This is a genomic window from Butyrivibrio proteoclasticus P6B7 (assembly GCF_000622085.1).
Lineage (GTDB): Bacteria > Bacillota > Clostridia > Lachnospirales > Lachnospiraceae > Butyrivibrio > Butyrivibrio proteoclasticus_A.
The window spans coordinates 115,343-172,901 of sequence record NZ_JHWL01000006.1; the positions used below are offsets into that span (position 1 = coordinate 115,343).

Here is a 57,559-nt window from a genome sequence, read left to right on the forward strand (position 1 = left end):
GGAATTGGTAGCATCTGCGTCATAGTTGAACATGAACTTACATATGACGCTAAAAAGATTGAAGATGTAGAAAGCGAAACAAAGCGCTTTCAGGATGCTGTTGAAGAGTTCAAAAAAGAGACAGCAGAAATGGCTGAAGATATCAGAAAGAGAATTGGTCCTAAGGAAGCAGAAATCCTAGAGGGCCATCTTGTAATGATGTCAGATCCTACCATGGCCGGTGAAATGGAAAAGATGATCGCAGCAGGCCAGTGTGCAGAATCAGCTGTATCAGCGGTTTGTGATATGTTTATAGGAATGTTTTCCAAGATGGATGACGATATGATGCGTCAGAGAGCTTCCGATATAAGCGATATCAAGACAAGCCTTCTTAAGCTCCTTCTTGGAATCAAAGATATCGATATTAGTAAGGTTGCTCCAGGAACTATCCTGGTGGCAAAAGACCTTACACCTTCAATGACATCACAGATCAATAAGGACAATGTTGCAGGTATCATTACAGAGGTTGGTGGTAAGACATCCCACTCTGCTATCCTTGCAAGAGCCCTTGAGATCCCTGCTGTTCTCTCCGTTCCAGATATCACTACTTTAGTAGAGGACAAGAACACAGCTATCGTTGATGGTACTGAAGGTATAGTTTACATCAATCCAGACGGAGATGTTCTTTCACAGTACATAAGAAAAAGAGAAGAATTCATTAAGAAACAGTCCGAGCTTAAGAGCTTTGTTGGTGTTCCTACCAAGACTTCCGATGGAGATAGCGTTGAGCTTTTCTGCAACATCGGTACACCTAAGGACGCCAAGAAGGCCATTGAATGTGACGGTGAAGGAATAGGTCTTTTCCGTTCAGAATTCCTGTTCATGGACAACACTCACATGCCTACAGAGGATGAGCAGTTTAACGCCTATAAAGAGGCAGCCGTGACCATGGGCGGAAAGCCAGTAATCATCAGAACTCTTGATATTGGTGGCGACAAGGATATCCCATACCTTGGCATGAAGAAAGAAGAAAATCCTTTCCTTGGCTACAGAGCTGTTAGATACTGCCTTGGTAACAAGGACAGCTATGTTATCCAGCTTCGCGCAATCATGCGTGCCAGCGCCTTTGGAAAGATTAAAATAATGATTCCTCTGGTAACATGTTTAGAGGAGCTTAGAGCTGTAAAAGAGCTCGTAAATGAGATTAAGAAGGACTTCGATGCAAACGGCATTGATTATGACAAGAACATCGAAGTTGGCTGTATGATTGAAACACCATCAGCCTCTCTCATAGCTGATATTCTCGCCAAAGAGGCCGACTTCTTCTCAATTGGTACTAACGATCTTACTCAGTACACAATGAGTGTAGATAGAGGAAATGCTGATGTAGCATATCTGTATTCCACATATCAGCCATCTGTTCTCAGATCAATAAAGCACATTATTGAGAGCGGAAGAAATGCTGGTATCCCAGTTGGAATGTGTGGAGAAGCTGCTGCAGATCCACTTATGATTCCTCTTCTCATCTCCTTTGGACTTACAGAGTTTAGTGTTAACCCAGTCCTGGTACTGACAGCACGTTGTATCATATCCAAATGGAGCAAATCTGAGGCCGATTCTCTTACTGAAAAGGTAATGGCAATGGCCACAGAGTCAGAAGTAGTAAAAGCCCTAAAAGAGGCTGCTAAAGAGTAATAATGCATATTGTATAAAGCCTACAGTGTAAAAACTGTAGGCTTTTATTAATTATGTGAATTGTAACAATTGGTCACAGATTTTTCACACTTATTTGGGCACTTTTCCGTTGAATCTTTATTGAAAATCGGATATCATTTAGATTGCTACGTAATATACGGGAGGTAAACGTTATGGGCGAATGGAAACAGGCCTTTGATAGGATTATGGACCAATTATATAATCATCCTGATGAGATGCGTGCTAGACTTCTTAAGAAGTATGACTATACAAACATTCAGAAAGAGGAACAGCCTCAGACAGCAATAGAGATGCTTAGAAGCATGCATTGATCGGCTTAATATGATTAGACTATCGGAACTATGATGATTCATGGTTCCGTTTTATTTTGTCCAGATTTATGGATACAATAACTACCAAAGATATTGTTATATGCCAGAAGACAAAAAGAAAGAGCTAAGAAAATGAATACTCATCTTCTTAGCTCTACTTAGCTTATAGAATCAAATATCTATCAGATCTTTGTTCCGCAGTTTGTGCAGAATGCAACGCCATCTGGAACCTGGTTGCCGCAGTTAGGGCAAACACGTGGCTGTGTAGCTGCCTGCATCTGTGGAGCCTGGTAGTTCTGCTGTGGAGCCTGTGCATAGTTCTGCTGTGGCATCTGGTTGTAACCAACCTGTGGCTGAGCAGCCTTAGGCTGTGAACCACCAAGAAGCTGGATAAGAGCAAGTACGAAGAATGCTCCGTTAACACCAGTCTGGATTAAACCATTAAAGAAACCAAGGAACTTGTAGAAGCCGTTATCATAGTAATCTTCCTGGAATGTACGGATGCTATCCTGTAAGAAGTCTAATAATGTGTTAGATCCAACGCTTACAAGCATAAGAATTGCAACAAGAACTGCTGCCTTCTTAGCTGCTGCCTTGATCTCTTCATCCTCTTCATATACAAGAGTGAAAACGATAAGACCAACTGCTACGAATGTGCTTGCTGCTCCACCAAGATAGATAAGGGCTGTAAGAAGTCCAGCTGATAATCCAAGTTTTGACACTTTCTTCATTTTATTTTTTCCTCCAAAATAATATAATTCCCCTCACAATGAAATATTATATCTTTTACCAATATAACATTCAAGAGTTTTATTTGTTTAGATTCTGTTACTAAAATACAGCCCGAAAATCCTGGATTTCCGAGCTGTATGGCTATTTGAATTAACGTTACAACTTAGCGGCTAATAGATGCCATCAGAGCCTATTAAACAATACCCTGAGCCTTCATAGCCTCTGCAACCTTAAGGAAGCCTGCAATGTTAGCACCAGCAACATAGTTGCCTTCCATTCCATACTTCTTAGCTGCATCATCAATGTTGTGATAGATGTTAACCATGATCTGCTTAAGCTTAGAGTCAACCTCTTCGAAGCTCCATGAAAGTCTCTCTGAGTTCTGGCTCATCTCAAGAGCTGATGTAGCAACACCACCTGCGTTAGAAGCCTTACCACAAACAAAGAGTACACCGTTCTTCTGAAGGTACTCAGTAGCCTCGATTGTTGTAGGCATGTTAGCACCCTCTGCAACAGCGATTACGCCGTTAGCAACAAGCTGCTTAGCATCGTCGATGAGAAGCTCGTTCTGTGTAGCGCAAGGAAGTGCAACATCACACTTGATTGACCAAACGCCTCTGCCCTCGTGGTACTCAGCTGACTTTCTAGCTGCTGCGTACTCTGTAAGACGTGCTCTCTTAACTTCCTTAACTTCCTTAAGAAGCTCAACGTCGATTCCTTCTGGATCATAGATCCAACCTGTAGAATCTGAACATGTAACAACCTTAGCACCAAGCTGCTGTGCCTTCTCGATAGCGTAGATAGCTACGTTACCAGCACCAGAAACAACTACTGTCTTGCCACTGATGTCATGGCCATTGCACTTAAGAAGCTCCTCTGTAAGATAAAGAAGGCCATAACCTGTAGCCTGTGTACGAGCAAGAGATCCGCCGTATGTAAGGCCCTTACCTGTAAGAACACCTTCGTATACGTCTCTGATTCTCTTGTACTGCCCGTACATATATCCAATCTCACGTCCGCCTACACCAATATCACCAGCTGGAACGTCTGTGTCTGCTCCGATGTGTCTGTAAAGCTCTGTCATGAAGCTCTGGCAGAATGCCATTACTTCTCTGTCTGACTTGCCCTTAGGATCGAAGTCAGAACCACCCTTACCGCCACCGATAGGAAGGCTTGTAAGTGAATTCTTAAAGATCTGCTCAAAACCAAGGAACTTGATAATACCAAGGTTTACTGAAGGATGGAAACGAAGTCCTCCCTTGTAAGGTCCAATTGCTGAGTTAAACTGTACTCTGAAACCGTTATTAACCTGAACCTGTCCCTTATCATCAACCCAAGGAACTCTGAAAAGAATCTGTCTCTCTGGAGTTACAAGTCTCTCAAGAAGAGCATCCTTACGATATTCTTCCTCATTAGCCTCGATAACTACTCTCAAAGACTCCAGAACTTCCTTAACTGCCTGATGGAACTCTGGCTGTGCTGGGTTTTTTTCTACAACGTAATTGTAGATCTCATCAACGTATGACATTTTTTCTCCTTCCCGTGCTAAGCACATGCAGATCTCGTTCTGCTAACATATTTGGGTACAAAAAAAGGGCATATGAAAGAAATCAATCTTTACGCCCCATTGCGTAGACATTGTGTCTATATCACATATTCAAGAAATTGCCCCATGCAATTCTTAATCATTATATACTTCACTTCTTTAAAGTGCAAGAGAAAATTGAATTTTTGTATAATTGTATCCCAGATAAACATATTCCAATGTAATACCGTTTACATCGGTAATTCCCCTGTATACGGCAAAAGAAAACCCATCAGCCTTAGCCAATGGGTTTATAAATTCAATGTGATCAGTCCTCAGTCTTAAGGAACTCAGACTTGATATATCCAGTCTTGCCGTCGTATTCAACCTTAGCCCAGCCATTTGAATACTGCTCAACAACGTTAACTGTAGAACCTGAATAGATCATTGCAAGTACATCGGAATCTGTGCTCTGCTCCTTACGAAGTCTTACAGAATCATTAACCTGCATCTTGCCTGTCTTAGCGTCTGTCTTCTTAGAAGAATCCTTGGATGTATCTGTAGTAGTATCCTTGGAATCTGTATCCTTATTGTCCTTAGAATCTGTCTGTGTATTATCTGTCTCTACCGTCTCTTCTCCAACTACCTCAAAGAACTCAGTCTTAACGTAAGCATAACCACCTTCATATTCAATCTTACTCCAGCCGTTTGCAAGAGCCTCAACCTGCTTGAACTCCTGCCCCTTTGTGGTCTTAGCAAGGATATCAGCAGTCTCTGAATCTGAGCTTCTGATATTAACTACGTCTGTAGCTCTGATAGTATGAACTGTAGTAGTAGCCTGCTGTGGAGTATCTGTTGTTGCCTCAGCTGTACTAGCCTCACCACCAGCCTCTACTGCGCTTGCATCAGTACTTGCAGCCTCTGAAGAAGCAAGTGCCTCTCCAACAGAAACCTGAAGTCCTGCTCTCATTCTTGTAAGAAGCTCTGCAAGAGCCTCGTCTGAATTAACCATTTCATTGTAGGTTGAAGCAACCTTGTTGTTAAGATCGATTACGTCTGCCTGAACATTGATCTGCTTAAGATAATCAATCTCGCTGGCATCAGCAATATCACCATTAATATAGAGGTTACCATTTTCATCTGTGCAGATGTAGAGAGTCTCAAGACCTGGAACTGCCTTGTCGTACTCATAAAGCTTAACCTCGTTGTAAACATAGGCAACATAGCTTCCCTGTGCAGGACCTGGCTTAGTGTAAACAGTTATGTTCTGGAATTCCTCGATATACTCTGCAGCTGCTACAGCCTTTAAAAGCTCTGTATCCTCAAGTCCCTTGTAGATAGATGCGATTGTCTCTGCATCTCCTGCAGCTGAAGCAGTGTAGTACTGGTTGATAAGTGCATTAACCTCAGGGTATGCATTTTCTTCCATTGTAACCTCTGGAATCTCGTAAGTAACTGCCTCTGTAGCATCTCCGCCGCTCTGAGCAAGCTTTGTAGCCTTCTTATTAGCTGTAAGAGCAATAACAATGGTAACTGCAACTGCTATGATGAAAACTATAGGCATGAGAAGCTTCTTGTTATCTCCAAGGATAGCAAAAATATCCTTCTTCTCATTTCTAAAGGATTTAAGATCGTTGTTTTTCTTTTTCTTCTTCATTGGTAAACCTCTATAAAAAATATTACGTATAATCTCGTGCGTGACATGCACCCGACAGGAATCGAACCTGCATTAAAGGCGTCGGAGGCCTCCGTTCTATCCATTAGACTACGGGTGCATACATACCCGAATATAATAACATAAGAGCCCCTTCATGTCCAAGTTTAATTGTACACCTTTGGGCCCAGATATTTAACAACAATTAAATAATCGTTAAAAGAACTTACGCGCTGTAAACACCCAGTCTGTCGAGACAGGAATCATAATAGTACACATTGTCACTAAGAACATCCTCGTCTTTGACCACAGTAGAGTTAACCTCTTTTACCATCAGCCTCAAAAAGCTTGGATCTCCATTGCATACAGTGGCAGGTACAGCAAGTACTTCATGGACAGATGAAGGAATAATAAACAGGTCATCATGGAGCGTTTCTGATAATTCCTTGAGCACTCCATCATTAAGCATTACTGCTGCTCCAAATGCCTGCTTATCATTAGAAAGAACCATGATTGACATTTCATATAACCCTTCAGGAGCAAGACTTCCAATGGCATCAGCCACATTCCTGATCTTGGGTCTATTGATCTTATTGGCATTTTCTAAAGCCTGTTCCCAAAGCTCCTTTTTACTGATCTCCCAGAACTCAAGATGACTGTTTTTAACTGTAATACTACCAGCTCCAATGCGCTTATCTTTAACAAGACAGATAGGAACAAGGGCCAGATCCTCGAAGGCCTTGTAAGGAATATCCTTTAGCTGTTCCTTGTTCTTAGCTATGTTCACAAGCTTAAAGGAAAGCTTATCTGACACAGAGGAAAAAGATCTATAGAATTCAGTATCTACATCTCCCTCTGGAGCATACTCCCTGTATATCTTAAGCACATTCTCCGCCAGCATTTCCACAGAAGCACCTTTCATGTAATCCTGATAAAAACCATCTAAAAAGATAGTTGGTGCTACATTTTCATCTTCTTTTCTAATAAGGATTCCGTGATAATTCACACAGTTATTCTTCTCAATCTTCTTGATCTTAACCTCATAATCCTCTCCCAATCTGATTTTAAGCTCACTTGCGATGGCTTCTACAAAAACATTTATTTCCATATATTATTTCCTTTCATACCATTTTGATAAACTGAGCATCTGTGAACAAACTCACATCGCTCCAAAGACACTAAATTGATAGCCTGCGATATTTTCGCAAAAGAAAAAGACAATAAAGAATCACTTGCGTGTTTCCTTATTGTCTTACATGTTTCTATTAATTATTTATGACACAATTGCGTCAGATATAGGTATATGTCAGTAAATTAAACTCTTGAAAGATACTCACCTGTTCTAGTATCGATCTTGATAACGTCTCCTTCGTTAACGAAGAGAGGAACTGAAACAGTTGCACCTGTCTCAACAGTAGCAGGCTTTGTGGCACCTGTAGCTGTATCGCCCTTGAAACCAGGCTCAGTCTCTGTGATTGTGAGCTCTACGAACATAGGTGGCTCAACTGCGAATACGTTTCCATTGTAAGAATTGATCTTGCAAACTTCGTTCTCTTTAACGAACTTGAGAGAATCGCCGATCTGGTCAGATGTAAGACCGATCTGCTCATATGTCTCAGAATCCATGAAGTTGAAGATATCGCCATCCTGATAGAGATACTGCATATCCTTCTTATCAATACGAGCTGCTGGGAATTTCTCAGTAGGACGGAATGTTGTCTCCTTAACACCGCCGTTGATGATATCCTTAAGCTTAGTTCTTACGAAAGCAGCGCCCTTACCAGGCTTAACATGCTGAAATTCAATAATCTGACATACGTTACCATCGATTTCGATGGTCATACCATTTCTGAAATCACTTGCAGAAATCATAAAAAGTCCTCCTAAATTACTTCACATCAAACAACTAGTATATATTATACTATACTTTTCCTTTTTTCAACTGTTTTTTACTAATTGTTTAGATTTGAATTCGTTGCCATTCCCACAAGGATTCCAAGCTTTTATTTGTATTTTGTTCAAATAAAAATGTTAATCAGTCATTCTGTCTAAAGGTAGGCATAAGACGAAGCTTGTGGAGGTTGATCTTGTGTAGTCTTTCGATCTTAGCTCTTTTCTCTTCATCATCAAGAGTGCCTGTGAAGATGTATCTGTCGAGCTCGTCATAGGTAAATCCAAGCTTATCCTCATCAGTAAGTCCACAAAGTCCATCAGATGGAGTCTTGTGAATAAGCTCCCTAGGAAGTCCAAGAGCATCACCTATAAGTCTCATCTCAGTTACTGTAAAGTCAGAGCATGGGCTGAAGTCGCCGGCAGCATCGCCGTACTTGGTTGAATAACCCACATAGTCCTCTGATCTGTTACAGGTGTTGGTTACACGACCGCCGTTTGGAAGAGACTGAGCAACTGAGTAAAGTGTTGTCATACGAACTCTTGGTGGAGTGTTGATCAACGCATCATTTCCAAGCTCATATCCAGAAGCTGCAGCCATCTGCTTGAAGGCCTCCACAGCAGGGTGGATGTTGACCACATAGCTCTTTATACCGAGAAGCTCTACTACCTTCTTGGAGTCGTCGATGTCCTTCTGGTCTCCGTCTGGCATGAGGACGCCCACAACTCTGTCCTTTCCAAGGGCTCTTGTCAAAAGAGCTGCCACTATTGTTGAGTCCTTACCTCCGGAAATACCGATGACTGCGCTGGCCTTAGGACCGTTCTCCTCGAACCAGTCCTGTATCCATTTGGTTACTTCTTCTATCATTTTGTTAGCGTCAAAGTTCTGTAAGTATTCCATAATTTGTTCCTCGTTTCCTTATATAAATATGGTGTGATCAGTGAGCCATGCGCCAGTCGATGCATCTCTGAAGGTACTCAACATATTCAGGATTCTTGCACATTCCTTTGCCCTTTACGTCAGAAATCTTAGCTACGTCCTGACCGTTGCATCTTGTTGTTTTCATTACGATGTTGAGGGCTGGAACGAAGGTATCATTTGAGATGTAGGTTCCGATTCCAAATCCAACCTTAGCTTTTCCATTGAAGTGTCTAAAGAGCTTGTCTGCCTTTTCAAAGTCGAGGCTGTCGCTGAAAAGAAGTGTCTTGGTCTTAGGATCGATTCCAAGGCTTTCATAGTGCCTTATCATCTTCTCGCCCCATTCGATTGGATCTCCTGAGTCGTGGCGAACGCCGCTAAACAGTGTTGCATATGTGAGCTGGAAGTCCTTGAGGAAGCAATCTGTTGTAATAGTGTCTGTGAGAGCTGTTCCGTTTAAGATTCCGTACTCTTTTACCCAGGCATCAAGAGCGTACCAGTTTGAATATGCTGGATTGTGCTTGTGATTACCCTGGCCTGTGCACATGATCCATTCGTGTGCCATGGTTCCTACTGGAGTTACGTTATATTTCTTTGCAAGGTACACGTTAGAAGTTCCAAGGAACTTAGATACGTTAAGGTCTGTCTCCTTAAGGGTCTTAACTGCCAGGTCCTGAGCCTCTGCAGAAAGTCTTCTTCTAAGACCAAACTCACTGAAGATTGAAAGGTAGAGGCTGCCGTTCTTAACCTTCTCAACTTTCTCCTTAAGTCTTTCCTTGAAGCTTTCAAAGAGTTCGTCGTAGTTGTACTGCATTCTGAAGTATACTTCGTTGACGATGGCAAGGGTTGGAATCTCGTACATTGAAGTGTTGAGCCATGTGCCCTTTGTCTCGATGTTAAGTCCGCACTCTGCGTTGTCATCGATTGTGAAGTCTTCAAATCTAGCCTGCCAGAGTCTTAAGAAGTCAACGTAAGATCCTTTGATCCAAACGATATTCTCAAGGTACTCAAGCTCCTCCTCTGTGAATCTGAGCTGGCAGAAGGCTTTGATCTGATTTCTGATCTCTTCTACCATTTCCTTAGTGAAGTGAACGTCTTTGTTACGGCACTTGAAGGTCCATGTTGTCTTGTAGTCACTGAACTGATGGTAGATTGCCTGTCCCATTGAAAATTTGTAAGCATCCTGCTCAAGTAATGATGTGATGATCTGTTCCATAATTGTTTCCCCTTTTCGTTGTGTGTTCATTTAAGAAGATATTCTCTGAAGGCCGGAATTATCATATCCTTGTACTGTTCCATATCTTCTCTTATCATGGTAGCGCTGATTGGCCTAACTCTCTGGCATCTGTGGACCTTGATGTGCTCTGGAGTATTCTCCAAAAGCTCTGTGTAATCGCCCTCTGATGTATAGAAGGTAAGAACATCCTTGGCTGTTATGAGTTCGTTCTTATAAAAGTGTAGAAGCATTCTCTCAACCCAGTAGTTCCAGATCTGCTGTGGATCCCAGTGGGCTTTGATCTTGGGATCTGTGTCCCAAAGCATTGTCACCAGGATCTGCTCATCATCTGCGAATTCCTTAAGTGCAAGTTCATAGCGCTTTTCAAGTGGCATCTGAGGATATCCTCTATCGCCCTCATGTCCGCAGCAGATGACTATCACTCTGTCCATTTCTCTTTTTGCTATATCTATTACATCCTTGTGGCCCAAGTGCATTGGTGCAAAGGTGCCAAACACGATACCTATGTTCATATTGTCCCCTTAGTTAGAACTTGTTGTTATACTGCGCCTGTGTGACTGCTGTCAGTTGCCGTTATTAGAATACGCTTACCTGGCAGCTCTTCATGGTTGTGAGGGCTGCATTGTGAGATTCTACTGATACTCCTGCGCAGCACTTAGAATCTACAGTTACAGGAATCTCTCTTGAGAAAGTCTTGATCAGAAGTGCATTGCTGACTACACAAATGTCTGTGCAAACTCCGATGAGTTCTACCTGTAAGTCGCCATTTCTTTTGTCTGCTTCTGCTCTGATGAACTGGGCAAGCTCCTCACTTCCGAAGGTAGGCTTGTTAAAGATCTTCTTACCCTCTGCCAGTGGCTTAAGCTCTGGGATAAGGTCCCAACCTTCTGTATTCTCAATGCAGTGAACTACTGGAAGGTTCTTACCCTCCTGGGTCTCCATGTAGTTGTCCTGGTGAGTATCTCTGGTATAAACCACTTCACCGTCAAAGTTCTTGATCTTGTCGACAACGTCCCCAACAATTGCCTGTGCTTCCTTGCTTCCAAGAGCACCTGTAACAAAATCATTCTGCATGTCTACTACTACTAATATTTTATCCATAGCTTCTCTCCTCCTATGTATGAATACGTATCTGCTGGTCTTCCCCTACCTACTACAACTGATCCTGTCTTGTTGATGAGTCCGTGCTCAATGTAGGTATTCATCTGATATTTAGTAAAGTTGCCTCTGTTGATCTCTTTTCCAATTACTGCCTGATAGAGTTCCCTAAGTCCCTGGGATGTAAAGCACTTAGTATCCTTGAGGAACCTGAAGATCAGGTCTGTGTACTCTATCTTGCTTCGAAGTCTTTCGATTGCGATTCCAAGCATTCTGTCGTGGTCAAAACCAAGGTTGCTGGAAAGAAAGCTTGGTGGCTCGGAGGTGGCGGTTGCTGCGCTGGCGGCGGTTGGTACGTTGCTTGCGGTAGTCGCCACCGAAACCAGTCGGTAGCTGCCAACGTTGGACTTCCCTATTGTGAACCACTCCATCCATGGCACATCCACCATGTCCTTGTCCGGGATAATGCCGATGTAGGCAATTGAGATAACTCTGTCTCGTGGATCCCTGTGGATCTCTGAAAAAGTCTGCATCTGCTCGGTGTATATGGAATCCGGAAGATGGAGCTTATCCTTAAGAAGCCTGTCCACCGCTCCCTCAGCGGATTCATCTTCGTGAATGAAGGTCCCTGGCAATGAGTACTGATCCTTGTAAGGCTCCTGATCTCGCCTTGTAAGGCAGATCGCCAATTCATTATCTATTACAGAAAAAAGAAGTAGATCAACTGTAACATATGGATGATTGTAATCTCTTAGGGCCATGTGATAACTCCTTTCTGTAAGATTTGGTTGTGTTGATTTTGGTTGGTTGTTTTTTTGTTTTGGGTTTTATTTTGTTTCTGTTTTATATTTATTATTATATACACCTTGATTTATGTGTCAAGTATTTTGTTTCAACTTTATTTTTATTATTCAAAAAGACTTGAAACCCAGTGTTTACCTGGTTTTCAAGTCTTACTGCAGGCTTAATTTCAAGAAATCTTGATTTTAAGCCTGCTCTTTTCAGGAGCCACAAGCTCATTGGCAGGCTTAATTTCAGGAAATCTTGATTTTAAGCCTGCTTTTTCCAGGAGCCACAAGCTCATTGGCAGGCCTAATTTCAGGAAATCTTGTTTTTAAGCCTGCTTTTTCTCAAATCCGCAGGTTCATTGGCAGGCTTAATTTCAGGAAATCTTGTTTTTAAGCCTGCTTTTTCTCATATCCGCAGGCTCATTGGCAGGCTTAATTTCAGGAAATCTTGATTTTAAGCCTGCTCTTGTCAAGAACCTCGTGCCAAATCAAATCACACATGGTACAGAAGTCTCTTGGTGAAGGTATTTCTGTAGGTGCTTGGTGAAAAGCCAGTTATCTTTTTATATGTCCTTGAGAAATTGTGGACATCGGAAAAGCCCAGCTCCAGCGCGATGTCTGTGATAGACCTGTCACTATCAGTCAGGAAAAAGCTGGCGGTCTCCATCTTCTGTTCCAGAATAAACTGCTTGAGCGTGATTCCGCGAACTCTACTAAAGAGATTGGACAGATACTTAGAGCTGTAGCCAAACTCATTCGCAATGTCGCTGATCTTGATGTTGGCAGTGATGTTTCGCCTCACGTAGTCTGCAATATCAGAATATATCTGTTTTCTTCCAAGAGGATCCGCCTCAATCTGTTCCCTGGTCTCAAGCTGACCATACAGTTCTGTTAAAAGAGCTGTCGTCGCTGCATTAAGGGTTATGGCAGGATATTCGTTGCGCTCAAGATCCTGAATCTGCTTCATCTGGACTGCAACCTTCTCAATTCGCGGAACACTTCCCGTCTGAGGAAGCATGAAGCAAGCAGCATTCTTGATGCTCGCAATGTCAGACTGCCTGATTCTTGCAGGGAAAGCCCCCATGTCTACAGTAAAGTGAATCCAGTAAAAGGCAACAAAAGACTTCTTAATTCCCTCGCGGAAGGAGTCACTAGGTGGAAGAATCAGGTACTCACCTCGCGAAACCGTGAACTCCTCATCCATGTATTTAATGTATAGCGTGCCTTCCGTAACCACTATGAGCTCATAATCAAACACCAGTGGAAGCTTATCATGCTTCCAATCTTCAGAAAGAGCTATGAACTTGCCAGATCTTAAATACGTAAAAATGCTATTCTCCGGAAATACCATAGTCATATTCTCTTGCTTTTTCTTCATCGTCTTCTCCTTTAGGTTACTTGGCTACGAGGACAGTGCCATATAAAAATAGAATGTTCGTCTTGCTCCCGCTCTCGTAACGTAAAAAAGCGCACATATCAACACCTAATATGTATATTTAACACTTGTATCCACAATTTAGTACACATATAATTATAGTTTCTATACACAGCATTAACAATATAGCTGATTAATTCTAGGTGTTCTTATACACTTTTTCCAATAAATCATATATGTACTTTTAACACCTTTTGTTCACCCCTGCTATTCACTCACTCTCCAAAAGATGTTAGCCTTTCTATATAGAAAATTATGAATTACCGGTATCACAAACAAATATAGGAAGGTATAGATATGAATCATTGGGAATTGGTGAATGATAAGGCTGTGAAGATTGTGGATGCGTACTGCGTGGAGGCCATGGAGGCTGATGTTGCAAATATGCTTAAGCTGGATGCCGACAGGCTTCTGGCGGGCTTTAGAGAGACCGCAGGCCTTATTGCAGGCATGGACGAAAAAGCCATCACAGACTTTATGAAAGGTAAAAAGAGATATGGCGGTCTCTGGGAAGACGGCATGATAGGCGGCCACACCTTGGGGCACCTTTTGACAGCACTGGCTCAGGCAGTTGCTAATCCTGCTCTTTCAGATGACCTTAAGGAGAAGGCGAAAGCTCTTTTAACATATTACGTAGATAGTCTCAAGGAATGTCAGGACCTTACGAAGGGCACTGCCTACGAAGGCTACATCTTTGCTGGAATCTTGCCCACTAAGGAATTCAGAGACAATCCTGCTCTGCAGTTCGACAACGTGGAGGAGGGAAAGACAGATCTTTTCAAAGAGTCATGGGTTCCGTGGTACACCATGCACAAGATCATCACAGGCCTTAACGCTGCTGCCATCCTAACAGGAAGCGGCACAGCCCTTGGAATTGCCAATGGCATCGCTCTTTGGACAGGCAAAAGAGCTAAATCCTGGTCCGATCAGGTACACAGAACTGTTCTGAACATCGAGTACGGCGGCATGAACGACTGCCTCTATGAGCTTCATCGCATCAACAAGGAGCTGAAGGCTAAGGGGGTTGCTGAGGCCATGGAAGATCCTCAGATAATTTATGACATCGCCCACTACTTCGATGATGAGGATCTTTTTGAGAAGACTCTTTTGAATGAAAAGAACTTTTTTAACAACGTGCACGCCAACACCACGATTCCAAAGTACATTGGCGCTCTTTCTCGCTACGAGTCCGACAACAGTCAGACCCGCTACCTGGATTACGCCAAGGCTTTCTGGGATATTGTCATCGACAAGCACACCTATGTAACTGGCGGCAACAGTGAGAATGAGCACTTTGGTGAAGACTACGTTCTGGACAAGGAGCGCACCCACGTCAACAATGAGACCTGCAACACCTACAACATGCTGAAGTTCTCAAGGCGCCTCTTCGCGGCCACCGGTGAAAAGAAATATCTGGACTATTCAGAACGCACCTTTATTAACGCCATCCTGGCTTCGCAGGACCATGACACCGGCTTTACCACTTACTTCCAGCCCATGGCCACAGGCTTCCACAAGGTCTTCAACAACCTGGATGACAATTTCTGGTGCTGCACAGGCACTGGCTATGAGAACTTCACAAAGCTCCAGCGTGGTATCTTTTACAAGAGTGCCGACAAGCTCCTGGTGTCACTGTATCTGGCTTCCCAGTATAGGAGCGATGCCTACGACCTGGATATGGACTGTGATCTTAGCTCATCTCAGCTGGTTAAGGTTAATGTCAGGGTAAAAGAGAATTCGATGCCTGATGACATCTACTTTAGAATTCCAGAGTGGGTTTGCTCGGATGTGACTTTAACTGTGGATGGGGAAACAATTGATGATAAATGTTGTAACCAAGCTGCATTAGAGAACATCTCAGAATATGTAAGAGATTATAAAAACAAAGACAGATATGTGATTATCCCTAAGGATAAGATCAGCAAGAATTGCGAGATTACTCTCACACTTCCAATGGAGCTGCACTACGAGAATCTGCCTGATGGGCCTGATACCTACGCCTTCATGTACGGACCTTTTGTGCTTTCTGCAAGACTTGGCACAGCCAAGATCAGCACCACAACCCACGGCGTACGAGTAAATGTGTCTGCCACCAAAACTGTAGACAGCGATGAACTCAAGATCACAAGTGAGGACAGTGTTGCGGACTTCCTTGCAAATCTAAATAAGCACCTTCAGAAAGTCCCTGGCACCATGGAGTTTGAATTAAGCGGCGTGGACAAGCCTCTTACCTTCACAACTCACTACAACCAGTACAAGGAAAGCTACGGAATCTACTGGAAATTGGAGGTATAAAAATAAGGACACAGAGATGGGCTACTTTAGTAGGTAGTCCATACCTGTGTCCATAATATTCTTCAAACTTAATCCCCGTTACCTTCTGCAGTCTGACCGGAGGATGATTCATTCTGAGTGGTGGATGATTCATTTCCGTTCCCTGAACCGTTATCCCCACTATCTTCTGGTTTTTCGGTGGAAGAACTATTTGCAGCTTCTTCTTGCTTCTTTCTTTCTTCCTCTTCCTGTCTCTTCTTTTCTTCCTCTTCTTGCTTCTTCTTTTCTTCCTCTTCCTGTTTCTTCTTTTCTTCTTCTTGCTTCTTCTTTTCTTCCTCTTCTTGCTTCTTCTTTTCTTCCTCTTCCTGCTTCTTCTTTTCTTCCTCTTCCTGTTTCTTCTTTTCTTCTTCAGCCTTCTTCTTTTCTTCCTCTTCTTGTTTCTTCTTTTCTTCCTCTTCCTGTTTCTTCTTATCGTCTTCTGTTACAGTGCTGCTCTGAGAAGAAGCGTCTGAAGCATTCTGATCTTCTGTGATTCCCATCATGTCCATGAGGTCACCAAGGTTGCCTTCGTTAATTCCAGATTCATCACCAGTTGTAACCTTGACCTTGTTTGGATCAGGCTTAACATACTTAACTACATATTCGCCTTCATCAGATATTCCAGGTACTGGATGCTCTACAATGTAATTGAAAATGGCTTCGCATCCTTTTCCAGAATAATGAAGTCCGTCGCCGCCGTTATACTCGGACTTAACCTGTCCATCAGATCCTTTGAGGACTTCAGCGATATCAAGATAAAAGATGTGTTTCTCCTTTGCGGTCTCCATAAGGAAATCATTGTATTTGTCTATCACTGCGTTCTGCACATAATCTTTGTACAATCCGTTATCATCAACGGGTCCTATAGATACAAGTACAATATTAGAATTAGGTGCCATCTCAGCCACGCTGTCTATAAGAGAAATAAATGTATTCTTATAATGATCCTCGCTGGCATCATTGATTCCATTTACTCCAAGAAGAATATATATAACCTGAGCCTGATGAGACTGCAGATAGGATTTCATAGTATATTCTTTTCCAGCATTGTTCATGAATTTATTGGATGCAAATGCTGGATGAGATATGCCAATCTGCGCAAGTGCGGCATCGTCGTTAAAAAAGCCATAGTTGACCATAGCTACGGTTCTTGAATCCCCAAGGAATACGCATCTGTTAAGATATCCTTCCTTAGCACCTTCTTTTTTGGCAAGTATAGTTGTATCCGGTGTAGATTCAGTCTTTGTTTCTTCAGTTGCTGTCTCAACTACTGGTGTGCCTTCGCTTCCAGAAGTTCCCTCGCTTGCAATCTGTGTTTCTCCACCGTTCTCACCCGAAGTGTTTTTCTTGACATTACCTATGTACACTATGAGTAAAAAAATAGCAAAGGCAACCACCACCATTCCCAAGGAGATGGCAATTAGTTCCTTTGTACCAATGCGCTGCATTATATCATCAAGTTTTCTTGCTGTGTTTCTCTTAAATCTTCTAAGTTTCTTAAATATATCGTTCTTCATGCAAATTCAATTTTCCTTCAATATAATATTTTGGGACCACTACCCAGTCCACTGGGGCCATTTTGTTTTGAGTCACTAACCCCATCCCCTAGTCTCAGCAGCTCTGGATGTAGTCCATAGCTTCCAGATAGCCGTTAAGGCCGTGGCCATAGATCTGCTTGTGGCATGCTGGAGCTGTGACAGAAACCTTGCGGAATTCCTCACGGGACTGGATGTCTGAAATGTGAACCTCGACTTTAATGATGTTCTCAAGGCTCTTCAATGCATCATGAATAGCATAGCTATAGTGCGTGTAAGCACCAGGATTGATGACTATGCCATCAGTTCCATCGCTATAGGCTTCCTGAAGGCGGTCGATGATTGCACCTTCGTGGTTGGACTGGAAGATATCTACATCCACTCCGTCAGCGGCAGCTTTATCCTTAATAATACCACACAGGTAATCATAGTCCTGATTGCCATATACAGCCTTTTCTCTTATTCCTAAGAAATTCAGATTGGGTCCATTTATAACCAGTATCTTCATGATTTATTCCTTCTTGTTATGACGCATACTCGGAGTAGCTGACTCCTGTATATTTCTTAAAACAGCGGCTAAAGTAGTTGGGATCAGGGATTCCAACCTGGGCTGCTGCCTGGTACATCTTAGTCTTGGTCTTGGCTATCTGAATGGCCTTGGCCATGCGGATCTCTGTCAGGTATTCAACAAAGCCCACACCTGTATCCTGCTTGAACTTCCTGGACAGGTAGCTGGAACTAAAGCCAAAGTGCTGAGCCACATAAGCCAGATTAAGCTTAGGATCTGCAAAGTTCTCCTCCACATATTTCTTGATGCGATCTGTGGCATCAGCCTCAGCATTTGCTGTTTCGTCCTGTTCCTTTCTGCTTCTGTCCCAGGCCTCCACGTTTACATCAAGCTTATCCTTAGCTCTTTCTAAAACCTTGGTGATCTCTGCCCTTACCATGGGCTTTAACATGTATTCAAACACAGGAAGGCTCACGCATTTCCTGGCGTATTCAAACTGATCAATTGCTGTCATGATAATAATGATAAGATTGGGATAGCGCTCTGTAGCTGTCTCTGTGAACTCAATACCATTCATGAAAGGCATGGAAATATCAACAAATGCTATATCCGGCCTTAGCTCATCAATTATATTGATGGCCTCAATTCCACTGGCAGCCTCGCCCACAACCTCCATGTTAAGGCTCTCCCAATCAATGGACGCTCCCAGAAGCTTTCTGGCAGACTGTTCATCGTCTATTATCATAACCCTGTACTTTCTACTCATACCACATACCCCATTGTATCATCAGATAATTCCAGTTCAGAATTCTGTGATCATCACGCCCAGAATCCTGCATTCACCAAATTCATTCGCATTCCCTGAATTCCTCACCCCGGAATTATAAACTCGATCTGAGTGTATTCCCCAATTTCACTCTCGATCCTGACAATATCTTCTCTTCCAACAAAAATTCTGATTCGCTCGATGGTCCCCCACAGACCAAAGCTTTCTGTATCTGATTGTATCCTATTCTCCTTGTTTGTTGAAGTGAGTTTTTTAATTTCTTCCTCGCTCATTCCAACGCCAGTGTCCCTTACAAAAAGATGTAACTCATTCCCCTCAAGGCGACTGGAGATCTTGATGCTTCCCTTCTCTCCCTTAAGGCGGATACCGTGATAGATACTGTTCTCCACAAGAGGCTGCAGAATCAGCTTAGGCACCACGAAGTCCCTGGTGTCCTCAGCAATATCATACTCATCCTCAATAATATCGCCGTATCTTAACTTCTGCAGAGAAAGATAATCCTTAACAATCTGCACTTCCCTTGAAAGCGGGATCTCCCTGTCGCCCTTACTTAAGAAGTTCCTGTAAAAGCTGCCCAGTGTTTCCAGAGCATCATGAACCTTGTCCGCCCCGGAATCCAACGCCATAAAGCCAATGGTCTCAATTGAATTATAGAGGAAATGAGGCTTTATCTGTTCCTGAAGCACACGCATTTCCGCCTTTTGCAAGGTCTTTTCCTTGTCGATCAGTGTCTCGATCAGGTTGTTAACGTGATCGATCAGGTCGTTGTAATCTCCTTTTAAAAGATCTAACTCTGAAGAAGGCACTTCAACGTCAATCTTCTTAAGATCTCCAGACTTCTTGTTATTCTCCATGGATGCAGAAAGATCCATCACTGGGTCCGTAATGTTACGCCTAATGAAGATTCCAACGAACATGGCCATCAGCACGAATATCAAAAGAAGTCCCAGGAGTACATAGATGATTCTGAAAGGAATACCCTCAACGCCGTAGTCGGAAACCTTGATAAGAACAATAGGCGCATCTCCCACCTGGCATCCGGACACCAGAACCTTAGAACCATCGATTCTCACATTTTTATGAATAATTCTCTCGGATGCAAAATCCTCAGAGAAATAATCTGCGTAGTTTTTATTACCTGCAAGAAAAGAGCCATCGCTTCCCATAATGCAGATATCGTTGTAGCCAAGCTTATTGAGCATTCTATCAAAGATAACAGGAGACAGATTCATAAGAAGGACGCCCATTCTCCTCTGGCCATCGATGTCGTAGATGACTCGGCCAAGAGTCACCATGTTCTTGTTACCTGCTTTGGTAGCAACACCATTACTGTTAAGGGATGCGACCACGGCTCCGTTGGCATCATAGATGTCCCTTCTCCATTCATCTGTTTCCAAAAGATCCGTATCAAACTTGTAGGTAAAGCGGTTGGTGCAAACCATGATCAGGTCCTCTCTAAAGATCATGACGCAGTCCACACCCTCAGTTACATTAAGCACATCCATAACGCCGTATCTGGCATCATTGGTCATGCCCATGTCCACCACATCCTTATCTGCCCTCAGAAAAGTCACCAGTCTGTCCTCAGTCATGATGATACGAGACAGCTCTTTATACTTCCTAAGATCAGAATCCACGTTGCTGGACAAAGTTCTAAGAACGCTCTCCGACTCACGAAGACCATAGTCCCTACGTTCCTTTTCTGCAATTAAATATGTGGATATTAAAAAAGAAAGTGTCACCACAAGAACAAGTCCAAAGATGACATTCTTAAGACTCCTGGACAGCGATATTTTCTTGTCCTTTTTGATAAAAAAATGTTTCCCCATGCTCTTCCCCCAGGTTGATTATAGCATAAATTGAGCCGGATGCTAGCGCACCCGGCTCTTCAATAGCTCTTTTATCATCCCTTAACAGCACCGGCGATGAAGCTGGCCTGGATCTTGCGGCTTAGGAAGATATACACGATCAGGGTTGGGAAGGTGGCAATTACAAGTGCAGCGCCGATTGGACCCCAGTCAGTTGTATACGCTCCTGACAAAGCCTTGATACCTACAGGAAGTGTCCTGTGCTTACTGTCAGAAATGAATACGTTGGCAAACATGAACTCGTTCCAGCACTGAAGGTATGAGTAGATACCTACTGTTGATACTGCGGGTTTCATAAGCGGAAGGATGATCTTAAAGAAGGTTCCAAAAAGACCACATCCGTCGATTCTTGCGGCCTCATCAAGGGCCATAGGAATCTCCACCATAAAGCCTGTGCAGATCAGGATCGCCATAGACAGCGCAAAGGCTGAATAAGGAATGATCAGTGTTGTGTACTTGTTAAGCCAGTGAAGTCTGGACATAACTACGTATACAGGAACGATTGAAGCCTGAAGAGGAATTGTAAGACCAAGCATGAAGAATGCGTTGGTAAGCTTACTTAATTTCCACTTGATTCTGGTGATGGCGTAGCAAGCCATCATGGCTGCCATCAATGAAATTGCTATAGACATGGTTGTTACAAACAAGCTGTTAACAAAGTACAGCACCATGTTACCTGTGCCAAGGGCCTGGGTGAAGTTACTCCAGAGCCATTCCTTTGGAAGACCTATTATGTTCTCACCAAAGATCTCGGCATTTGATTTAAGGGAGAAGGTGAACATGAAATAAATCGGAAAGAGATTTATCAGCGCCCATATCCCTAAAAATATTCCCACGATTATGTTAATGATGGGATTAGATTTTTTTACAACGTAAGATTCCATATCACTCATCCTTTTCTCTAAATGCTGCAGTAATTAAAAGCGCGAAGGCGAAGCACAAAAGTATCAGCATAACTGAGATCGTACTTCCCATACCATATCTGTTTCTTAGGAACAGCATGTTCTCGAGGATAGTACTTGGAACCTCTGTCATCTGGAAAGGTCCGCCCTCTGTAATGATACGAACAAGGTCGTAGGTCTTAAGTGAACCGGTTACTGCAAAGATTACACTTACTCGGATAATAGGCTTGATGATAGGAATTACTACATATCTATCTACCTGCCACTTAGTGGCTCCATCCAGCATTGCTGCCTCTCGAAGATCGATATCAACGCCCTTAACTCCGGCATACATAAGAAGCATGTGGTAGCCAACGTACTGCCAGATAGTAGGAACAAGGATACTTCCAAGGGCTGTCTTAGGATCAGCAACCCAGATGTGCTTAAGCTGTCCAAGATTTACTGCATCAAGGAATCTATTTAATACGCCGTAATCAGGATTGTAAATTTTGAGCCAAAGCTGACCAATAACTACAGTTGAGATAAGCACAGGCATAAAGAAGATTGAAAGATATGCTCTGTTAAGTCTTGTCTCTGCTCGTCCAAGAAGAAGTGCCAGCAAAAGAGCTAATGGCAACTGAACAAACACTGAGAAAAAGGCCAGTATCAAAGCGTTTTTAAGCGAAGTCATGAATTTGATAGAGCCGTTGGTAAAGAGCTCCACATAGTTGTTAAAACCAATGAATGTTCCTGGAGAAAAGCCGTTCCAGTCATATAAGCTCCTGTCGATAGACACTGCAATAGGAGCGATCAGAATTCCCACAAAAAGGAGGAGACCTGGTAAAAGAAATACGAATATAGTTAATCCCCTTGCTATATCAGCTTTCTTTTTTTCCTTCTTTTTTCTTTTATCGTCGTTCATACACTACCTTCCCAAAATCTTTTTTTGTTTTTTGTAAAAAGAACTGTCTTAGATAGCTCTTTTTACATCAAAAATCTCAAAAACTTCATAAGAAACCTCCCTGCTCTTCCCGAAGGAAGAACAGGAAGGATCAATTATTTCACTAACTTATTCAGTTACAGATTACTGGATATCCTTAGCAAGACCTTCGATAAACTGCTTACCATCGAGCTGGCATCCATAAACCTGATCTACATATGAAAGATATGTGTTAGCTGAATCTGCGCTCATAGCTGTGTCGCCGAAAAGAACGAACTTGTCAGCCTTTGAAACGATCTCAGATACAGTCTGTGTAAGCTCGTTAACTGAGCTTGTGTCGCCGTATGGTGTCCATGCTGGAAGTCCGCATCCATCAAGGTATCCATAGTGGCAGATGAGCTTACCAAGCTCGAATGCATAGTCAGCTGCTCTCTCTGCGTTAGGTGAAGAAGCTGCTACTGCAAGTGTGTCTGATGGTCCACCGATGAGCTGTCCAAGGCTAGCCTGATCAGCGTTGATAACTGGGAACTCACCAACTTTTACCTTAGGGAAGAACTCTTCGTTAGCTGCGAAATCTGCACAGTTCCATGTTCCGTTCATGTAGAATGCATACTTGCCAGCCATGAAGTTGTTCTTAACTTCGTCGTTTGTAAGGCCTGCGCCTGATGGATCGAAGTATCCGTTTGTTACAAGGCTCTGGAATGTATCAACAGCGTCAGCAACGCCCTGATTATCCCATGTTGCTCTTCCAAGGAAGATATCGTTAAGTGCATCTGCGCCTACGCTCTTCTCGATAACTGACTCAAGGTACTCTGTTACGCACCATGTCTCCTTACCAGCGCAGCCGAAAGGAATGATTCCTTTTGCCTTAAGGGCATCGCAGCACTCGATGAACTCATCGTATGTTCCAGGAATCTCTGTGTAACCAGCCTCTGCAAGAAGGTCCATGTTAGCGAAGAGACCAACAATGTTCATTGTTGTAGGAACACCGTAGTGCTTTCCATCGTATGTTGTGTTTCCAAGCATGCTCTCTGGAAGCTCATCCTTGTAGTTCTGGTAAGCATCATCAAGGCAATAAACCTTATCAGCAGCTACGAAATCGCCAAGGAATGCACATGACCATGTAAAGAAGATATCAGGCATCTCATTAGCTGAAACTGCAGCTTTGATCTTAGTCTTGTAAGACTGGTTCTCGAATGCTTCCCATGTGAATGTTACTTCAGGATGTGCAGCCTGCATGTCTGCGATAGCTGCCTCGTAAGCGTGACGGTTAGAGTCACTCTCAGTTGCGATACACCACATGTTCAATGAAATAGGTTCGTCAGATGATGTCTCTGCTACTGTAGCATCAGATGCAGCAGGCTGTTCAGCGGCTGGAGCCTCTGTAGCAGCGTCTGTTGCAGGAGTTGCAGTATCTGCTGGAGCAGTCTGCTGTCCACAAGCAGCAAGAGAAAGTGTCATAACACCCGCCATAACAATTGAAGCCAAACGTTTAATCTTCATTTTCACACCTCTCCTTATTAAATTGAAAAAAGTTGTGGCAGTTTTACCTGCCGGTTTATCAAAAGCGCTAGCAGCTTTAGATTCGTAATTAAGTGGCCGGAGTATTAGTTGTTACCGGCTGTCTTGGAAGAAGAATCAACTAATGTATCATCAACGTCCTTAGTCTCAACAACAGGCCATGGATAGTCGATAACCAGCTTGTTGTCGGCAATAGTATAGTAAAGAGTAGCATCTTCGAAGCGGTCCACATACTTAAGATAGATAGCCTGCTTCTCAGTATCCACAAAATAGTAACCATAGAAAATTCCGTCCTCTGAGAACTTACCATCCTCAGTAAAGACATACTCCCAACCGTTTTCCTGTTTCCAGTCGCCTACGATACCATCTGGAGTTCCTTCTCCTGTATAGACGTAAGTGGATTTCTCATAAAGGATCTTGTCAGTACCATCGTCTGTATAGCGGAGCTTAACTGTAAGTCCGTCTTTAGTCTTTAAATATATAAAGGAGTCATCCTTGGTGTAGGAAAACTTCGCTCCCTTATATACACAAGTGCCATCGTCGTAAAAGGAAAGAATCTCCTCAGTAGGTTCGTGGACGTATGCAAGACTCTCGGTTTTCTTAGCACATCCTGAAAGCATTAACGAAAAAACACATATTACAAACACATATAGGGGGGTTGTTATTTTTTTCATACTCGATTCCTTCCTTTTCACAATATCAATATAACGTACATATTATTTGTATTGAATAGAAATCTTTTACTTCTATAAGCACTTTTTTTACTTTTTGTACATAAAAATTTTATATATGGCAAAAAAATTGTGCACTATTTTAGGCTGCCCTAAAATAATGCACATAAACATAAAAAATATTCACAAAGCAAATTTCTGTTGATATTGCTCTCTAGTTATTTTTTCCTTCAAAGCAATCTGAACATAGTAGGTAATCATCAACATCACAAAGGCTCCGATCCAGGCTGCCACTTCAGACATGGCAATCCCTCTAAAACTTGCTCTACCCAGAGTAAAGCCCACAGACAATCTCATGATAACCTCCAGTGCTCCGGATAGCATTGGAACAAAGGTGTTGCCAAGACCCTGAACAGAATTGCGATATACAAAGAGCCAGCCCAGTGCCAGGAAGCATGCTCCAAGAACCGGCATAAAATCTGCACAATAGCCAATGGTCTCTGCATCTGACAAGAAAACCATTGCCAGCTTGTCAGGAATAAATATCATGGCAAGAACTAGTGGGATATTGATGACAGTGGATATCATAAGGCCCTGTCTTACACCCTTCCTGATCCTGTCGTACTCGCCAGCTCCCATGTTCTGGCCAACAAAGGTCATCATTGAAAGACCTACCGACATTCCAAACTGTTCAAAGAGCCCTGAAAACTTCATGCAGGCTGAATAGGCTGCCACATACGAGCTTCCCATAAGGTTAACGAAATACTGAAGGATCATGGCTCCAGCAGCAGTAACAGAATTCATAAGGGCTACAGGAAGACCAATAGCTATCAGTTCCCATTTAAGCTTGCCGTCTTCAATCTTTTCTTCATCGTTGTCTTTGCCTAATATAGATAGCTTTTTTATCTTATAGAAACAGATGCACAGTGACACAGCCTGAGAAATCACAGTGGCGATGGCCGCTCCTGCCACTCCCACCTTAAGGCCCATGATCAGCGTAAAATCAAGAACGATATTAGTAAGAGATGATATGATCATGGCTATCAGCGGAGTCTTGGAATCGCCCAGGGACTGGAGAATCGTGATCTCCAGATTGTTAGCCACAGTGATCATGATGCCCCAGAGGATTACTATGAAGTAGCTGTAAGCATCATGGTATATGTCATCTGGCGTACTCATAAACGTCAGCATCCAGTTAAGGGACAGCACGCAGATTGCTGTAAATATGGCTCCTGTGAATAGGCTGAGCTTCTTGGCATTGTTGATATAGGCTTTTAAAAGAGCTATATCTCCCTTACCAAAGCTCTGGGAAAACTTAATCCCAAAGCCCCTTGTCATTCCAATCACAAAGCCAAATATCAGGAAGTTCAGAGTTCCTGTGGCGCCAACTGCGGCCAGTGCCTTGTCTGAGATTCCCTTACCAACTATGATACTATCCACAAGACTATAGACCTGCTGGAAAAGATTCCCCCATAAAAGAGGAATAAAAAACAGTATAATCTGCTTTAGGCTGTTTCCAGAAGTCATGTTCTGTACATTTTGTTTTGCTTCTTTCATGGTACCTTTGTAACCTGCTTCTTTCCTTACAAATACTACAGTTATAATCATTTTCGCGCACAGTTTTTCTCTGTCTGCTTAATCAATTTTATAACTGCATTTCCCATAAAAGAATCTGATTTCTGCTATCTTTTGCCCAAATTTTGTGGTGTTAGGAAGACAGTTCTAAGCCCCCATCCCCTTCAACTACTTTTGTGCACCGGGGCAGCCCCCACAGGTTCCATTTTGCGGCGTAAGAGAGTGCTGATAATTTAAGAGCTTTTCAAAAGCGGTTCGTAATCCTGTCTGCGAATTAACCTGTCTGAGGCAAGGCTCCAAGATTCTTCGGCAGGTGATTTTGATCTGGCTCATTACAAAAAAGGTGCACATTTTCTCAGATGCTTCCGCAGGCTTTCTTTCAATGCGCATGCTGCACGATAACTACTTGCAGGGCGGATTATATTACATGGCAATTGGAGCCTTGCTCCATAGGCAAAATAAAAAACGAGCATTTCCAAACTCCTTGAGCTTGGAAATCTCGTTTCTTATTTGCCGTAACCAGCGCTTTGCGCTGTTGCCATGTAATATAATCTTTTCGCCCTGCTTCAGACAATCGTTCGCATGCGCGGGAAAGCCTGCCATGGAAGCATTAGAAAATGGCACTTTTGTTGCCCATACTCGCCAGCATCAAAACACCCTGCCGAAAATCTTGGAACCAGCCGAGTTTTAATTCGCAGGATGAAAGAACTGCCTTTTGAAAAGCCTTAAATTACAGTGCTCGAACCACCGCAAAATGGAACCTGTGGGGGCTGCCCCGGTGATGGAAATACTGATGGGATGGGGCTGAGAACTGGGCGCCTTAGAATTCCTAAGTGAGGCGTAAGATGCCTTAATCTGCAACCTGGACGATGCCGCCGTCCTTGATGGTGATGGTCATGCCGGACTTTACGTAGGAGAGGAACTCTTCACCAAGGCTGTCGATGGTTGGCATCTTGGCATCGGTCCAGATATCTGCTAAAAGAACTCCTGCTGCCCCGATAGAATCTATAGGGTTTGCAAAGAGCATGCAGGCTGGCTGTCTTCCATAGTCTGCTGCAGTAAACAGGATCATTCCACCTGTGGTTGAGCCAATGGTCTGGGGTATGCAAAGAGCTACGCCGGCCATGGGCTTTTTGTACAGGTCTTCGTTGTTCTGATCAGAGCAGGTGGCTTTTTTATCTCCTGTAAGAAAGCTGGTCTGATAGCTGGCCAGAGTGTTGAAGCCCTTATGTGAAACCAGGGCTGTAGCACTGCACTGTCCTGGGATTACTACTCTTCCTTTAAACTCTTTCATGTTCAAATCCTCCCCTTTCCTGTGATCATATCCAGTATCTGCTCATCGCGGTAGAACCTGCAGGATGTGTAGGTCCTAAGCTTGTTGGAATTGGTGATGATAGGAACTGAGTGAACAAGCGGATTATCGCAGTACATAAGTGGGCAGATGTAGCTAAGAGTAAGATGAATCTCTTCTGCCATGCGCTCTTCCTTGCTGCCCTTTATGGCTTCCAGGACACCTGGAGCTGCTGTAAGAACTGTAGGGATTGTGGTGGTGTTTCTGCCATTTTCCTTGGTCTTTTCGTAGATGTCGTGAATCCAGCCCTTAAGCTCGTTGGTTGATAAGTGAGGGCATCCTATAAAGCACATCTTGGGCTTTGCGTCCTTATTCTTCCAGATGATCGGATAGCTGTCGATAACTCTCTGGATCTCCTCGTCGTCGATGACATAGGTCTTGGCATCCGGGGCTATGAGCTTATCGCCCAGCTCTGCTGCCTCTGGTGTAAGACCATCAATGTGATAAAGACCTACTGCGCCGTTGGAAGCAGATGCAGCGCCGAAGTTCTTTAGATAATCGCATACTGAAGGAGTTAGCTCTTTTCCCAGGAAATCGGAAAGACCGTAGACGTAAGGTACATCCTCCATGACCTTCATGCCGATGGCTGAGCCAAGGACCTGGGCTGGTGGGAGCTTTTTGGTCTTAACTTCTATTCTCCAGGTAGCTTTTCTTCCTTCATCCGTAAGAAGACCGAACTTTGGAACGCAGCCAAGAATGGAACCAAAGAGCTCGATGATACCTGAGTTACGGTTGCAGCGGGCGCCAAGAACTGAGTTGGCGTAAACTACCGCTGAAGACTCTGCCCAGCTAAGAACATCGCCCTTCTTAGGCCTGTTGCCCTGCTCGTCAAAATAGCAGGCGCAGGAGAAACCGTCCTTACTCTTAAGGCCCAGTTTGTCCAGCTGCTTTTCATATCTCTTTTGTTCGGAATACATGAATTTGTAAAAGACAAGGTCCTTGATGGGACCTGAAGGAACGTTCTTATCCAAAGGACGTGGGTCCATGGTGAACTTCTGTTTAGACACAACACCAGCTTCAATCAGCTGATCCATAAGCTTGTACACAGGGTCGATAACCTGTAGTCCAAAGCTGGTTACAAGATGGCCGTACTTACCTGTTACAGGCGCCATTTCCTCTGCGCCAAAGAGCTCGCCGTAGCGCACAAGCGTCTCCATGATCTTGGCGTAGGTTTCCCCCCTCTTGCCATCGAGGATTTCCTGCTGCTCGTTAGTTAGCTTCATACCTATCTCCTCCTGTAGTGTGAAATTACCCATATATTCACACTACATTAGGATTGGTACTATTTCAAGATGATATATTTGTTATTGTGTTAATTTGTGAATTGATCTGATCAGATTTCTTGATCACTGACTTTTTTGCAGATTTTATAAGCTCTTTTTTCTTAAGAGTTGGAAGATGCTTGATGTGCCACTCACGGCTCATGGCTTCTTCCTTGGTGTCGAAGGTCTCAAAATAGACCAGCTTCACCGGAAGCCTTGGCTTGGTGTACTTGGCACCCTTCCCTGCGTTGTGGTCACTGATGCGTTTTTCCAGATCGTTGGTCCAGCCGCAGTAAAGGGTGTTGTCGGCACATTCAACTATATATGTGTAGTTAGATTTTGTGGTCTTACTTTTGTTCATTGTCTAAAGGTAATCTCACCTGTTGTAGAATCCATTGCATCAACTATTGCAAGAGATTCAAGTTTGTAGCCTAAGTTTCTGATTATCTGTCCGCCTGATTGGAAGCCTTTTTCTATAGCTATACCAATGCCTGCCACAGAAGCACCTGCACTGTTTATTATAGATATAAGTCCCTGAAGTGCACATCCGTTAGCCAGGAAATCATCAATAATAAGAACCTTGTCATTCTCATTAAGGAACTTTTTGGATACGATGACGTTGTTCTTATTCTTGTGGGTAAAAGACTCCACTTCTGCAGTATACATCTCACCATCCAGATTAACACTCTTGGATTTTTTGGCAAATACCACAGGAACATTAAAATGTCTTGCTGCCACGCAGGCAATACCTATACCTGATGCTTCAATAGTGAGGATCTTAGTAATCTCAATGCCCTCAAATCTTTTGGCCCATTCTTCGCCCATCTTATCAAAAAGCTCAACATCTAACTGATGATTTAAGAAACTGTCCACCTTAAGGATGTTGCCTTCTTTAACAACACCATCTTTTGCAATTCTCTCTTCAAGAAAATTCATCTTTCTACCTTCTTTACTTAATTATCTTTCTTCGCGGAAATAGTTGGTTCCAAGACTCTTTGGAGGCTGATCTTCCTTTTTGTTTCTCATACTGGTAATAACAAGAACCACAAGAGTTACGATGTAAGGAATCATCTTGTACAGCTCTTTGTATTCAGTATGTGTTCCAGAAGGCAGATACAGGTATAAAATGTACAATCCACCAAAAAGGATTGAGGACAGAATACCAATATCAGGCTTCCAAATTGTAAAGATAACCAGCGCAATAGCAAGCCATCCTCTGTCCCCAAAGGCATCATTGGACCATACGCCACATGCATAATCCATTACATAGTATAAACCACCAAGGCCCGCTATCATACAGCCAAGACATGTTGATACGTATTTATATTTTTTTACATTTATTCCTGCTGCATCTGCTGCTGCAGGATCTTCGCCTACAGCGCGAAGGTGAAGACCTACTCTTGTCTTTCTAAGCACATATGCACAAATTAGAGCAATGATAATAGCCACATATGCAAGAAATCCGTATGATAAAAAAACTTTGCCAAACCAGCCAGCTTTGGATGCAAAAGGCAGGCTCTTACTAAAATATGCAGAGGTGGCTGACAGTGAAATTGATGGAACATCAGCACCTGCAAGTTTTATAAGGGATCCTCCAAAGAAATTACCAAAACCTATACCAAACGTAGTCATGGCAAGACCAGTAACATTCTGATTGGCCCTTAAGCTAACAGTTAAGAAGCAGTATAACAGACCCATTAAAAGTGAACCAATTAGCGCACAGATAAGAGGTATAAAGATTGCAAAGAAACCGTTCAGATTTCCTGAAGGAACTGACTGTTCATAGAAAAATGAACCAATAACACCGCTTATAGCACCAACATACATGACACCTGGAATTCCCAGGTTTAAGTTTCCTGATTTTTCTGTGATTGTCTCACCTGTACTTCCAAAGAGCAGAGGAACGCCCTGCTGTACAGCTCTTGGTATAAAAGCGACCAGACTAAACATTATGCGTCCTCCTTTCCTAAGTCTTTGCGTACGACGATTTTATATCTGATAAAAAACTCACATCCAATGATAAAGAACAGGATAATTCCAGTCAGAATATCTGCAAAGCTCTGATTAAGCTCAAAGGCAGTGGAGATTTCGCTGGCGCCCCTACTCATGAAGATGATCAAAAGGCTGGTGAAGATCATGGCAACAGGATTAAACTTTGCAAGCCATGAAACCATAACTCCTGTAAAGCCCTGTCCAGCAGAAATAGTTGTGGTTATTGTATGGTTAATGCCTCCCACCAAAAGAAGACCTGCCAAACCACAGATTGCTCCTGACAATAACATGGTTCTGATCACAACCTTCTCAACACTGATTCCAACGTATCTGGCTGTGTTCTGGCTTTCACCAACTACTTCTATCTCATATCCGTGCTTGGTAAATTTCAGATAGATAAACATTCCAATAGTGACAACTGCAGCAACAATAATGCTCAAAAGGTATTTATTACCAATATTTGGAAGCCAACCTACGTTTGAATTCTGGTTGATAATACCGATCTTACCTGATCCCTTAGGAACCTCCCAGACTATGGTAAAATATGCCACAAGCTGTGTTGCGATATAGTTCATCATCAGTGTGGAAAGGGTTTCGTTAGTGTTCCATAAAGCTTTAAAGATCGCTGGAATTACTCCCCAAATGGCTCCTGCCAGTATGGAGGAGACGATCATAAGAATTATTACCACAGCATTTGGAAGCTTGTCTGCCAGTGTGATCATGCATGCTGCCGCAGCAAGACCTCCCATCAGAACCTGTCCTTCACCACCTACATTCCAAAACTGCATTTTAAAAGCAGGTGTAAGTGCCAGAGAAATGATAAGAAGAATGGCAACATACTGAAGTGTTATCCAGGTTTTTCTCTGGGTTCCAAAGGCTCCTTTAAAGATAGTGACAAAAATAGATATAGGATTGTCTCCGGTGCAGACCATAGTGATTATTGCGCATAACAAAAGCGCTGCCAAAATCGCAATTATTCTTATAGTCCAGGCTTCTCTTTTGCTGATATCAGCTCTTTTTACTATGTGATAACGAGGCTCTTTTACCTTCTGTCCCATTATATAGCCTCTCCTCTCTGTGTCATCATTGATCCCAAGGTGTATTTATCGGTATTCCTGCCATCTACAATTCCTGAAACCTTACCGCCGCAAAGGACAAGAACTCTGTCGCAAAGCTCCACAAGAACATCCAAATCTTCACCTACAAAGAGCACCGCTGCTCCTCTCTTCTTTTGCTGGTTGATAAGATCGTAAATCTGGTAGGAAGAACTGATATCAAGACCTCTTACCGCATATGCAGTCAGCAAAACCTTAGGTCTTGAGGAAATCTCTCTTCCAACAAGAACCTTTTGTACATTTCCGCCAGAAAGCAGGCGCACTGGTGTGTCGATACTTGGAGTTGACACCTGAAGTTTATCAACAACCTTCTCTGCAAGCTTTCTAGGCTCTTTTTTCTCAGTAAAGAATCTTGACTTACCGCTTCTATATGACCTGAGCATCATATTATCTGCAAGATTCATATTTCCAACAAGTCCCATTCCCAGTCTGTCTTCAGGAACAAATGAAAGCTTAACGCCGAGCTCAGAAATTTCTCTTGGAGATTTACCAAGAAGATCCTCTGTTCTTCCATCCTGGTGGATATATGTGATCTTTCCATCCTTAATGATCTCAAGACCTGCAATTGCTCTAAGTAGCTCTTTTTGTCCGCAACCGGATATTCCTGCAATACCCAGAATTTCTCCAGTGTTGGCAGTAAAGGATACATCATCAAGCTTAACGATTCCCTCTTCATCAACAACAGTGAGGTTCTCCACCACGATACGTGGCTTAGGATCCACAGGATCAGGTCTTTCAATATTAAGAGAAACTGAATGACCCACCATCATATCTGTCATTTCCTGAGCATTTGTTTTGCTTGTCCTCATGTCGCTTATGAATTCTCCATGGCGCAGAACTGCAACTCTGTCGGATATGCTCTGAACTTCGTTTAGCTTGTGAGTAATAATAACTAAGGATTTTCCATCATGTTTCATATTGCGCATGACATTAAAAAGTTTCTCGGTTTCCTGAGGAGTCAGTACGGCTGTAGGTTCATCCAATATCAAAATATCTGCTCCCCTATAAAGAACCTTAACAATCTCAACTGTCTGCTTTTCAGAAACGGACATATCATATATCTTCTTTTTGGTATTGATTTCAAATCCGTATTTGTCGCAGATTTCTTTAATTCTTTTCTCAGCCTCTTTTTTATTAAGCTTACCTTCAAGTCCAAGAATTATATTCTCTGTGGCGTCAAACACATCTATAAGCTTAAAGTGCTGATGAACCATGCCTATTCCCAGATCAAACGCATCTCTGGGAGAACGGATAACAGCCTCTTTACCATTTATGATTATCTGTCCAGCATCGGGATAATAGATTCCCGCAAGCATATTCATAAGAGTGGTCTTTCCACTTCCGTTTTCGCCAAGAAGAGATAAGATCTCGCCCTTATAAACATCGAGATTGACATTGCTATTTGCTGTTACTTCACCAAAAGACTTTGTAATGCCACGAAGCGAAATGGCAACTTCCTTATTTTCCACAATTATCACCTTTCAAAATTTCTATAAAGACTAAAATAGGAAATCTTTGCAGCACAGTTAATCCTGTGCTCACAAAGATTTCCTTAGGTCACATAATGTAATTATCAATATGCTGTATCAAGAAGTGAAATTCCATCAATCTGTAAATCAAAGTAAGGAGCTGAACGGAATTCAGATCCAGACTCTGCAAAATAGCCATCTGTGATAACTTCTGTATCAGCTGTATACTCAGCATCTGTATCTACATCAGCCATGTAAGATGAAAGTGTCTCGCCGTTTACAGTAAATGTAGTTGTATCAAATACATGAAGTGTTCCTGCATTCATAGCCTTTTCAGCCTCAGCAATTGCCTCAGCTGTGCCCTCTGCAGCTGCATCTCCAAGGTCTGTAAGAACTACAGAACCTGTCTCAAGAGTTCCAACCCAGTCAGTAGCAATTTCTGTCTTGTTTGCTACAGCATCGATGATATATGCAAAATATGGTGCCCAGTCAATTCTTGAAGAAACGATGAATGTGTTAGGGCAAGCAGATGCTGTGCTTCCGTTGTAAGAAACGTCTGGTACACCAGCCTTCTCACATGCTGTAGGAGCACCCATTGAATCAGCGTGCTGTGAAAGAAGTACACAGCCATCTTCGATAAGCTTGTTAGCGCCTTCCTTTTCTGCTGTCTCATCGTACCAAGAACCTGTGAAGGTTACTTCCATAGTAGCTGATGGGCATACAGAACGTGCGCCAAGGAAGAATGATGTATAACCTGAGATAACCTCTGCATATGTGTAAGCACCAACATAACCAATCTTAGCCTGGTCTTCTGTGATCTCACCATTTGCGATCATCTCATTGAGCTTCATTCCTGCAGCAATACCTGCAAGATAACGTCCCTCATAGATTGTAGCGAAAGCGTTGTGGTAATTAGAAAGATTCTCTGTATGTGCCTTTGTACCTGTTGCGTGGCAGAACTGAACTTCAGGATATTCCTTAGCTGCCTCGATCATGTAATCCTCATGACCAAATGAATCTGCAAATACGATATCGCAACCTGCATCTGCAAGCTCACAAGCAGCCTCATAACACTCCTGACCCTCAGGAATATTTGTCTTGAACATGTATTCAACACCTGCTGCCTCACAAGCCTGTGTAGCACCATTGATAAAGTTCAGGTCGTATGTTGAGTTCTCATCGTGTAAGAAAATAAAGCCAACCTTTACATCAGAAGCTGGTGTCTGTGTAGCCTCTGTACTAGAAGCCTCAGAAGCTGTTTCTTTTTCTGTAGAAGCTGTGTTTGAGCAGGCAACTAATGACATTACCATTGTGGCAGCAAGAACTGCTGACAAAACTTTTTTAATTTTTTTCATCTCATCCTCCATTTTTGACATCGAACACTGGTCATTTGTAAGGATTGATTTCTGTGCGTATCTTATTTGGAAGGAATATCCTGGCAAATAAAAAAGGCATAGAAACCTCGTTTCTACGCCTATCTGATTTGATATCATCAACAATTAATGTGTATAAAAAACATTGTATGTGCATCAAACACTCGATAGTCCGGTAATTTACGGTAACCGGGTAGAAACATCAAATCCATATCATTTGACCTATATCGATAAAATACCCGCTTATATTAGCAAAGAAACATCAAGATTACAAGCTTTTTTTATGGTTTTCTTGCTGTCTCTTTTTGCTGGCTTTTTTGCAGGCTTGTCTGCTGTGTTTGTTACTGTTGGAAATAGCTTGAGCTGCATGAAATCCGGCTTGGTGTACGTGTGGGCTTCGGCTTGGTGCACATGGCAAGTAGTAATATACATTTTGCCCCAGAGTTTACGGCTTTTTTTGAGTTTTTCTAATTTTGGACACTAAGAAAAAAAAGTGCAACGTCTATATTTTTATTTTTGCTTTTTAGGCAGTAAAGAATCATGCAAATTAGTTTGTGGCCCATCTTTCGTCTGCTAGTTTTACTGCTTAAATCAAGTTTTCATTTTTTTAGCAGTATACTTGCAACTAGATTAGTTCATCATCTTCAATTCCTTACTGCTTTTTATATAATATCAAAAATAAAGACGTTGGCCCAAAAATTCTCTACATCTTTTTTGGAGAAAATGAATATAGAGCCGTAAAATTCCCAATTTAACTAGATAAAAAACAGATTGCGTAATCCTCAGAACATGCACCTGCTAGCCTAGTATACCGGATCAAAAAAGATCCATGACACAGGAAGCCAAAGATATTTGTGTTCATACACGATGCGGACGTATTTTTCACTTCCATCTGCAAGTATTTCTTCACGCTCTTCATCTGACAAAGCGTCAAAATCATACATGCACATGTCTGTCATGCCAGCAAATTCGCCAACTGAAATGTGGGCAAGTGCTAGCTTTGAATTGTTCTTTTTGATATAGTCCTGAACATACTCAACGCCTTCCTCGCAAATTATTACCTTCTCGGATCTCATGTGAACCCAGTAAATATCTGATGCCTCTGCCTTGGTCTGACCGTAAACAGTATAACCATCAGGAAGATTAAGTGCTTCTATCTTGTGATTTGCATATTTGCATGCTAAATAGTAGCCAATTCTACTGGTAGATATGATAAATACCACGACTACAAGTAGTATTATTCCTAGTATTTTTAACTTGTTCTTCTTCAATATTAGTTGGTCCTTTCTCAATAAATAAATGTTCCCTCAAAATAGATGGGCTAAACATCTAGTGGTAGTACCTGATAAGATCTTTCATCTGCTCAGCAATATTCTTTTTGTCATCGTCAACCTGCATGTTGTTTAATAGTGATTTAGTGTACTCAAGCATTTCTCTGTATAGCTCGCTATCCTTGGAATCCTTGGCATAGTCAAGTATTCCGCATTTGATGTTAGTATTTCGCATGCCAAGAAGGCTATGGCACACTGCGTACTTAGACAGCTCATCTTTGAAGTGCAAATTCCGGAGCATTTCATAAAACAATTTTAGATTTTCTATAGTTCTGTGTTCGCCAACTATTAAAACAGCAGTGGAGAAGCTGTCCCAGGTTTCCTTTTTGGTAATCTTAGCTATACACTTCTCAAGGTACTCCGTCGCCCACTGCTCAAGGGTCTGTCTTGGGATATGCATATCGCTGAGCTCTTGATATCTTTCTTCACCTCTAGCTAAGAAGAAGGCGGAACACCCATTTTTCCAATATATTTCTTTTGCTTCTTTAAGGGTCATGGTTTTGCCTTTCTTAGCATCTCCACAGCTGCATCCATGGAAACGCACTGTGCGAAGCGCTCTGGCCACATCATGTTGTTGTAGTATTTGTAGGTGGTCTCTCTGTCCATGTAATCATTGTCGAAGGTGGAGTTGGTGCCCTCCGGGATGATGACTGTGTAGCCGCGCTCAAAGGCTGACTTCACAGTGGCATCGATGCAGAAGTTAGTCTGGAGTCCGATTACCATAAGGGTGTTGTCTTTAGTGCTAGACTCAAGATATTCCACAAGTTCCTTATTTCCGAAGCAGGTATTTATGGTCTTGTAAAAGATCTTTTCTCCAGATTGTGGTGCTACCTGATCTGCAATCTCAAAGTCCCTGTCGCCAATTGAAAAGCCAGTTCCTGGACCGTCATCATGCTGAACGTAGATTACTTCTACGTTATTCTTTCTTGCTGTATCTATGATTTTCTGGGTATTTTGAATGAAACCTTCGAAGTTAAAGAGCCTTTCGTCTGTGATCCCCTTTTGAACGTCTATAACTAGTACTTTCATGCTGTCTCCTCCTGTCTGGCCAAAGCCAACTTATCTACCATGATACATGGTTTTGCTCCGGATAGGAAGATGAATTCTGGAGGTCAAAGCACAGGTTAAAGAAAAAAAAGTATAATATCACAATTTAATTGTTGACAATTTAATTGCATCATGTTATTGTAGTCTCAACAAAAAAACAACAAACAAAAACAAACCAATAACAAACCCTGGAGGTAAGAGATATGGAATACAAATTTACAGAAGCAAATTTTGAAAATGAAGTTTTAAATAGTGACATCCCTGTACTTGTAGACTTCTACGCAGACTGGTGTGGTCCTTGCAAGATGATGATGCCAGTAGTTGAGAAGCTTGCAGAAACCTATGATGGCAAGATCAAGGTTGGCAAGATCAACTCAGATGAGAATAGCGCACTTGCTGCCAAGTACAATATCATGTCAATCCCAAGCTTTCTTGTTATCAAGAACGGTGAGGTTGTAAACAGTGCTACTGGTGCAATGCCAGCAGAGGCACTTGCTAAGATGCTTGACGAAGCTCTTTAATTTTAGCCAACAAGACATTTTCCTTCAACATACACACCGTAAATGCTGAATTGGTATATTCAGATGTTTACAAAAATAAATACCAGAAGAGCCTATCAGAAGGCTTTCTGGTATTTTATTTTGTATCACACAATAATTCTTATTCTAATATTTTTCAAAATCTTCTAGTCTTGGCTAGCTCTTTTTACTTCATCACAACAAGCTCATACTCTCTAGATCCAACTCCGATCTTCTGAGCATGTTCCAGGGTCTCAGCCCAGGAAACGTTAGGATTACTGTTGTGCCATACATCGCCGTGATCGTGGAAGTGCTCGCTGGCCATGTTGTCACCAAGCTGGCTGTTACGGATTGGCTCAGCCTTCTGGCACAGGTCAACGCAGGCCTGATCAAGGGCTACTGGATCGAAGGATGCCAGCATTCCGATATCTGGAAGGATTGGAGCATCGTTCTCACCGTGGCAGTCACAGTTAGGTGAAACGTCTGTGATAAGGCTGATGTGGAAATGTGGTCTTCCGCCAACAACAGCTGCTGCGTACTCAGCCATTCTCATGCCAAGAAGTGCAGGCGCATCATCGTTCTTATTGGATATTGCATCGAAACCGCAGGCGCCGATACATCTTCCGCATCCCTTACACTTGTCAGGATCAATCCAAGCTTTATTATTCTCTTTATATACGATAGCGTCAGAGCCGCACTCTTTAGCACATCTCCTGCAGCCACGACACCTGTCTTCATTAACCTCAGGCTGCCCGCTCTTGTGCTGGAGCATCTTACCAGCTCTACTTCCGCAGCCCATTCCGATATTCTTAATGGCACCGCCAAAACCTGCCTGCTCATGGCCCTTGAAGTGGTTCAAAGAAATAAAGATATCCGCATCCATTACCGCACGGCCAATGTAAGCCTCCTCAAAGAGCTCTCCATTTGGCACGGGAACTGCAATATCATCTGTTCCGCGAAGACCGTCCGCAATGATGATCTGGCAGCCTGTTGTAACAGTGTTAAATCCGTTAATGTTGGCACAGTCCAGGTGCTCAAGAGCATGCTTACGGCTTCCTGGGTAAAGTGTGTTGCAGTCAGTAAGGAAAGGTAAACCTCCTAGCTCTTTTACCACATCTGCAACTGCCTTGGCATAGTTAGGACGAAGGAAAGCCAGATTACCCAGCTCTCCAAAGTGCATCTTGATAGCCACGAACTTGCCGTCCATGTCGATATCGCCAATGCCTGCCATTCTGATTAGTTTCTGTAACTTCGCTGTAAGACTGACACCGAGGCCTGTTCTAAAATCGGTGAAATATACTTTTGAATTTGCCATTTTGCCTCCTACTCTTAATTAACCACAGTCAGATAGCTGCTGACGCAGTAAAGTACCTGACCGTTATATTCTACGCGGGACCATCCGTATTCCGCGTTGTATCCTGTTCGGACCGCAGTTTCGCCTGCTGACAGCGTTGCCACCACCACTGAATCCTCATCGGTTACACTTGGCTTGTTGCGAAGGTTCACTATATCTTTGGCTGTGACTGTCTCGTTGCAGTCGGTGAACTTGGTCTTGAAGCCCGAGTTGTCCTGGGTCTGAGCCTGTCCGGACTCCTGCTTGGGCGCGTTAAGGTCAGTGGTGAGGTAGCTGGATACGGCGTAGAGGGTCTTGCCATCGTAGACAACCCTGGACCAGCCGCTGTCGCTTATGCCTGTTCGCTGAGCCACCTGTCCGTTTTCGAGAGTAACAACCACAGTACTGTCGTCGCCCTGGCTTGGCTTATCTCTCAGGTTAGTGCTGCTCTTAGCCGTAACCTGCTCATTGACTTCCTTGAAATTCATGAGAGCTTCCACATCTGCTGATGCTGTCTCTCGCTCCGATGTATCCTTGGCGGTCTCTGTGCCGTTGTAGCCAAAGTAAGCCACGTCTACGTCCACCTTGCCACTGATTCCCGCTACAGTTCCCTGGTTAGTGTACTGCCACATAGCGCACTGGCCGCTATAGGCAGGGCCCTTGGCGATACTGCTGGTGTCCTGATTATACCAGGCTATCCAGATTTTGTATTTCTGCTCAATGGTTGAGGTGTTCCACTTGGCGTCCCCTGCAAGCTCGCCCTGGGATGCGTAAAAGATAGGTGTGTAGCCTGCTGAGTAAATCTGGCCAAGAAACGCCATAGCCACAGCGCTTCTGTCATCCTGGGACATGTTAACCTGCCTACTTGAGGCATTGTCAAAGCCCTCGCAGTTGTAACCAACAGGGTACGTGATTGGGTACTGGGCGATGTAGCTGGTAACCCAGTTAGCCTCTTCTACCGCTTCGTCGCTGCTTATTGCAGTGGAAAAGAAATATGCTCCAATCTTGATACCGTATTTCTCCGCCTCCTGCATGTTGTACTTGGCGTTGGAATCTGCCTTGATCTCGCCGGTCTTGGCATCGCGATAGCCCACACGGATCATGGCGAAATCAATGCCGGTTCCTGCCACCTGTTCCCAGTTGATGGTGCCCTGAAATCTGGAAACGTCGATGCCGTAGGTTACGCTTGTATTCTCGCCCACGTTACTGGCACTTACAAGCTGTGATACATCAACGTCCGCGCCGGTTTCAGTCTTGGCCTGAGCCTGAGGATCGGTGTCTGCAGAAGCATCGCTTGAAGCCTCAAGGCTTGCCTGTGTGGAGGCTTCGCTACTGGATTCTGAATCTTCCTCTGATGCATCCTGAGTTGTCGCCTCTTCTGTAGCCAGCTCTGTACTTGCTTCGATCTCTGAAAAAAGATCTGTCTCCTGATCGCTATTGTTCCTGCTGCCGGAGACTTTCTTTATCACTAGTACTCCGATAACTATTGCAAGATCAAGGATCAGGGCTGCACCTACAATTGTTACTATGTTAGTTCCGCCGCTTTTATCATCGTTTGAACTTTTTTTATTTCTGGTATTTCTGGTTCTTCCAGAATCACCACACACACGGTCTTTTGATCTATCTGTCCGTGCTCTTCTATCTCTAACTTTGTGCTCTTCTTCGAATATGTCCTCCTCGAACTCATCGAAATCAAAGTCGTCTTCCTCGTCATCAAAATCTTTTCTCATAACTTATGCCCCACATTCTGGAGTCACCGGGGACGGTTCTGACTGACTCATTGTAAGCAATAAGTCAGTCAGAACCGTCCCCAATGACTCCTTAATTATAGCAGATTACGCTATCTAGCTGGCTATACTTCTTGCCCTCTTCAAGCTTAAAGGGATGCTGCTTGGCAACGCCCTCAAACCAGTGATAAGGCTTGTCATCTGCTGTCTTGCCATCTGCAATCTCCTGAGCGCCGTTACGTAGGCAGTGCAAAAGAGATATGTCGTCAAAGTCCTGGGCGTGACCGTGAAGGATATAGTCAGCTTTTTCTTCAAGGAACATCACCCCATCCAGAGCCTTCACAAGCTCAGGCATTGATGAACAACCATCAAGCTGCATCCAAAGATGGTGGTTCACTGCATCTCCTGTAAAAAGAATCCTATCCTCCTTAAGAAGAAGCAGGATTCCTCCAGGAGTGTGGCCTGGAAGTTCATATACTTCCAGAGTTTTGCCTCCAAGATCTATCACATCGCCGCCTTTAATCTCCTTAAATGGTGGCATCTTAAAGCCGTGTTTCTCGCACTCCTCCACAAATTCCGGCATCTTGGCAAACATCTCTGCCAAAGGCAAATCCTTAGGGTTAATATAGGCTTCATCAAAATAGATGTTGCCAAAGATGTGATCTGGATGACCATGGGTGTTAACTACAACAATTGGCTTGTCCGTAATCTTGCGAACTGCCTTGTGAAGGTCATTGAAACCATTCATGGTATCTATGACGCAGGCCTTCTCCTCCCCAATTACCAGATAGCCTGTTGCTTCGTGGGCCTCATCCATAAGATACAGATAGGGCCTTAGCTGCTTAATATATAGTTCTTTTTCCATACTCTTCTCTTCCTCCTTGGTGTTAATGAGTCAGATAGAACCGTCCCCATTGACTCACTCATAGTTTAGAACAGATCCAGCATGCTGTCTAAGTATATCTCTTCCCGGACGTTAAGCTGGTACTCCGGTTTGGTCATGTAGTAAAGCAGAAACTCAAGAATGATGGCGCTTCCAAGACTTCGTCCTTCAATCTTAAAATTAAAAAATCCCATAGGAGCGTACACCTTCGTGATGTCGTCAATGCTGATAAAACCAGGATTCTTCATGGCATCGGAAAAGAGATAACCGCGCTTTGCAGTAGGTGATACGCACTCGTGATCTTCGCAGGGCTCCCCCAGAGCCTTGCGGCTTACGTTCTCATAACAGTTCTTACGATCATAACACCCTTCCCAGCAGCACTCGTTGCACAGGAATTCCACCTTTTGTTTTTGCAAAAGAGATAGCTCTTTTAACCGTTCAAAGGACTTATTGAGCCTAAAGTCCGGAACCACGTAGGCAAAGTCCTCGCGGTCAAGCTCCCTGACAAAATCGTCAAAGTCAGTCAGGACCTTAGTGGTACTGGAAACAAAGTAGTAGCCTGGGTAGTTCTCTTTGAGATAATTAAGAAGCAGGTCTGAATGGACAATAACGCCGTTGTGGACATTGCCGTTTTCAAACAACCTGCACAGGTCATTACATTTCTTGTCAGACAGATGCTCTTCTCTTATCAGAGAATTACTGAAGGTCAGCCGGGCAGAGATGCCATATTCCTTCAAAAGAGCTGCCACCTCAGAAGGATCCGCATCTCCAAAGCCAACTCGGCCGCCGCCCCAGATTGCATCCTTTGGGGCACCATAAATTGAGCCTATCTCGCACCAGTCATAGAAGTACTCTCTGTGCTTCCTGAAAAGTGGGAGAAAGGCGCAATATAAGTCATAAAATTCAAACAGTCCCGGTAGATGGTAATATAACTTCATTTTCCACAAACTCTTTTATCAGATGGTTGACCTTCTCTGGGTCGTCGGTGTTGGAATTGTGGCCGGCTCCCTCAATCCAATGGATCGGAATCTGGGTCTCCTTGTGCCAGGCCTTGTCGTACCTGATGCATGAGCCCGCCTTATCCTTGGTTCCGCACAGAAGTATGGCTGGGCACTTGATCTCATAGGGGAGATTCTCTTCCACAGCTGCTGCCAGGATCCTGTAGCCATGGCCAACAAGCTTAACATATCGCTCTTTGTCGCCGTCGTATGTCATTATTATATCATGCATAATTTTCCTGCCATACTCTGACATTGCAATATTTTCTGCCCCCTGTTTAACGAGAAGTTTCCAGGGGTAATATCTAAATACCGGCTCGCAGACCTTCATAAGCCAGATCTCTGCGCCGGTCATGTATTTCTTTTGAAGTGGTGCTGAATCAACGGACACAAAGCCCCTAAGTTTATCAGGGAAAAGTTCTGAGTACATCTGCCCAACGTAGCCGCCCATGGACTGTCCAACGATCACAGGGTTGTCAAAGCCGTTCTCCTTAAGGATTTCATCAAGCCAGATAGCCTTGTCCTTAAGGGAAAAAGATAATTCAAAGGGATAGGATGATGCGTGTCCCGGAGCATCCCAAACAAATAGTGGATATCTCCCCTCAAAGTACTCTATCTGCTTCTCGTACAGGGTATGGTCCGCAGTAAGTCCTGGGAGCAGGATCAGCTGAATGCTTTTATTCTCCGCCTCAGTATTTATCCAGTAATGGATCTTGCCGCATTTGGTTTCGTAGTATTTATCGATCATCCTGTAAGTTTCCTCCATTTTGGACCATGGGGACGGGGTTAGTGGCTCATAAAATGAACCACTAACCCCGTCCCCATGGTCCTTTTCTTCATTTTACCAAAAGCAGATGATTCTTTTCAAGGTCGTAATACAGGCTACAAGGCTTATTTTCAAGGTCGAACACGTGCACAATCCCAGAACACCTGGCATCCTCTGCAAAGTCCGAGGCGATATCCTGGTAGTCACACAGTTTATCTGGTAAAAAAGCTTTCGTCTTATCCCCAGTAAATATGGCTGAATAAAGGATATTAGCCTCCACCAGATCCTGGAAAATGTGGCTTCCATAGGAAAGCTCCGGATTGTAGCCAGCTTCCGTTTCCTCCACTTCGCAGACGGCTTCAAATTCACTGATATCTGCAAATGTAGTAGGAACACCAAGTTCAGGGGATGAGGTACCGACTCTTCCAGGAACAATAAGCATCATATGTCTGCCCTTATCCCTAAAGGCCCAGTTCACCTTGCCGATGACGCTGGCAATAAGAGACTTATCAGCATATGGCATGTTGTAATAGGCCTTAGGATCCACATATACGATAAGATCGATAGGTACGCTCCTGGATAGGCCCATGGAGGAATCCACAGTCTCTAAAAGAACCTGCTCCTTATCAGGATTATCCGGCACTTCCACATTTCCCGTATCCTTGAAGACCTGGAGGGGCCTGCACTGCAAAAGGTTAATGGAATACTCGCCGTTTTGAGAAAGGTTAATGGTAAACTCTATGTCCACAGGATGCTCATACTCCTTCTGAATGCAGAGCATGATCTTTTGCATCTTTTCCATGATCTCTTTTTTCTTAACAAGGCCCCTACAGGAAATGAACCTGACGTCCCGATAGATTCCACGCTCCTTAAGGGAATCCTCCACCTCGTAGTCGTGCTCAAGTAGAGTATTTATGAGATACATTGGAAGCTTAGATTCTATTTCTTTTAACTCAAGGCGCTTTAGCGCATGATCTGTAACGTCCACAGCCTCTACGGCACGCTGGGAAAACTGGTGCTTGTCAGCAATGGTAGTAAGGGCAGTGGCTTCTGGCATATCAAGGCTTACTAGTCTTGGGTATGAGCCCATGGTCCTGTCAACAGCTGAGGTTCCAAGGCCCATAACAAGGCGCAGCATACCAGCCGCCAGGTCAGTACCAGCCAGGAACTTATACGGGCTGTAGGAATAGCCAACTCCAGCGGCACAGGGCATGTAGTACTGGCCATAGTAGGAGCCTGACACCCTCTGAACCAGCAGCGACATCTGCTCATCTCTTTTATCAAGGCCGCGGCGCTTTCGGTAATCAAGGGCCGACAAGCTCATGGTGCTGGCGTATACGGTCCTTATGGCGTTTTCAAATTCTTGGAGGCGCTCCTCCAGTGTTCCTCTGTTGGCACAAAAAACTGACTCATACTTGCCAGCAAAGGCGTTGCCAAAGCCATCCTCCAGAATACTACTGCTGCGGACGATGAAAGGGTCCTGACCGTAGTACTCAAGGATGTGGCGAAGCTGAGTCTTGAAATCCTCAGCAAAAACGCCGCTTCGAAGCTTATTTGCAAATTCGTCGGCCAGAGAGAAGTACTCCTCCTCAGTCCTCTGGCGGACTCTAAGATTCCAGAACTCGTTGTCTACGATGTAGGTGTAGTAGATATCCGAGCCGATGAAGAAGGAATCGTGGGGCTCAAGAACCGCATTCTCTTCCGGTGACATGTTCCTTATAATGGCCCTGGCAAGCAGCATTCCGCAGGCTTTACCTCCCACCAGGCCGGTGCCTATCATGTGGCTTCGGACATTGAAATAATCCTCTGGTTTAAAGTGCTTTTTGACCATGAGACGCATCTTTTCATCTCTGGTCATCATGATGTTGCACATGGTGTTGCAGGCATCCTCCATGTCCATGTGGCTGTCGTACTGGAACTTGGCGGCGTTAAAGAACTTGTCCCAGAAGTCCACGTACTGGTCCTCTCCAGGCCTTTGGAAGTTATCAAGGAGCTGATAGAAGCGGCTACTCTGGACGCCATCAAGGATTGGGGCAAAAGAGCCATCTTCTTTCCGATAGATATGCGGAAGGAACATGGTGTCAGAATCTCGGTTCCAGACCTTCTCTGGCCTTACGTAGACGTTCCTTTCGTCGGAGTAGACGTCAAGGAAGAGCTGCGTGGTATTGAGGATTTTGTTGATAGAATGGAAGGAATGCTTTCCCCTTATTATTGGGAAGAAAGCCACTGTATCAAGAATAAAAAGAAATGGGCAGGTAACTCTGAAGAAATTACCCATCATAAGGTCTGTGGCCCAGGCAATCTGAAGCTCTGACAGGCAGTCAAAAACGTAGAAGGCATCCTTACCCTCTTTTTCAATGACGTTATGGATCTCCACTGTGAAGGTCTCAAACCTGTGGGATAGCGCTATCTTGACGGTCTTAACCTCAGGGCAGTCCTGCACCAGAGGCTCGTGGCTTGCAAAGCGGAAGTATATGATATTTCTTTTATCCCTCTTAGCCTGCTCCACATAAGGATCCACAAAGAGTTTAAACTGCGAAAGATCTGATACCCTGAAAACAACATTGTCGCCAAGTCTTATATAGTCAAGTGCCTGGTCCATCTGGGGTATTCCGGATAACACTTTGTCAAAAGCTGCCATAGTCGTCCCTCCTGCCATTTCCCTACATTCATACTAAAAGAAAAAAGCAAAGTACGCCACGTGTGTAAGCGCCTTTGCTTTGTGTATTAATCATAGCATATCCGGGAGGAAAATTGAACCTCAGCCCCTGGCCCTTTCAAGGAGTTTTCTGATTTCCAAGTCTTTACACTGCTTCTCGAAGTATGATCGGAGCTTGGTCTGCTCTGAGCGTTCCATGTAGCTATATTGGTCTGTAATATCTTTCTTCATGGAGTACTCAAAACCTTTAAGCCAGTTGATCTTTTTCTTGGCGTTAACATGACTGTTGATGTCAGGGAGTTCGTCCATATCTATGGCACTTTGAATGTAACTCTTCAACCTATTGTAAGAACCAGTTGAGCCAGGACATGTGATGTTCTTATCATCGAGGTATGAACACAGCGCAAACATCTCTATCTGCGTGGCATCAGATGGGTCCACGTCCTTAACCGCAACATCATAAGAGCCGTAATCTCCCAGCGACACAGTGATGACGGGATACTGGTCTGTAGAATGCTCAGAATATCTTGCGATCATGTTCTGGGTTACACCCTTTCCGATTACCAATCCGCTCATGCCAAGGATACTGCCCTGTCCGGTGGACTCCGCAACTGACATGGTCTTGGTCAGTTCAATGTTAAAAGAGCTACCAAGGAAGCCATCAGTTACCACCTTCGTTGCAGCAGTATTGTACCAACTTCGATCAGATTTCTTTTCATAGGAATCCACTGCAAATATGCTCATATCAGGTACTCTCCTCAAAACAATCCAAAAAGAAACGTGCCTTTTCGAGGATTGTCCATCCCTAGAAAAGACACGCATTTCCGTTGCTATCTTATTTATCGGCAATTATCTTTAATATTTTAGTTTAAAGTGCCTCTTTTAACACTTCTTTCAGAGTCTTGGCAGAAGCCTGAAGTGCCTCTTTTTCCTGATTACTGAGCCTTATGGGCACTGCACCCTCCACGCCATCTCGCCCAACTATAGCTGGCATACTAAGGGCTATGTCGTCAATTCGTGCACCATCCCACAAATACTTGTCTATTGGGAAATTTACTCAATTACTTCGCCGTTACGTGAAATCGTCACAACCTGCCAAGGAATGAACTTGCCACTGTTCTTGATTGCATTCTCTGCGGCTCTCTGTAATCCTCCGCAGCAAGGAACCTCCATACGTACGATTGTTACACTGGCAATGTCGTTGTGCGCGATAATCTCTGTGAGCTTCTCTGTGTAGTCACCCTCATCAAGCTTAGGACAGCCAATCATGGTAACCTTGCCTTTCATGAATTCCTCATGCATGTTGGCATAGGCGTATGCTGTGCAGTCCGCTGCGATAAGAAGCTTAGCGCCATTGTAAAAGTCTGCCTGTGTAGGAAGGAGCTTAATCTGGCATGGCCACTGCATCAGTCTTGATACATGGGTACTCATCCTGGAAATCATGTCCTGTCCTGGAGCAGCCAGCTCATCAGCGCTGGTCTTGAGCTGCATGAATCTTGATCCTGGGCATCCCTGTCCATGAGGATGGCCACTCTCACAGTCTTTTTGCATCTTCTCCTCATACATCTTTTTGGCCTGGCTTGCCTTAACTGCTGCCTCATCATAGGCTGGCGCCTCCCTTTCTTCAAAAGAGATAGCCCCCATAGGGCAACCTGGAAGACAATCTCCAAAACCATCGCAGAAATTCTCTCTAACAAGCTTAGCCTTTCCATTTACGATATCAATGGCTCCCTCGTGGCAAGCATTTGCGCATATTCCACAGCCATTACACTTTTCTTCATCAATCTTGATAATCTTTCTAACCATCATAAAACCTCGCTATTTCACTGTTTGTTCTTGTTTCGATGGTGTAAGTATAATATACTTTAATTACGAAATATGTTGTTTGAACCACATTTTTTGTTTTTGGGCAATTCTTTGAAACTTGCTAATTTTACCCATAACATGTTGGATGCTTTTGGGTAAATCTGAAATATATGTTCTTTTTACCCATGACTCCCTGGTTTTCCTCGGGTAAATTTGCTAAATTCACTCTTTTTGCCCATGACTCCTTTGTTGTACCTGGGTAAAATTACTATAAAAGTTCAAAATGCCCAAATATCAGTTATTGCAGACGAACAACAAGAGATTGTTATTTTACAGGCCAACAGTTCAATACCTAGTTCATGGATTACTCGTATAAATCAATAGTATATGGAGGACTTATGAATCTTGAAACAATCATGGCCAGCCGCCTTTTTAAAGGCATGTCAGAAAAAGAGCTATCTCAATGCCTGGAAGAACTAGACGCCCAGGAAAAGAACTATAAAAAAGACTCTCTGATTCTCCACGCCGGTGACAAAACCGAAAGAATCGGCATGCTCCTGTCAGGAAGCGTTACCATCGAAAGTAACGATGTCTGGGGCAATTGCACCGTGCTTAGCCACGTAGGAAAAGGCCAGTACTTTGCAGAGACCTATGCCCTTCTTGGAGAAGTGATGCTTGTGGATGTCAGAGCCAACGAGGATTGTCAGATTCTCTTTTGCACCATAAAGAACCTTCTTGATGACAGCAAAAAGAGCTCTTCCTGGAAGGAAAAGCTCCTAAAAAACATTCTTATTATTTCATCCCAAAAGAACCTGGCCCTCTCCGGAAGGAGCTTTTACACCTCTCCCAAAAGTTGCCGTGGCCGCCTCTTGTCATACCTTAATGCCTTCGCCCTTCAAACCGGTAAGCGGGAATTCGACATTCCATTTAATCGTCAGCAGCTGGCTGATTACTTGAATCTGGAACGCACCAACATGTCAAAAGAACTATCTCACATGAAAGACGAGGGATTGATTGAATATCGGAAGAGCCACTTTAAACTACTTTAACCTGCTCATCAATCTCATCCCAGCTCATACAGCGCATGTAGTTGTCCCCTGGAAGCTCGCACTCCTGGTTCCAAGGTCTGTCCACCACATACACCTTAAGATCAGGCATGTGATCAAAGAACTTGAAAGCCATAGGTGAATCTTCAACAGCAATGTCGAAGGTCATCTTGTAGTAATCCTCAAGCTCGAGATTGAACTCACTGTTCTTGATGAATGAGTCCCTGCCATATTTGTTTAGGCAAAAGAGCTTAGCTCTTTTCAGATCATGCTCGTCGAGCCACTGTCTTGATGGCTCATAGGCACTGAATGGACGGCCTGTGATTACAGACACTTCATGACCTTCATCGATCCACTTGTTGAGAGTTGCAACAGCGCCTGGTGTCTCATCGTAGGACAGAAGCACCTCTGGGCGATGTCCCTCAAGCATAAGCTTCTCATACTCATCATCAGTAAGGTCAAAGGACTGTTGCAAGTTGAAAAAGCGCACCTTCTTGTAAGGCACATCCTTTCCAAAAAAGTCCTTAGCTATTACTGTAAATGCCTTGGCTGTCTCACACAGGCAATCATCAAAATCTACGTAAATTCTCATTTTTACCTCTTCCTTTTAAATATCGATACTCCGCCATCATTTCAACTCAAAAAATAATCCACTAACTCCGTCCCCGTGGCTCACACCGGTTCACCAATGGACTCATCGCCAGTGACTGTTTCGCCAAGCTTGTTGGCCCATCTCTCTGGATATGCAGAGAAGTAGGATATGTTCTCTTTAGCTCTTTTATCTACAAAGCACGGTAGGAAGCTCCAGGCAATGGACGGAACGCCAACTGCCAGTAGGTACAGCGGTCCAAATATCAGGGACTGTATGGTGTGGCCGTACTCATGAACTAAGAGCATTCTGGCAAAAGAGCTGTCGTCGTACTGTTCTCGGTACGATGGATAGTAGCAGAATGGGTCATCGGAGATGAAGGTAAACAGGCCTAAAGACAGGCTTGATTTACTGATCCAGACCGTTACTACTGAACCGTGGTACAAGTAGTGGCTGCGCCTTATATTCAGCATAAACACTATGAAACCAATTAACGTCTGTGGGAATCCCCATGTTAACTGCAACAATATATAAAGAACTAGCATATCCCCCTGTGACTCCTTATGCTCTGCCGCCAGGAAGTGTGAGCTCCCCTGCGATGTTAAGTGAATAGTAGTCACGGATCTCGGAAATATCGCTGGTCATGCCAAGAATCCACATGAGCTTGGTGAGAGCTGCTTCGCTGGTCATGTCGTGGGCTTCAAGCGCACCGATTTCAAGGGTACGTCTTCCGGTTTCGTAGACGTCCATCTTGGAGCCTTCGTATCTGCACTGGGTGCCCACAACCACGGTCATGCCGCCCTTGATGAGCTTATCCAGGGTACTGATGAAGTCGTGCTTAAGAAATGGCATTCCGCCAATTCCGTAGGCTTCGATGTAGAGGCCCTTGTAGCCCTGATCAGCCAGGGATTCAAGAAAGCTTCTGTGAATACCTGGAAACATCTTGATCATGCAGACCTTGTCAGAGAAGCTGTTGGAAAGCTTGAAGATTCCTGTTCTCTCTGGAACTGCTGCCTGGTCAATCTTCATACCAAGGGAGCTGATGGTTGCTATGTTAGGATAGTTAATACTCTCAAAAGCATCAAAGCTAAGCGACCTAACCTTGGAAGCCCTGCATCCCAGCATTACCTTTCGGTTAAAGGCCACGAATACGCCTGGAATCTGACTTGCTGCCATGTGAATAGCGCATCTGCAATTTTCCATAGCATCCGCCACAGGATTAGTAATCGACAGCTGTGAACCTGTGATAACAACTGGAATTCCAATGTTCCTAAGCATAAAAGAAAGCATGGATGAAGTGTAGGCCAGTGTATCCGTTCCGTGAATAACCACGATTCCATCATAACTATTCCTGCACTCGCTGATACGCTCCGCCAGCTTGCACCAGTCCTCCGGGAAAATGTTGGCACTATCAAGAGAGCAAAAATCCTCTATCTCAATGTCAGTATCTCCAGAAACCATCTTCAGCTCTTTTTGCATATCGTAGATGGAAAGCCCCGGAATCAGGCCATTTCCCTTCATAACAGCCGACAAAGTTCCGCCTGTATTTATAATCAAAATCTTCTTACTCAAAACTATTCTCCTTTATGGATTAGCTAGACCCTTCATAAAAGTCCACCTACTACTATAAAGGTTTTCACCCAATAAAAAAAGCCCCGGGCTCATTTAATAACCATAAGCGAAAGGCAAAAAAAGGAGTCAGTGAGAACCGTCCCCACTGACTCGGGGTCACCTCACCGTCCCCACTGACTCCATAGTTTTATTCTACATTCTTGAGGGCCACATCCATCGGAATTCGCTTGATGCGGAGGTAATCCACTACCGATACAAGCACATAGCCGATCAAAAGGTAAACCACCGAAAGTACCATGGACACTGGCTTAAGGTAAAATGCAAAGTACCCATCCATCTGCATCATGAACGTCTTAAACACCCAGGTCATCAGGTAGTATCCAATCCCAAAGCCCACCACAGCGCAGAGCGTAACCACAATGGCTGTTGGCAGCATGTAGAGAGATGCGATCTCATTGTTGCTAAAGCCCAGGATCTTCACCATGGAGATGGCTCCCTCATTGCGTTCGATGATGATCTTGGCCAAAAGATATATGAGGGCCGCCGCCAGCACAATAAGAGCGTACTTAAACACATCTATTACCCCGCCCAGGGAGTGCTTAAGCTGAACTGTGACCTTCAGAATATCCTCCTTGGTGATCACCGTGGCGATGTACTGATCGTCGATATCAGTGATCTCATCACGAGCAAAGAATCCAGAGAATTCCTCCTCATCCTTATCGAAGACTTCATTGAAGCTGTCCACATTCATGAACAGAGCGATTCCGCCCTCGTAATCAATCTCTCCCACAACCTTAAAGTCGTAGGACTTGTTCTCGTATTCCTCATGGAGAGTTATGGTATCTCCCGCAGAAATCCCGAACTTGCTGGCAAAGGCGCTGGAAACATAGCCTTCACCTGGATTTGTCTTAGTTAAAAGAGCTACATACTCACTGTCATCAGCGACGCCGTAGACAGAAACACTTTCATCTCCGCCGCTTCCCATTCCTGTACGGAAGGAGCTCTTTTTCTTTTCATAGAGAAGGTTAGTAATACTGAACCTCTCTGCAGTCTCCTGACTTGTCTCAATAACATTGCCGTCATCATCCTGATAATCCATGAGCATGTACTGATACTCAGCAAACATCATATCTGCTGCCCTATCGCTGTAGTTGTTCAGGGAATCTGGAAGTCCAAAGGCAAAGCACATCATGAGCTCGATGAATATTACACCGAATATCAAAACCAGGTAATTTGGCATGTTCTGGAACAGGATTCTTAATCTGAACCTTCTCATAAAGGACCACCTTGGAAGCCTTCTTGCCTTGGTCCTTCTGGACTTAACAAGATCGTGCCTTAAGAACCTTAGTGGACTTAACTGTAGCTTTTTTACGATTACAAAGAGATTGATGCAGAACATCAAAATCAGCGGAATAATCGTAGTCTTGATAAGCGCCGTGTTACTCCACACCAGATGGCAGGTTGGAAGGCTGTAGCTTTCGTAGTACAGGTTAACTGCCACATTCTTAAAGGCGGTGTAGCCCAGCACATTACCTATGACAGCGCCGATGATAGTCACAATAAGCGGCATAGACATGTAGTGGACAATGAGTTCTCTTTTGCTATAGCCGGAGGCACGAAGGGTTCCGATTACAGAAGCCTCCTTGTCTATGGTATTGCTGATGGTGATGGCAAAGATAAATGCGATAACACCGATCAGGATGTAGCAAAGGATACTGGTGGCTGAGGAATCTCCCTCGATGTCGGAAGGGGCAAAGTTGCTGGCCTGGCGCAGGTACTCAGGAAGGTAATCCTCAATTTCATTGTCATTTACAACAGTCTGGGTGATGAGAGCCTTTAAGAAATTCTCGGCATGATCCGCCTGGGCTATCTTATCCTGAGGCTTTTCGTCATAGAGATATGCGTAACTGTAGTGAATTCTTGTTTTTAACCTGTTGAAGCCTTCAGGAGTCACCATGGCAACGTCAAAGCCAAAGGCGTCAAACATCAGGTCCGTGTTGGATTCATGGAGAGTCAGGTAATTCACATAGGACAAAAGACCTACCACCTTAAACTCCTTACCGTCAACTGTTATGGTGTCACCGATGCTGATTCCCACGTTGTCTGCATGCATTCTGTCGATAGCGATCTCATCCTCAGTTTCTGGAGCTCTTCCTTCGTTAAAAGAGGCCTTGTCTATCTCAGCATCGCTCTTAAATACGCGGACGTTGGCATCTACTTCTCCGTCGTCGTCCTTGTCTTCGTCAGCTTCTCTGTAGAAGTTCTCATAGATTGTGACCTTTACCGCTTCGAAATCCGGATCATTAAGGTTATATCTATCTGCGATATCGTCCCACTCTTCGTCCACCTTCTTCTCTACTTCTTCGTGGGCTTCATCGTAGGCCTCATCCACTGCTTTCTTGTAGTCTTCTGACTCCTTGGCTTCTTCCTTAGCTTCGTCAAAAGAGCTAGCCATCACTTGGTCGATCTGTTCTTGAATCTTCTTTTCGTCAGTGATGCCATATAATGCACACTGAGCACGGACGTTTTCTTCAATGGCAGCAGTTACCTGCTTGTCCAGTTCTTCTTCGATAGCCTTGGCAACTTCCTTGTCAGCTTCCTTCATACCTTTGTCTATGAAGTACTGTCTCACATCTGCCTTATCGCCGGTGCTTATGGCATCCAGGAGATCCTTGGATGCTTTCTTTTCCAGTTCAAAGGAGCCGTCCTCTAGGATCAGATCTCTTTTGCCAGCATCAACAGAGTAGAGCATGCTGTCGTGACCTACATACATTCCTGAGATTACGCCGATCATGACCACCATGAAGACGATGATTACAAGGTATTTGTGCCATTCGTTTTTTAGTTCCTTGGGAATTCGCTTGATAAGAGGGTTTCTCATAGTTCTTTTACCTCCTCTTACCACTCAAGGTCTGCTGCTGGGATCTTGGTCTCGTTAATGTCATTGTGGCGCACAACGCCGTCACGGAGCTTGATCACGTGGCCTGCCATGTACTTGATGGCTTCGTTATGGGTAACCATGATGATGGTGCTGCCGTATTTCTTGTTGCAGTCCTCGATAAGTGCCAGGATCTCTTTTGACGTCTTGTAATCCAGAGCGCCTGTGGGCTCGTCGCACATAAGGATGTCAGGGTTCTTGACTACTGCCCTTCCAATGGATACTCTCTGCTGTTGTCCGCCTGATAATTGATTGGGGTATTTGTACTTGTGGTCTTGAAGACCGAGGGTTGTTATGACTTCTTCGACGTCTAAGGGGTTATCGGAAAGGTAGGCTCCCACCTCGATATTCTCCTTGACATTAAGATTTGGGATTAGGTTGTACATCTGGAATACGTAGCCTAGGTGCTTACGTCTGTACATTGTGAGCTGAGTTTCGTTCATCTCTTCCAGCTTGTCGCCGTTGATACTTACAAAGCCTTCATCTGGTGTATCTATGCCACCTATGATGTTGAGCAGTGTTGACTTGCCGGAACCTGATGGACCCAGGAGTACGCAGAACTCGCCTTTTCCTACGGTGAAGTTCATGCCGCGCAGGACTTCCTGTCTGGCCTCTCCTGCTCCAAAGCTCTTTTTTAGATCTTTGATTTCAAGAAATTCTTTCATATAGCCTCCTCATTAGTTAGGTATTGCTAACCATATCATTATAGTTAGCTTTGTCTAACTTGTCAAAGATGAAACAAGTCAATGGGGACGGTTCTATTTGACTCCTTTGTTAAGCTGTAAGAACCGGAGTCTCATTCTGGGCAAACTAATTGCCACGAGCTCACCGTTATGCTTCGGTGGTTTTCTTTAGGCAGTAATCCAGTTCAGGGTCTTTACCTATATTCTCAGGGCTCCATGGAATATATTTATCCACAGGAACCCCCTTTTGAGATAGCTCTTTTCCACAATCAATTCGTGTATCTCTTGAAGTTGGGTAGAGCAAAGTAAAATCATCGAAGTGCACCATAGTGCAGTTTGAATAATCGGTGATGCCCATGGATGGCCTGCCAACTAAGGTTACTTTGGGTGAATAGGACATCACTTCAGCAAAGGCATCTCCGGAAGAAGCGCATTTTTCGTCGGTGATAACAAACACCTTCTCCGGGAGGGCTCTGCCCTTAATTCCCACGGCGAATTCTTCTGTGCTCTCAATGAAGCCTTTTCCCATGTTCTCCTTGTTATCAGCGATCATCCTTTCCAGCATTGGAGCCATATCCTCTGGAACGTTGTCGCCAAAGAAGTTCTTCAAAAGCTCAATTCTATCTGTGCAATTCCTGGTGGAATAGTTGATCTCAATAGGATATTCCATCTTGTAGTAGTCTGTGACGAGCTTGCCTTCTGGGAAGCAGTACTCCAAAAGTGGCTCAAAGCCTGAATCAGCGCCGCCTCCATTTCCGCGGACATCCAGGATAAGCTTCTTGCATTTGTCCAGAGCATCCTTACAATCTGCATAGACCTGTCCGATTGCGTTTAAGTCAACAAAGTCCGCAAGCCTGATGTACAGGGTGTTATCATCATATTCTTTAAAGAAGTAACGTTCCTCTTCTTCGCCTTTTGAACCATGGATAATGGCGATATCTTCCTTAGTGCCGTCCTTATGCAGCACAGAAAGTGTGTTGTAGAACTTTAGTACAGCTGGCCAGGTTTTGCCCTGGCGTTCCTCGCTTTCTCCCATGAAGAACCTGCTTTCTTTTGTGGCAATTTCCGGGATTGGCTGGCCGTCTATATGGGTGATTCTGTCGCCTGCTGAGAGCTTAGTGTCAGGTTTTGCCTCTATAACGTAGAGCTCATCCCCCTTTCTCATTACGGAGAACCCAATTGAACCAAGGTTTCCATCAGAGAAGTTTAGATGGCCTTCCACCTTGAAGGTTGCCAGATATTCCTGCACCAAATGCATAAACTCCATGCGGTCCATGTCATCTGTAATCTTGCTCTGATACTCCTCATAAGGTCCTGCCCCGAAGTCCTTGCAGGTGGCTGAATCCTCTTTCATGATCTTAATTATGTCGTCGAAAATCTGTGTGTATGTCATATTTGTCCCCTGTTGATGTTATTTTTGGAGTCAATTAGAACCGTCCCCTGTGACTTTTTTGCGATCATAGATAATAAAGGCTACTCCTACAGCAGCAGCACCAAAAGCTGCGAGTATATCCCAGATATCAACAACTGGCTCACCGATCATCAGCCACAAGCTGGCATTTATGATAAGCATAAATGGAAGCGCTACTATGAACGTGATTCCTGTGGCCAGGAACTTCCTGTCCATGAATCTGGTAAATACCGCATATACCACCCAGATAAATGCCAGTGAAATAGCTGCCATAACAGCTCCTATAAGAAATAGCTCTTTTACCCCAATAAGGACTCTTAGGATAAAAAGATATGGCAAAATCAAGGCAGTCAGCATAATAAGTGAAGTCTTTATGCCTTTCTTGCCAAGAAGAATCATCGGAATGGTAACGGCCCATCCGAAAAGGCAGGACGCAAGCACTATCAGTGACCATGTAAAGCTTCCAGAAATAGCAAAATTGCTTATAGCACACACCAGAACTGCAATTCCAATTGATGCTGAAAAAGCAATCGCCAAAAGCTTACTAATACTAAAGCTATTCTCGTTCTGTTTTTTGAGTTCAATAAGGTTCTCACTGACCTTTTCTTCGTAATTATTCATATTAATCCTCTCCCCGCTTAATAGCTCGTTGACCGTCACGCCAAGAATGCTGCATAGTTCCAGCATGATTGACGAATCCGGCATACATTTCCCGGTCTCCCATTTAGAGACTGCTCTGTCTGTGATGTTCAGCTTCTCTGCAAGCTGTGCCTGAGTGAGTCCTTTCTCTTTTCTGCAGCTCGCTATGAACTTCCCTGTGTAAATTTGATTCATTTAGTTTTTTCCTCCTTCGAGCTAAACATTACAAAATTTTGGTTCCAATGAACACGAACTATTGGTTGATTTACCAGACTCAACCGTTGGTTGGGAGAGGTGGAGTTGCTGATAAATACTGGGTTTGAGTTAATTATAGTTCTTTTACCATGCGGATGTCGTCGGCATAAGTTCCGTCCTTATACTTGTTGGCATTAGGTATTCTGCCGCACTCTGTAAAGCCAAGGCTCTCGTAGAGATGATATGCTCTGTCGTTTCCGCCCACAACTGTAAGCTCAATCTGTTCATAGCCGCATTTCTTTGCTCCATCCAGAAGTTCTGTAAGCATGAGGCGGCCAAGGCCGAGGCCTGTATATCTTTGGAAAAGAGCTATGCCAAGATCTGCGCGGTGTCTGGCTCTGTTACGGTCCCCTACTGGCTCAAAGGAGCAATTACCGGCGTATTCGCCATCAACAAATGCAAGAATCAGCATGGAATCCTCGGCATCATTCTTGCCATCAATGAATCCCACCTCTGACTCAGCTGTATACTTGATTTCCTCAGGGTCACACAGAAGAAATCTTGTTTCGCCGCAGACTGTCTTAAGGTAGTCCACCAGAGTCTGCGCATCCTCGTGCTTTGCTGGGCGAAGTATTACTTCTCTTCCGCTAAGTTCAAATTTCTTTTCCTCGAATTTCATAATGTTCTCCTCCTTAAGTCAATTAGAACCGTCCCCAGTGACTCCCCATAGACTTACATATCCCCTATGATACTATGTCCAAAGGCAGAAAAAAAGAGACTTTTTGATGTAGTCTCTTCAAAAAGTCTACTTTTGATGCTAACAGTATTAATATTCGGATATAACGAGCCATGCAGGATGATTTCCGATTGGGCCGATGGGAGCTTGCTCACAAATCGGCACATATCGGAATCAGCCTATAAGGCGACAAGACGGATGAAATAGAATGCGTCAGCATTCTATGAATTCGCCTTG

53 protein-coding genes, 1 tRNA gene and 1 riboswitch (1 of these 55 only partly in view) are annotated in these 57,559 nt (G+C 43.8%); of the genes, 5 read left to right on the forward strand and 49 right to left on the reverse strand.

Features of this window, described 5'->3' with window-relative positions:
- Together ptsP and T541_RS21370 are read left to right on the forward strand one after the other, a co-directional pair.
- Positions 1 to 1,674 carry the 3' portion of a phosphoenolpyruvate--protein phosphotransferase gene (ptsP, locus tag T541_RS0107315; RefSeq protein ID WP_026652083.1) on the forward strand. The gene continues 33 nt to the left of window position 1, outside the view, so the window shows 1,674 of its 1,707 coding nt (coding positions 34-1,707); the start codon falls outside the window, past its left edge; its stop codon occupies positions 1,672 to 1,674.
- A 173-nt stretch (positions 1,675 to 1,847) separates the two neighbouring features.
- Positions 1,848 to 2,006 (forward strand): hypothetical protein, encoded by a 159-nt coding sequence (locus T541_RS21370; RefSeq protein WP_155839477.1) that lies wholly within the window; start codon positions 1,848 to 1,850, stop codon positions 2,004 to 2,006.
- Positions 2,007 to 2,188: 182 nt separating this feature from the next.
- Here the strand turns inward: T541_RS21370 and T541_RS0107325 are convergent, their stop codons facing one another.
- The 12 genes from T541_RS0107325 to T541_RS0107395 all read right to left on the reverse strand — a co-directional run bounded on the left by T541_RS0107325 (position 2,189) and on the right by T541_RS0107395 (position 13,227).
- Positions 2,189 to 2,737 (reverse strand): zinc ribbon domain-containing protein, encoded by a 549-nt coding sequence (locus tag T541_RS0107325; protein WP_026652084.1) that lies wholly within the window; start codon positions 2,735 to 2,737, stop codon positions 2,189 to 2,191.
- A gap of 194 nt (positions 2,738 to 2,931) precedes the next feature.
- On the reverse strand, positions 2,932 to 4,266 hold the full coding sequence (gene gdhA / locus T541_RS0107330) for an NADP-specific glutamate dehydrogenase (RefSeq protein ID WP_026652085.1): 1,335 nt from the start codon (positions 4,264 to 4,266) through the stop codon (positions 2,932 to 2,934).
- Positions 4,267 to 4,591: 325 nt separating this feature from the next.
- Positions 4,592 to 5,920 carry an SH3 domain-containing protein gene (locus T541_RS0107340; protein ID WP_026652086.1) on the reverse strand — a complete coding sequence of 443 codons (1,329 nt, stop codon included), beginning with the start codon at positions 5,918 to 5,920 and terminating at the stop codon, positions 4,592 to 4,594.
- Between the two features lie 46 nt (positions 5,921 to 5,966).
- Positions 5,967 to 6,038, reverse strand: a tRNA-Arg gene (locus tag T541_RS0107345).
- Between the two features lie 105 nt (positions 6,039 to 6,143).
- Positions 6,144 to 7,025 (reverse strand): DUF5688 family protein, encoded by an 882-nt coding sequence (locus T541_RS0107350; protein ID WP_026652087.1) that lies wholly within the window; start codon positions 7,023 to 7,025, stop codon positions 6,144 to 6,146.
- Positions 7,026 to 7,231: 206 nt separating this feature from the next.
- The gene (gene efp, locus T541_RS0107355; protein ID WP_026652088.1) at positions 7,232 to 7,789 is read right to left on the reverse strand and encodes an elongation factor P; all 558 of its coding nucleotides are present in this window, start codon (positions 7,787 to 7,789) and stop codon (positions 7,232 to 7,234) included.
- A 163-nt stretch (positions 7,790 to 7,952) separates the two neighbouring features.
- Positions 7,953 to 8,708, reverse strand: coding sequence for an NAD(+) synthase (nadE, locus tag T541_RS0107360; RefSeq protein ID WP_026652090.1), 756 nt, complete (start codon positions 8,706 to 8,708; stop codon positions 7,953 to 7,955).
- Between the two features lie 37 nt (positions 8,709 to 8,745).
- Positions 8,746 to 9,942, reverse strand: a complete 1,197-nt coding sequence (gene pncB, locus T541_RS0107365; protein WP_197025150.1) for a nicotinate phosphoribosyltransferase — start codon at positions 9,940 to 9,942, stop codon at positions 8,746 to 8,748.
- A 26-nt stretch (positions 9,943 to 9,968) separates the two neighbouring features.
- Positions 9,969 to 10,475: an adenylyltransferase/cytidyltransferase family protein gene (locus T541_RS19110; RefSeq protein WP_026652092.1), complete on the reverse strand. Its 507-nt coding sequence runs from the start codon at positions 10,473 to 10,475 to the stop codon at positions 9,969 to 9,971.
- 64 nt (positions 10,476 to 10,539) lie between these two features.
- The gene (locus T541_RS0107375; protein WP_026652093.1) at positions 10,540 to 11,064 is read right to left on the reverse strand and encodes a cysteine hydrolase family protein; all 525 of its coding nucleotides are present in this window, start codon (positions 11,062 to 11,064) and stop codon (positions 10,540 to 10,542) included.
- Complete coding sequence (locus T541_RS0107380) at positions 11,049 to 11,822, reverse strand: NUDIX hydrolase (RefSeq protein ID WP_026652094.1); 774 nt, start codon at positions 11,820 to 11,822, stop codon at positions 11,049 to 11,051. The genes T541_RS0107375 and T541_RS0107380 overlap by 16 nt, the downstream gene beginning before the upstream one ends.
- Before the next feature lie 520 nt (positions 11,823 to 12,342).
- Positions 12,343 to 13,227, reverse strand: coding sequence for an AraC family transcriptional regulator (locus T541_RS0107395; protein ID WP_051538143.1), 885 nt, complete (start codon positions 13,225 to 13,227; stop codon positions 12,343 to 12,345).
- A 354-nt stretch (positions 13,228 to 13,581) separates the two neighbouring features.
- On the opposite strand from T541_RS0107395, the gene T541_RS19115 reads away from it, so the two are divergent.
- A complete protein-coding gene (locus tag T541_RS19115) occupies positions 13,582 to 15,579 on the forward strand; it encodes a beta-L-arabinofuranosidase domain-containing protein (protein ID WP_051538144.1) in 1,998 nt (665 codons plus the stop codon).
- 68 nt (positions 15,580 to 15,647) lie between these two features.
- Here the strand turns inward: T541_RS19115 and T541_RS20645 are convergent, their stop codons facing one another.
- The 20 genes from T541_RS20645 to T541_RS0107505 form a co-directional block, all read right to left on the reverse strand.
- Complete coding sequence (locus T541_RS20645) at positions 15,648 to 17,114, reverse strand: GDSL-type esterase/lipase family protein (RefSeq protein ID WP_026652096.1); 1,467 nt, start codon at positions 17,112 to 17,114, stop codon at positions 15,648 to 15,650.
- Positions 17,115 to 17,208: 94 nt separating this feature from the next.
- Positions 17,209 to 17,640: a type II 3-dehydroquinate dehydratase gene (locus tag T541_RS0107410; RefSeq protein WP_026652098.1), complete on the reverse strand. Its 432-nt coding sequence runs from the start codon at positions 17,638 to 17,640 to the stop codon at positions 17,209 to 17,211.
- Positions 17,641 to 17,656: 16 nt separating this feature from the next.
- Positions 17,657 to 18,406 (reverse strand): response regulator transcription factor, encoded by a 750-nt coding sequence (locus T541_RS0107415; protein WP_026652099.1) that lies wholly within the window; start codon positions 18,404 to 18,406, stop codon positions 17,657 to 17,659.
- A gap of 104 nt (positions 18,407 to 18,510) precedes the next feature.
- Complete coding sequence (locus T541_RS0107420; RefSeq protein WP_026652100.1) at positions 18,511 to 20,256, reverse strand: sensor histidine kinase; 1,746 nt, start codon at positions 20,254 to 20,256, stop codon at positions 18,511 to 18,513.
- 74 nt (positions 20,257 to 20,330) lie between these two features.
- A complete protein-coding gene (locus T541_RS0107425; RefSeq protein WP_026652101.1) occupies positions 20,331 to 21,179 on the reverse strand; it encodes a carbohydrate ABC transporter permease in 849 nt (282 codons plus the stop codon).
- A 1-nt stretch (position 21,180) separates the two neighbouring features.
- Positions 21,181 to 22,098, reverse strand: a complete 918-nt coding sequence (locus tag T541_RS0107430) for a carbohydrate ABC transporter permease (RefSeq protein ID WP_081779893.1) — start codon at positions 22,096 to 22,098, stop codon at positions 21,181 to 21,183.
- A gap of 162 nt (positions 22,099 to 22,260) precedes the next feature.
- Positions 22,261 to 23,619, reverse strand: a complete 1,359-nt coding sequence (locus tag T541_RS0107435) for an ABC transporter substrate-binding protein (RefSeq protein WP_026652103.1) — start codon at positions 23,617 to 23,619, stop codon at positions 22,261 to 22,263.
- 104 nt (positions 23,620 to 23,723) lie between these two features.
- On the reverse strand, positions 23,724 to 24,311 hold the full coding sequence (locus tag T541_RS0107440; RefSeq protein WP_034466406.1) for a hypothetical protein: 588 nt from the start codon (positions 24,309 to 24,311) through the stop codon (positions 23,724 to 23,726).
- A 180-nt stretch (positions 24,312 to 24,491) separates the two neighbouring features.
- Positions 24,492 to 25,865: an MATE family efflux transporter gene (locus tag T541_RS0107445; protein ID WP_026652106.1), complete on the reverse strand. Its 1,374-nt coding sequence runs from the start codon at positions 25,863 to 25,865 to the stop codon at positions 24,492 to 24,494.
- An 868-nt stretch (positions 25,866 to 26,733) separates the two neighbouring features.
- Positions 26,734 to 27,177 (reverse strand): aconitase X swivel domain-containing protein, encoded by a 444-nt coding sequence (locus T541_RS0107450; RefSeq protein ID WP_026652107.1) that lies wholly within the window; start codon positions 27,175 to 27,177, stop codon positions 26,734 to 26,736.
- A gap of 2 nt (positions 27,178 to 27,179) precedes the next feature.
- Entirely contained in the window at positions 27,180 to 28,457 is a 1,278-nt protein-coding gene (locus tag T541_RS0107455) for an aconitase X (protein ID WP_026652108.1), read from the reverse strand.
- Between the two features lie 64 nt (positions 28,458 to 28,521).
- Entirely contained in the window at positions 28,522 to 28,857 is a 336-nt protein-coding gene (locus T541_RS19125; protein WP_051538146.1) for a GIY-YIG nuclease family protein, read from the reverse strand.
- The gene (locus T541_RS0107465; protein ID WP_026652109.1) at positions 28,854 to 29,432 is read right to left on the reverse strand and encodes a xanthine phosphoribosyltransferase; all 579 of its coding nucleotides are present in this window, start codon (positions 29,430 to 29,432) and stop codon (positions 28,854 to 28,856) included. Before T541_RS0107465 ends, T541_RS19125 begins: the two co-directional genes overlap by 4 nt.
- A 21-nt stretch (positions 29,433 to 29,453) precedes the next feature.
- A complete protein-coding gene (locus T541_RS0107470; protein WP_026652110.1) occupies positions 29,454 to 30,446 on the reverse strand; it encodes an ABC transporter permease in 993 nt (330 codons plus the stop codon).
- Positions 30,446 to 31,546: an ABC transporter permease gene (locus tag T541_RS0107475; protein WP_026652111.1), complete on the reverse strand. Its 1,101-nt coding sequence runs from the start codon at positions 31,544 to 31,546 to the stop codon at positions 30,446 to 30,448. Before T541_RS0107475 ends, T541_RS0107470 begins: the two co-directional genes overlap by 1 nt.
- Positions 31,546 to 33,081: an ABC transporter ATP-binding protein gene (locus T541_RS0107480; RefSeq protein ID WP_081779894.1), complete on the reverse strand. Its 1,536-nt coding sequence runs from the start codon at positions 33,079 to 33,081 to the stop codon at positions 31,546 to 31,548. The genes T541_RS0107475 and T541_RS0107480 overlap by 1 nt, the downstream gene beginning before the upstream one ends.
- Positions 33,082 to 33,176: 95 nt before the next feature.
- A complete protein-coding gene (locus T541_RS0107485) occupies positions 33,177 to 34,427 on the reverse strand; it encodes a BMP family ABC transporter substrate-binding protein (RefSeq protein WP_026652114.1) in 1,251 nt (416 codons plus the stop codon).
- A 166-nt stretch (positions 34,428 to 34,593) separates the two neighbouring features.
- A riboswitch (purine riboswitch) is annotated at positions 34,594 to 34,695 on the reverse strand.
- 553 nt (positions 34,696 to 35,248) lie between these two features.
- Positions 35,249 to 35,716: a hypothetical protein gene (locus T541_RS0107495; RefSeq protein WP_155839478.1), complete on the reverse strand. Its 468-nt coding sequence runs from the start codon at positions 35,714 to 35,716 to the stop codon at positions 35,249 to 35,251.
- Positions 35,717 to 35,774: 58 nt separating this feature from the next.
- On the reverse strand, positions 35,775 to 36,272 hold the full coding sequence (locus T541_RS0107500; RefSeq protein WP_026652117.1) for a hypothetical protein: 498 nt from the start codon (positions 36,270 to 36,272) through the stop codon (positions 35,775 to 35,777).
- On the reverse strand, positions 36,269 to 36,805 hold the full coding sequence (locus tag T541_RS0107505; RefSeq protein ID WP_026652118.1) for a cysteine hydrolase family protein: 537 nt from the start codon (positions 36,803 to 36,805) through the stop codon (positions 36,269 to 36,271). The genes T541_RS0107500 and T541_RS0107505 overlap by 4 nt, the downstream gene beginning before the upstream one ends.
- 221 nt (positions 36,806 to 37,026) lie before the next feature.
- Between T541_RS0107505 and trxA the strand changes: the two genes are divergently transcribed.
- The gene (gene trxA / locus T541_RS0107510; RefSeq protein ID WP_026652119.1) at positions 37,027 to 37,344 is read left to right on the forward strand and encodes a thioredoxin; all 318 of its coding nucleotides are present in this window, start codon (positions 37,027 to 37,029) and stop codon (positions 37,342 to 37,344) included.
- 184 nt (positions 37,345 to 37,528) lie between these two features.
- Here the strand turns inward: trxA and T541_RS0107515 are convergent, their stop codons facing one another.
- The 9 genes from T541_RS0107515 to T541_RS0107555 all read right to left on the reverse strand — a co-directional run bounded on the left by T541_RS0107515 (position 37,529) and on the right by T541_RS0107555 (position 47,513).
- A complete protein-coding gene (locus T541_RS0107515) occupies positions 37,529 to 38,656 on the reverse strand; it encodes a DUF362 domain-containing protein (protein WP_026652121.1) in 1,128 nt (375 codons plus the stop codon).
- 14 nt (positions 38,657 to 38,670) lie between these two features.
- The gene (locus T541_RS0107520) at positions 38,671 to 40,404 is read right to left on the reverse strand and encodes a GH25 family lysozyme (protein ID WP_081779895.1); all 1,734 of its coding nucleotides are present in this window, start codon (positions 40,402 to 40,404) and stop codon (positions 38,671 to 38,673) included.
- A gap of 91 nt (positions 40,405 to 40,495) precedes the next feature.
- Positions 40,496 to 41,266, reverse strand: coding sequence for an MBL fold metallo-hydrolase (locus T541_RS0107525; RefSeq protein ID WP_026652123.1), 771 nt, complete (start codon positions 41,264 to 41,266; stop codon positions 40,496 to 40,498).
- 65 nt (positions 41,267 to 41,331) lie between these two features.
- Complete coding sequence (locus T541_RS0107530; protein WP_026652124.1) at positions 41,332 to 42,222, reverse strand: hypothetical protein; 891 nt, start codon at positions 42,220 to 42,222, stop codon at positions 41,332 to 41,334.
- On the reverse strand, positions 42,188 to 43,030 hold the full coding sequence (locus T541_RS0107535) for an alpha/beta fold hydrolase (protein ID WP_026652125.1): 843 nt from the start codon (positions 43,028 to 43,030) through the stop codon (positions 42,188 to 42,190). The genes T541_RS0107530 and T541_RS0107535 overlap by 35 nt, the downstream gene beginning before the upstream one ends.
- 88 nt (positions 43,031 to 43,118) lie before the next feature.
- Complete coding sequence (locus T541_RS0107540; protein ID WP_026652126.1) at positions 43,119 to 45,689, reverse strand: PEP/pyruvate-binding domain-containing protein; 2,571 nt, start codon at positions 45,687 to 45,689, stop codon at positions 43,119 to 43,121.
- 120 nt (positions 45,690 to 45,809) lie between these two features.
- Positions 45,810 to 46,451, reverse strand: coding sequence for a hypothetical protein (locus T541_RS21845; RefSeq protein WP_026652127.1), 642 nt, complete (start codon positions 46,449 to 46,451; stop codon positions 45,810 to 45,812).
- Positions 46,452 to 46,575: 124 nt separating this feature from the next.
- Positions 46,576 to 46,740, reverse strand: a complete 165-nt coding sequence (locus tag T541_RS21100) for a hypothetical protein (RefSeq protein ID WP_330375716.1) — start codon at positions 46,738 to 46,740, stop codon at positions 46,576 to 46,578.
- A gap of 20 nt (positions 46,741 to 46,760) precedes the next feature.
- A complete protein-coding gene (locus T541_RS0107555; RefSeq protein ID WP_026652129.1) occupies positions 46,761 to 47,513 on the reverse strand; it encodes an ATP-binding protein in 753 nt (250 codons plus the stop codon).
- A gap of 398 nt (positions 47,514 to 47,911) precedes the next feature.
- On the opposite strand from T541_RS0107555, the gene T541_RS0107560 reads away from it, so the two are divergent.
- Positions 47,912 to 48,562 (forward strand): Crp/Fnr family transcriptional regulator, encoded by a 651-nt coding sequence (locus T541_RS0107560; RefSeq protein ID WP_026652130.1) that lies wholly within the window; start codon positions 47,912 to 47,914, stop codon positions 48,560 to 48,562.
- Here the strand turns inward: T541_RS0107560 and T541_RS0107565 are convergent.
- From T541_RS0107565 to T541_RS0107600, 8 genes are all read right to left on the reverse strand, one after another.
- Positions 48,549 to 49,151, reverse strand: a complete 603-nt coding sequence (locus T541_RS0107565) for a 5' nucleotidase, NT5C type (RefSeq protein ID WP_026652131.1) — start codon at positions 49,149 to 49,151, stop codon at positions 48,549 to 48,551. The genes T541_RS0107560 and T541_RS0107565 overlap by 14 nt on opposite strands.
- 80 nt (positions 49,152 to 49,231) lie before the next feature.
- On the reverse strand, positions 49,232 to 49,594 hold the full coding sequence (locus T541_RS0107570) for a hypothetical protein (protein WP_155839479.1): 363 nt from the start codon (positions 49,592 to 49,594) through the stop codon (positions 49,232 to 49,234).
- A 115-nt stretch (positions 49,595 to 49,709) separates the two neighbouring features.
- Complete coding sequence (locus T541_RS0107575; protein WP_026652133.1) at positions 49,710 to 50,720, reverse strand: asparaginase; 1,011 nt, start codon at positions 50,718 to 50,720, stop codon at positions 49,710 to 49,712.
- A 187-nt stretch (positions 50,721 to 50,907) separates the two neighbouring features.
- A complete protein-coding gene (locus T541_RS0107580; RefSeq protein ID WP_026652134.1) occupies positions 50,908 to 53,601 on the reverse strand; it encodes an ABC transporter permease in 2,694 nt (897 codons plus the stop codon).
- Positions 53,602 to 53,618: 17 nt separating this feature from the next.
- Positions 53,619 to 54,323, reverse strand: coding sequence for an ABC transporter ATP-binding protein (locus tag T541_RS0107585; protein WP_026652136.1), 705 nt, complete (start codon positions 54,321 to 54,323; stop codon positions 53,619 to 53,621).
- Between the two features lie 166 nt (positions 54,324 to 54,489).
- Positions 54,490 to 55,734: a S41 family peptidase gene (locus T541_RS0107590; RefSeq protein WP_026652137.1), complete on the reverse strand. Its 1,245-nt coding sequence runs from the start codon at positions 55,732 to 55,734 to the stop codon at positions 54,490 to 54,492.
- 30 nt (positions 55,735 to 55,764) lie between these two features.
- Positions 55,765 to 56,586, reverse strand: a complete 822-nt coding sequence (locus T541_RS0107595) for a helix-turn-helix domain-containing protein (protein ID WP_026652138.1) — start codon at positions 56,584 to 56,586, stop codon at positions 55,765 to 55,767.
- A gap of 133 nt (positions 56,587 to 56,719) precedes the next feature.
- On the reverse strand, positions 56,720 to 57,265 hold the full coding sequence (locus tag T541_RS0107600) for a GNAT family N-acetyltransferase (protein ID WP_026652139.1): 546 nt from the start codon (positions 57,263 to 57,265) through the stop codon (positions 56,720 to 56,722).
- Positions 57,266 to 57,559 lie beyond the last annotated feature (294 nt).

Coding starts and splice junctions, on each gene's coding strand:
- T541_RS21370 (WP_155839477.1), top strand. CDS start 1,848: ATGGGCGAATGGAAACAGGCCTTTGATAGGATTATGGACCAATTATAT.
- T541_RS0107325 (WP_026652084.1), bottom strand. CDS start 2,737: ATGAAGAAAGTGTCAAAACTTGGATTATCAGCTGGACTTCTTACAGCC.
- gdhA (WP_026652085.1), bottom strand. CDS start 4,266: ATGTCATACGTTGATGAGATCTACAATTACGTTGTAGAAAAAAACCCA.
- T541_RS0107340 (WP_026652086.1), bottom strand. CDS start 5,920: ATGAAGAAGAAAAAGAAAAACAACGATCTTAAATCCTTTAGAAATGAG.
- T541_RS0107350 (WP_026652087.1), bottom strand. CDS start 7,025: ATGGAAATAAATGTTTTTGTAGAAGCCATCGCAAGTGAGCTTAAAATC.
- efp (WP_026652088.1), bottom strand. CDS start 7,789: ATGATTTCTGCAAGTGATTTCAGAAATGGTATGACCATCGAAATCGAT.
- nadE (WP_026652090.1), bottom strand. CDS start 8,708: ATGGAATACTTACAGAACTTTGACGCTAACAAAATGATAGAAGAAGTA.
- pncB (WP_197025150.1), bottom strand. CDS start 9,942: ATGGAACAGATCATCACATCATTACTTGAGCAGGATGCTTACAAATTT.
- T541_RS19110 (WP_026652092.1), bottom strand. CDS start 10,475: ATGAACATAGGTATCGTGTTTGGCACCTTTGCACCAATGCACTTGGGC.
- T541_RS0107375 (WP_026652093.1), bottom strand. CDS start 11,064: ATGGATAAAATATTAGTAGTAGTAGACATGCAGAATGATTTTGTTACA.
- T541_RS0107380 (WP_026652094.1), bottom strand. CDS start 11,822: ATGGCCCTAAGAGATTACAATCATCCATATGTTACAGTTGATCTACTT.
- T541_RS0107395 (WP_051538143.1), bottom strand. CDS start 13,227: ATGAAGAAAAAGCAAGAGAATATGACTATGGTATTTCCGGAGAATAGC.
- T541_RS19115 (WP_051538144.1), top strand. CDS start 13,582: ATGAATCATTGGGAATTGGTGAATGATAAGGCTGTGAAGATTGTGGAT.
- T541_RS20645 (WP_026652096.1), bottom strand. CDS start 17,114: ATGAAGAACGATATATTTAAGAAACTTAGAAGATTTAAGAGAAACACA.
- T541_RS0107410 (WP_026652098.1), bottom strand. CDS start 17,640: ATGAAGATACTGGTTATAAATGGACCCAATCTGAATTTCTTAGGAATA.
- T541_RS0107415 (WP_026652099.1), bottom strand. CDS start 18,406: ATGAGTAGAAAGTACAGGGTTATGATAATAGACGATGAACAGTCTGCC.
- T541_RS0107420 (WP_026652100.1), bottom strand. CDS start 20,256: ATGGGGAAACATTTTTTTATCAAAAAGGACAAGAAAATATCGCTGTCC.
- T541_RS0107425 (WP_026652101.1), bottom strand. CDS start 21,179: ATGGAATCTTACGTTGTAAAAAAATCTAATCCCATCATTAACATAATC.
- T541_RS0107430 (WP_081779893.1), bottom strand. CDS start 22,098: ATGAACGACGATAAAAGAAAAAAGAAGGAAAAAAAGAAAGCTGATATA.
- T541_RS0107435 (WP_026652103.1), bottom strand. CDS start 23,619: ATGAAGATTAAACGTTTGGCTTCAATTGTTATGGCGGGTGTTATGACA.
- T541_RS0107440 (WP_034466406.1), bottom strand. CDS start 24,311: ATGAAAAAAATAACAACCCCCCTATATGTGTTTGTAATATGTGTTTTT.
- T541_RS0107445 (WP_026652106.1), bottom strand. CDS start 25,865: ATGAAAGAAGCAAAACAAAATGTACAGAACATGACTTCTGGAAACAGC.
- T541_RS0107450 (WP_026652107.1), bottom strand. CDS start 27,177: ATGAAAGAGTTTAAAGGAAGAGTAGTAATCCCAGGACAGTGCAGTGCT.
- T541_RS0107455 (WP_026652108.1), bottom strand. CDS start 28,457: ATGAAGCTAACTAACGAGCAGCAGGAAATCCTCGATGGCAAGAGGGGG.
- T541_RS19125 (WP_051538146.1), bottom strand. CDS start 28,857: ATGAACAAAAGTAAGACCACAAAATCTAACTACACATATATAGTTGAA.
- T541_RS0107465 (WP_026652109.1), bottom strand. CDS start 29,432: ATGAATTTTCTTGAAGAGAGAATTGCAAAAGATGGTGTTGTTAAAGAA.
- T541_RS0107470 (WP_026652110.1), bottom strand. CDS start 30,446: ATGTTTAGTCTGGTCGCTTTTATACCAAGAGCTGTACAGCAGGGCGTT.
- T541_RS0107475 (WP_026652111.1), bottom strand. CDS start 31,546: ATGGGACAGAAGGTAAAAGAGCCTCGTTATCACATAGTAAAAAGAGCT.
- T541_RS0107485 (WP_026652114.1), bottom strand. CDS start 34,427: ATGAAAAAAATTAAAAAAGTTTTGTCAGCAGTTCTTGCTGCCACAATG.
- T541_RS0107500 (WP_026652117.1), bottom strand. CDS start 36,272: ATGACCCTTAAAGAAGCAAAAGAAATATATTGGAAAAATGGGTGTTCC.
- T541_RS0107505 (WP_026652118.1), bottom strand. CDS start 36,805: ATGAAAGTACTAGTTATAGACGTTCAAAAGGGGATCACAGACGAAAGG.
- trxA (WP_026652119.1), top strand. CDS start 37,027: ATGGAATACAAATTTACAGAAGCAAATTTTGAAAATGAAGTTTTAAAT.
- T541_RS0107515 (WP_026652121.1), bottom strand. CDS start 38,656: ATGGCAAATTCAAAAGTATATTTCACCGATTTTAGAACAGGCCTCGGT.
- T541_RS0107520 (WP_081779895.1), bottom strand. CDS start 40,404: ATGAGAAAAGATTTTGATGACGAGGAAGACGACTTTGATTTCGATGAG.
- T541_RS0107525 (WP_026652123.1), bottom strand. CDS start 41,266: ATGGAAAAAGAACTATATATTAAGCAGCTAAGGCCCTATCTGTATCTT.
- T541_RS0107530 (WP_026652124.1), bottom strand. CDS start 42,222: ATGAAGTTATATTACCATCTACCGGGACTGTTTGAATTTTATGACTTA.
- T541_RS0107535 (WP_026652125.1), bottom strand. CDS start 43,030: ATGATCGATAAATACTACGAAACCAAATGCGGCAAGATCCATTACTGG.
- T541_RS0107540 (WP_026652126.1), bottom strand. CDS start 45,689: ATGGCAGCTTTTGACAAAGTGTTATCCGGAATACCCCAGATGGACCAG.
- T541_RS21845 (WP_026652127.1), bottom strand. CDS start 46,451: ATGAGCATATTTGCAGTGGATTCCTATGAAAAGAAATCTGATCGAAGT.
- T541_RS0107555 (WP_026652129.1), bottom strand. CDS start 47,513: ATGGTTAGAAAGATTATCAAGATTGATGAAGAAAAGTGTAATGGCTGT.
- T541_RS0107560 (WP_026652130.1), top strand. CDS start 47,912: ATGAATCTTGAAACAATCATGGCCAGCCGCCTTTTTAAAGGCATGTCA.
- T541_RS0107565 (WP_026652131.1), bottom strand. CDS start 49,151: ATGAGAATTTACGTAGATTTTGATGATTGCCTGTGTGAGACAGCCAAG.
- T541_RS0107580 (WP_026652134.1), bottom strand. CDS start 53,601: ATGAGAAACCCTCTTATCAAGCGAATTCCCAAGGAACTAAAAAACGAA.
- T541_RS0107585 (WP_026652136.1), bottom strand. CDS start 54,323: ATGAAAGAATTTCTTGAAATCAAAGATCTAAAAAAGAGCTTTGGAGCA.
- T541_RS0107590 (WP_026652137.1), bottom strand. CDS start 55,734: ATGACATACACACAGATTTTCGACGACATAATTAAGATCATGAAAGAG.
- T541_RS0107595 (WP_026652138.1), bottom strand. CDS start 56,586: ATGAATCAAATTTACACAGGGAAGTTCATAGCGAGCTGCAGAAAAGAG.
- T541_RS0107600 (WP_026652139.1), bottom strand. CDS start 57,265: ATGAAATTCGAGGAAAAGAAATTTGAACTTAGCGGAAGAGAAGTAATA.